Here is a 57,671-nt window from a genome sequence, read left to right as displayed (position 1 = left end):
CGAGATCCTGGTCGACCTGAAGCCCGAAGCGCAGTGGCGGCGCGGCTTCGACAAGCGGCGCATCATCGGCGAGATCAACGCGAACCTGCGCAAGCTGCCCGGCATCGAGCCGAACTTCTCGCAGCCGGTGCGCGACAACATCCTCGAGAGCATCTCGCAGATCAAGGGCCAGATCGTCATCAAGGTGCAGAGCGACAGCCTCGAACAGAACAAGCGCGTCGCCGACCAGATCCTGGCCAACGTGCAGACCGTCCCGGGCGTGATGCGCGCCTTCATCGACCGCGACGGCGAGCTGCCGCAGTATCTGCTCGACTTCGACCGGGCCCAGGCGGCGCGCTACGGCATCAATGTGGCCGACGTGCAGGACCTGATGGAGACCGCGCTGGCCGGCAAGGCGGCCACCGAGCTGTGGGAGGGCGAGAAGCACTTCAGCGTGGTGGTACGGCTGGCGCCCGGCGAACGCGCGCTGCCGAACCTGCCGAACATCCTGATGCAGACCGCCGAGGGGGCGCAGGTGCCGCTGTCGCAGCTGGTGCATTTCCATGCGGCGTCCGGTGCGATGAACATCAGCCGCGAGAACGGGCAGCGCACCACATCGATCGGCGTGTTCATCCATGACCGCGACATGGGCAGCGTGGTCAAGGACATGCAGGCGCTGGTGGCGAAGAACGTGCGCGCCGACGACGTCAAGATCGGCTGGTCCGGCGAGTTCGAGAACCAGCAGCGCGCGATGGCACGGCTGTCGATCGTCGTGCCGCTGTCGGTGCTGCTGATCTTCCTGCTGCTGTTCCAGGCATTCAAGTCGTTCAAGAGCGCGACGCTGATCCTGTCGAACATCCCCTTCGCGCTGGTCGGCGGCGTGTTCGCGCTGTTCCTGACCGGCATTCCGCTGTCGGTGTCGGCGGCGATCGGCTTTATCGCGCTGTTCGGCCAGGCGGTGCTCAATGGCGTGGTGATGGTGACCTACTTCAACCAGCTGCGCGAGCAGGGGCTGCCGCTGCGCCAGGCGGTGCTGGCCGGGTCGATGGACCGCCTGAGGACCGTGCTGATGACCGCGCTGCTGGCGATGCTGGGGCTGTTCCCGATGGCGGTCTCGCGGGCGATCGGCTCGGAGACGCAGCGGCCGCTGGCGATCGTGATCATCGGCGGGCTGATTACCGCGACCGTGCTGACGCTGATCGTGCTGCCGACGCTGTACGAATGGATGGTTGGCCGCAGTTGGCCGGATGAGGCGGCGGAGGAGGAGGGGGAAGCCGTGGAGGTTCGGCGGGATGACGCGGCGGTGGTTTGAACGGTCGTTGTAACACCACCTCCCTCTCCCCAACCCTCTCCCCCGTGAGGGGGAGAGGGAGAACCCCTTGAGCATGTCGAACGCCCGCGGTCTGTTCCCCTCTACCGCTTGCGGGAGCGGGGCGGGGAAGAGGGAGAACTCGAGCGTGTCGAATCCCTGCGGTCTGCTCCGCTCTCCCGCTCGGGGGAGGGGCGGGGGAGAGGGCAAACAACGCCCGTTATCCGTCGGCCCCCGCAACGTCCCTCACTACGCCGGCCCGCAGCATCTCCGCGATCTGCCTTTCGCCATACCCGCATTCCGCCAGCAACGCCCGTGTATCCTCCCCCAGCCGCGGCGAAGGCCGCACGTACCGCGCCGGCGTCTCCGACAGCTTGATCGGCAGCCCGATGCTCTTTACGGGCCCGGCCTCGGGATGCTGCTGCTCGACCACCATCTCGCGCGCCAGCGTCTGCGGGTGCGACAGCGCCTCGCCGATCGAATGCACCGGCCCGGCCGGCACGCCCGCGGCATCGAATGCCGCCAGCCAGTCGGCCGACGGCTTCGTGCGCAGGATCTCGGCCATCGCGGGCAGCAAGGTGTCGCGGTGGCGCATGCGGTCGGAGTTCAGCCGATAACGCGGATCGCTCAGCCACTCGGGCCTGCCCAGCACCTGCGCGATCCGTTCCCAGTTCTTCTCGTTGGCGCCCCCGACGATGATGTGGCCGTCCTGCGTCGGAAAGGCCTGGTACGGTGTCGCCAGCACATGCGCCGAGCCGCTCGGGCCCGGCGACTCCCCGGTGGCGAAATGGATCGCCGCATGCCAGTACAGCTGCTGCAGCCCGGCCTCGATCAGCGAGGTCTCGACGATCTGGCCGCGTCCGGTCTTCTGCTTGTGCTGATAGGCGGCCAGGATGCCCACCGCCGCCAGGATGCCGGCGTTGATATCGGCGATCGAGTTGCCGGTGCGCAGCGGCGGGCCGCCTTCCTCGCCGGTGATGCTCATCAGCCCGGTATAGCCCTGCGCGATCAGATCGAAGCCGCCCTTGTCGGCGGCCGGGCCGGTGCGGCCATAGCCCGAGATCGCGCAATAGATCAGGCCGGGATTGATCTCCGACAGCACGTCGTAGCCGAGCCCGAGTTTTTCGAGCGTGCCCTTGCGGAAGTTCTCGATCAGCACGTCGGCGTCGCGCACCATCCGCAGCAGCACCTCCTTGCCCTCGGGCGTCTTCAGGTCGAGCGCGATCGCGCGCTTGTTGCGGTTCAGCATCAGGAAGGGCGCCGACACGCCGTTGATGCGTGGATCGCGATAGCCGCGCGCATCGTCGCCGCCGTCGGTCTTCTCGATCTTGATCACGTCCGCGCCGAGGTCGGCCAGCATCATGCCGCAGGTCGGGCCGGCCATGATCTGGGCCAGCTCGAGCACGCGCATGCCGGAGAGGGCGCCGGCCTGCGCAGTGCGTTCGGATTGCATGGGGGATGCCATCGCTGTCCTTTCGATATGGTTGCCGCTCAGCGGCCGTGGAACTCGGGCGTCTGCTTGGCGAGGAAGGCGCGATAGCCGGTGCGGAAGTCCTCGGTATCGAAGCAGTCGAACGCCTCGTCGCGCTCGCGCTCGCCCAGCGGTGTGCCGGCCGCCAGCTGGCGCGCGAACTTCTTGTGCCAGCGTGCGACCAGCGGCGCGCCGCTGGCAATGCGCTGCGCGGTCGCGGCCGCCTCGGCGGCGACCTGGTCGTCGGGCACCACGCGCGATACCAGCCCCATGCCATGGGCCTCGTCGGCGCCGACGATCCTGCCTTCGAACAGCAGCTCGAGCGTGCGCGACTCGCCGATCAGCCGGATCAGCGGCGCCATCTCGGCATGGGCCATCACCAGCCCGAGGTTCTTGATCGGCGCGCCGAAGCGGCTGCCCTGGCCGCAGATGCGGATGTCGGCCATCGCCGCGATCTCCAGTCCGCCGCCGACGCAGATGCCGTGGATCTGCGCGACCACCGGATGCCGGCAGTCCTGCAGCGCCTGCGCGGTGGCATGCATCACCTTGCCGTAGGCGGTGGCCTGCGCCTTGTTCGAGCGCGCCTGGGCGAACTCGCCGATATCGTTGCCCGGCGAAAAGGCCCGCTCGCCGGCGCCGCGCACGATCACGCAGCGCACGCCGTCGTCGGCGGACAGCGCGCGGAAGGCCTCACCCAGCTGCTGCCACATCGACAGCGTCATCGCGTTGAGCTTGGCCGGGCGATTGAGCACGACGGTCGCGATGGCGCCATCGCGAATCGTCAGCACGGGACTGTCGTCGGTGCTGTCCTGCCGCGAGTCGGATCGGGGGTCGGGAGAAGCGGAAGCGGGCATCACGGTCATCGAAGGCGCTCCTGGAGGGGTTGGCTGACGGCTCGGCTGACGGCCCGGCAATACGACGTCTTGCCGCACCGTTGATTTGGTATACCATATCCCAAATCAACGCCTTCACAAAGGATGCATCGCCCATGGTTTACCCGGTAAACGAACGGGAAGACGCTCCCGCAACGCTGGCGCCGGACCTGCCGCAAGCGCGCGCCGGCGGCGAGCGCGGCCGGCGCACCGGTCCCGCGACCGTTGCCGCGCCGCTGTCCGCGGACGGCGACGACCCGCTGGCGATCGCGCATCCGACGCTGGCCGCGGTGGTCGCCGAGCGCCTGCGGCACTTGATCATCGACGGCACGCTGGTACCCGGCGTCTGGCTCAACGAGCGCGATCTGTGCGAGCGGCTGCGCGTCTCACGCACGCCGCTGCGCGAGGCCTACCGGATCCTTGCCGCCGACGGGCTCGTGATGCTGCTGCCCAAGCGCGGCGCGCAGGTGATCGCGATGTCCGAGCGCGATGTCGCCGATGTGTTCGACGTGCTCGCCGTGCTGGAAGGACTGACCGGAAGGCTGGCCGCCGAGAAGGCCAGCGACGAGGAGCTGGCGCAGATTGCCCGGCTGCATCGCGCGATGCTGGACGCCTACGCCGCCCGCGATCTGCACGCCTACTACGAGGCCAGCATGGGCACCCATCTGGCGATCAGCGCCGCCGCCCATAACCCCACCCTGGCGGACACGCATCGCCGGCTCAATCTGCGCGTGCAGAACCTGCGCTTCCGCTCGAACCAGGACCAGGACGAATGGGCCCACGGCGTGGACGACCACCAGCGCTTCGTCACCGCGCTGCTGGCGCGCGATGGCGCCACGGTCGAGACGCTGATGCGCGAACACGCGCTGCAGAAGAAGGCAGTGGCGATGCGCGCGGCGCGCGAGCGCGAGGCCGCCGCGGCGCGATAGTCGCAAACAGTTATTTCGGCTGTAACGCCGCATTACGCGGCGAGCGCGGCCTCATCACCGGCCGCATGCGGGCAAGACAGGTACAACGGCCGCTATCTTCGGCCGGCAATGGCGTGGCCGTTCGCCGCCACGGTATCCACGGCAGTCTCCAAGGTCTGCCCGCTTGTGAGACTGGCTTACAACTGCATCCGTCCAGGACCGTTCCAGATCGCTACAGTCGAGCCATGTTCAACGCGCCGCCAAGCCGGGCAGCGCATCAGGAGAAAAACATGACTCGCCAATTGCTGATCGCACTCGGAACGCTGGCCGCCGGCGCGATGTTCGGTCTTGTCTCGCCCGCCCAGGCGCATTCGGACCGCCACGATCATCGGCATGGCTACCATCGGCACGAGCACTATCGTCCGGCTCCGCCGCATGTGCGGCACCGCCACCATCGCCACGACTACCATCGCTACCATGCGCGTCCGCACCACGGCCATGGCCATTACGTATCGCGCCCGGGACACCGCTATGTGCCCGAGCGCTGGGTCCGGGACTCGCACGGGCATGTCGTGCGGCGCCCCGGGTATTGGACCCGCTAAGGGGCGGCAGACGAATCGGCCTGCGGGTGCGCGCATGAACGGCCGCGCAGCCGCAAGGTCATCAGCACCGCCAGCGCGGCGGCAAGCGTTCCGACCATGAAGACCTGCGCGTGGCCGAACTGGTCGGCGACGCAGCCCGCCAACGGACCGGTCGCGCCGTAAGCGAGGTCCTGGAACGCCGCGAAGCCGCCGATCGCGGTACCGCGCAGATGCGCGGGCACGCGTCTGACCGCCTCCAGCCCCATCGACGGGAACACCATCGAGCAGCCGATGCCGGTCAGCAACGCGCCGATCATCGCCACGCCGGGCCCGGGTGCGAGCCACAGCATCGCCTGTCCCGCGGCTTCGACCAGCAGCGAGACCAGCGCCACCGGCACTCCGCCGAACCGGTCCGGCAAGGTGCCGCACAGCAGGCGAATCGCGACAAAGCCCAGGCCGAAACAGGTCAGGCCGTAGCCGGCGCCATGCCAGCCATTGGCCAGGAAATACAGCGGGAAGAAGGCGCCCAGCGCGGCGAAGCCGATGCCCTGCAGGCCGACCACGACGCCTGGTTGCCAGATGCGTCCCAGCACCTGCACGAACGGCGAGCGCGGTCCCGTCTTCGGCGGTGCAGCCGGTACCGTTCGCCACAGCATCAGCGCGCCGAGCACCGGCATGGCGGCGCAGACCAGCATCAGCCCGGCAAAGCCGCAGCGCTCCAGCAGCCACAGCCCCACCGGCCCGCCCGCGGCGAACGCGCCGTACATGCCGGTGCCGACCAGCGCCATCACCAGGCCCGAGCGCGCCGGTCCCATCGTCGCCATGCCCCAGGCGAGCATGCCGACCAGCGCCGCGCTTTCACCAAGCCCGAGCAGCAGCCGGCCCGCGAGCAGCACCGCATAGGCGGCCGTGCCGTGGCCGAGCGATGGCAACGACGACCACCAGCACAACAGCGCCGCGAGCGCGTACAGGAAGAGACCGCGGAACATCGCGGCCTTGCCGCCGCGTTCGTCGGCCAGCCGTCCGGCCCAGCCGCGGCTCAGGATCGTGGACAGGAAGGCAATGCCGACGGCCAGGCCGGAGCCGACATTGCCCATGCCCAGGGCCTGCACGACATGGAGCGCCACGGCGGGCATCGCCATGGCGACAGCGAGGTAGGTCAGAAACAGCGCGACGGTCATCCAGACCAGCCGGCGCAGCGAAGAATCTTGCAGGACGTTCGACATCGACCGCCACTCCTTCACAGAGAGGGCGGCACCGGAACGGTCGACGGACGGGAAACGACGCAGACGCGAGGGATGACGCAAGCGGCCAACGCACACCGCCAGTCGGCACGCGGGTGCCGCTGGTGATGCGTTGATTCACGTAAACGCTTACGGCCGCGCCGCCCGGAACATCGTTGTCGAAAACGACGTCGGGAACGCAGCGGGGGCGATTCTAACCGCGTTCCCGGCGCGCACAATAAAAAACCCTCGCCTCAACGAGGCGAGGGTTTGCGTGCCGGCGCGTATCGCGCCGAGGCAGGCCGGGGATGCGGGCCGATTACAGCGCCGCGTCCTTCAGCTTCTTCAGCGCGCGGACCTTGACCTTGACCGAGGCCGGCTTGGCAGCGAACCACTGCTCCTGGCCGGTGAACGGGTTCTTGCCGAAACGCTTCTTGGTGGCGGGCACTTGCACGGCGGTGACCTTCAGCAGGCCGGGCAGCGTGAATTCGCCCGCGCCCTTCTTGTTCAGCGCGCCGATCATGGTGCTTTCCAGCTGCGCCAGCACGGTCTTGACCGTCTTCGGATCGAGCTCGGTCTGCGCGACCAGGTGCGACACCAGGCTGGACTTGTTGAAGGTGTCCTTCAGCGGCTTGGGCGTCGGCGCTGCGGCCGGCGCAGCCTTCTTGGCGGCCTTCACCGGAGCGGCGGCCTTCTTGGCGGGCGCCTTGGCGGCGGTCTTGGTTGCTGCAGTCTTCGCGGTCGGTTTAGCTTTGGTGGCCATATCGATGTCGTGAACAGGTTCAATGTTGGAGCGCAGTACCGTCGGATGCCGCCGGGCAGCGCCGCGCACAGAATAGCAAAACGCGCGAACGGTGCCTATTTTCAAGGGGTTTTCGGCGTGATTTGGCGGTTGGGCCGTGCAATGTGTCGCGCGGATGCCACCATCCTCGCGGCCGTCGCCGTCGCGATGCCATGCGCGCTCCGATCCGGTGCCCCGATCAGCGGCGTTGCGCGACCCAGATCCCGGCCACGATCGCGGCCAGTCCGACCCCGTGATACCAGTTCGGCCACTCGCCGAGCAGCAGCGTGGACAGGATCGCGGCGAAGGCCGGCGTCAGCGTGACGAAGAACACCGGCAGCTGCGCGCCGGCGCGCGCGACGGCGCGATCCCAGGCGAAATACGCGAGCAGGGACGGCACCGTGGCGACGTAGGCCAGGATGCCGAAGGTGCTGGGGCTCCAGACGATGGTCTGGCCGGCGATGCCCAGCTCCCAGGCGACGAAGGGCACGCTGACCACCACGCCGGCGACGATCTGCGCGTACAGCAGCACGATCAGCGGCAGCGCCGGCCGCTGCTTGCGCAGCAGCCACGTATAGCCGCTCCAGGCGAGCGTCGCCGCCAGCATGAACAGGTCGCCGGGCACGAAGTCGAGTTGCGCGAGCCGGCCCAGCTCGCCGCGCACCAGCACGAACGTCACGCCGACCAGGCACAGCAGCGCGCCCGTGATATGGCTGCGCGTGGCCGGCTCGCGGAAGAACGTCACGCCGACTGCCAGCAGGAACAGCGGCATCGACGCGCCGATCAGCGTCACGTTGATCGGCGTCGACGTCGTCAGCGCCAGATATTGCAGCGCGTTATAGCTGGCGATCGACAGCACGCCGAGCGCAAGGATCAGCCCCGCGTGGCGCCGCAGCGCCGCCGCGTGCTCGCGCACGCCGCTCCACGCCAGCGGCGTCAGCAGCAGCCCGGCCAGCAGCCAGCGCAGAAAGTTCAGCGTGATCGGCGGCACGGCACCGGCCGCCAGATGGCCGACGATGGCGTTGCCGGCCCAGCTCAACGGCGGGAAGGCCAGCAGGAAGAGGGTCAGCCAGCCGGCGCGCGAGCCGGCGATCGGGGAGGTGGGCATACGAAAGGAGGGCGCGAACGCGCAGGCGTCGGTGCCGGCGGCGCGGTGGCGTGGACACTGGAGCGCGCATTATGCCGCCAACAGTGGCTTCGGACGCGCCAGGCCCCGCATTTTCAGGGGGATTGCAAGCTCGCAACCCTACCGGCGTGCTACCCCCGATCGGGGATGGCGTATTCAACCTCGGTTACCGCAGAGTGCAACCGAAATCAGTACGGCGGCGGAGCGTTAGGGCATACCATGTCCGCTTTCCGCCGGTCTGGCAGCTCAAACGGTCACGCCATGTACGCCATCCTGCCCGCCTTCGTCTCGTCGATCTTTCTCGGTTACGGCCTCTACGTGCTGGTGACGAGGGGCGTCACGCGCCTGACCACGACCTTCTTCCTGATGTGCGCGACCACGTTCGCGTGGCAGGGCACCTGGGCCTTCCTGTTCCAGACCACGCATCCCGACGTGGCGCTGCTGCTGGCCAAGGTCGGCTATCTGTTCATCGTCTTCCTGCCGACCACCTTCTATCACTTCATCACCGAAGTGACCGAGCGCCGCGGCGAGCGGCCGTGGCTGCTGGTGTCCTACGGCATGTCGCTGCTGCTGGCGGTGGTGTTGCTGGTATCCGATCGGCTGGTCTCCGACTACTACATCTACAGCTTCGGCAACTACCCGCGCGCCGGGATCCTGCATCCGATCCATGTCGCCCAGACCGTGCTGCTGGCGCTGCGCAGCGGCTGGCTGCTGCTCGATGCGCGCCGCGACGCGGTGGGCGAGAAGCGCCAGCGGCTGACGCTGTGCCTGTGGAGCCTGGGCCTGTATTCGCTGGCGGCGATCGACTATGCGGTCAACTACGGCCACGACATCTATCCGCCGGGCGTGGTCTTCATCGCCGTGAGCCTGGGCATCATCGCGCTGTCGATCGTGCGCTACGACCTGATGCATCCGTACTCGCTGGCCGCCACCGTGGCCCACGAGGTGCGCACGCCGCTGGCGACCATCCGCATGCAGACGCAGGAGCTGGCGGTCGCCTGGCCGACCGTGCTGGATGGCTACCGCCGCGCCGTCGAGCACGGCCTGATCGAGGACAGCCTGCGCCCCGGCCAGCTCGAGCGGCTGCCGACGCTGCTTCGCGCGATCCGGAGCGAGGTCGATGGCACGCAGGCGGTGATCGAGATGGCGCTGGCGTCGATCACGCTGGAGCGGCTGGACCGCGGCAGCTTCGTGCCGCACGGCGTTGCTCATTGCGTCGAGTCCGCGCTGGAGCGCTATCCGTTCCGCCCCGGCGAACGCGAGCGGGTTTCCGTGCAGTCGATACCGGCCGGCTGGCGCTTCCGCGGTTCAGACACGCTGCTGGTCTACGTGCTGTTCAATCTGCTGAAGAACGCGCTGCAGGCGATGCGCGCGCACCAGCGTGAGGCCCGCGACGGCGGGCGCATCGAGATCTCGGCGTGCGAATCGGGCGGCTTCTATCAGCTGCGCGTGCGCGATACCGGTCCCGGCATTCCGGCGGACGTGCTGCCGCGCATCTTCGATCCGTTCTTCTCGACCAAGCCGCACGGCAGCGGTGCCGGCATGGGGCTGGCGTTCTGCCGGCGCGTGATGGAGGCCTTCGGCGGCCGCATCGACTGCGCATCGGCGCCCGGCCGGCATACCGTCTTCACGCTGCATCTGCCGGTCGCCGTGGCGGCCGAGCCGCCGGAGCCGGCGAACGCGGCGGCCTCGATCGGCCCGCTCGACACGCTGGAGCGGATCGAGCCGATGCAGCCGATCCAGCCTATCCAGCCGCTCGGCCACGGCACGGCCGCCTGACGCGACGGCCGTGCCGCGGGGTCAGCCCGAGCGGCGGACCTGCTCCGCTACTAGTTGGCCAGCACCGGCGCGCTCACCTCATACTCCTTGACCCGCTCGACGATCTCCTTCGGGAATCGCGCGATCCGCTTCTCCTTGTCGGCGAACACGATCTGCTGGTAGCCCAGCGACACCGGCCGCTCGTCGACGCAGAAGCGGAACAGCAGATACGCCGAGCACTGCTTGACCTGGAAGGTGTTCAGGTAGCAGTCCACACGCTGGAACGGAAAGGTCTCCTCGACATATTCCTGGTGCGCGCGCTTGGTCACGAAGACGCCGCCCGCGGCCAGCAGATTGCCGTGGATGCATTCGTGGAACCAGCGCTCGCGGCAGATGCCCTGCCATTCGAAATAGCGCGCGAAGTAGGTGTTCATGAAGGCGTTGGAATCCTTCAGATAGATGTCGATCGTGTGGTGGAACGTCTTGCGGGGAGGGGTTTCGACCTGGTCCTGCGCCAGCTGGCCGGTACCGCGGTTCAGGATGTGGGGAATCACGTCACGCATCAACATGGAAAAAGCTCCTGGATCAATGGCTGCGAGCGGCAGCCTCGCTTGCCCCCGGGGGAGAGGGGGCATGGCGCATTCTGGCCGCAGACCCTGCACGGACGTCACCCAACCTTTGCGGGTAGACGAGAAGCGGCGCACGTAAGCGGAACTTGCCATTGCCGTCCCGCCGCTGACTGCGTGATGCCGCACCAACCCGCGGTAAACCCTAGTGGTATAGGTAACTAGACCTTATTACAGTGGCAGTTCGCCGAGCCCGCTCATCGAGTCCGCTCACTGAGTCCGCTCACTGAGTCCGCTCACTGAGTCCGTTTCCCGCGGCCGCGCGTGCGTTTGCATCGTGCCTGTCCGCTGCCCTGCGCCGCGCTTCGGCCCACCGTCTGCCACCCATCGATGTCCGATTCCCTGTCCTCGACCGAACTGTTGTCGCGCAGCCGCGAGCCGGTCTATCTGCAGCTGGCGACCATCTTTCGCCGCCGCATCGAGAGCGGGGTCTGGCGTCCCGGCGAACGGATACCGTCGCTCGAGGACCTGTGCCGGCAATACGGGGTCGCGCGCATGACGATGCACCACGCGCTGTCGGTGCTCGACGACGAAGGCCTGGTCGCGCGCTCGCGCGGGCGTGGCACCTTCGTCAAGGGCGGCTGCAAGCGCCGCCGGCCGGTGTCGCTGCCGGTCACCTGGGGCCAGGCGGTCCAGGTCGGCGAGCAGCTCGGCACCGAGGCGCTGGTCGAGTCGGCGGGCAGCGTGCCGTTGCCGGACGAGCTGGGCCTGCCCTGCGAGGCCGAGCGCGCGTGCGCCTACCATTTCCTGCGCCGGCTGCACCGGCTCGACGGCCGGCCCTTCGCGATCGGCGAGGTCTATATCGAGGAAGGCCTGTTCGCCCGCAACCCGCGCGCGTTCCGGCAGGGCGCGTCGGTGCCGGTGCTGGACCGCTTTCCGGGGCTGCGGGTATCGAGCGCGCGGCAGCGGCTGTCGATCATCGCGGCCGGCGCGGAATCGGCCGCGGCGCTGGCGCTGCCGGTCGGCGCGCCGGTGGCCGAACTGCGCCGCCATGCGTGCGCCGATGGCGTGATCGTCTATTACGCGCGCATCGAATTTCCGACCGAATACGTCTGCCTCGACTTCGACCTGCTCGACCCCGGCGGCCTGGCCGGATGATGGCGAAAGCCGGCGCACCGAATCCGCACCGATCCCCCAACCGATTTCAATTCGACCGACCTGACACCAAGGAAGCGCGCAATATGGAGACCAACCCCACCCAGCAAGCCGGGCAGACGCTGAACGGCGCCGAGAGCCTGGTCAAGACCCTGCTCGCCTGCGGCGTCGATACCTGCTTCGCCAATCCGGGTACCAGCGAGATGCATTTCGTTGCGGCGCTCGACCGCATCCCCGGCATGCGCTGCGTGCTGGGTTTGTTCGAGGGCGTGGTGACGGGCGCCGCCGACGGCTATGCCCGCATGGCCGACAAGCCGGCGGCGACGCTGCTGCATTGCGGACCCGGTCTCGCCAACGGCCTGGCCAATCTGCACAACGCGCGCCGCGCGCAGACGCCGATCGTCAATATCATCGGCGACCAGGCCACCTATCACCGTCCGCTCGATGCGCCGCTGACAGCCGACACCGAGGGCTGGGCGCGTCCCGTATCGGTCTGGACCCGCACCGCGCAGCGCGCCGATCAGGTCGGCGCCGATGCCGCGGCCGCGGTGCAGGCCGCCTGCGCCGCCCCCGGCGGCGTGGCCAGCCTGATCCTGCCGTCCGACGTGTGCTGGGACGAAGGCGGCAAGGTGGCCGCGCCGCTGCCGCCGCTGAGCGCGCCCAAGGTGTCCCCGGACGCGATCGAGCAGGCCGCGCGCTGGCTGCGCTCGGGCCAGCCGACGCTGCTGGTGCTGGCCGGCACGGCGCTGCGCGAGGCGCCGCTGGCCGATGCGCACCGCATTGCCGCCGCCACCGACGCGCGGCTGATCACGCCGATGTCCAATGCGCGCGTGTCGCGCGGGCGCGGCCGCTTCGCCGTCGAGCGCGTGCCTTACTCGGGCGACGCCGCGCGCGCCAGGCTGGCCGGCATCCGCCAGGTGATCCTGGTCGGCGCGCCGCCACCGGTGACCTTCTTCGCCTATCCCGGCAAGTCGCCGCGCCCCTATCCCGAGGACGCGCAGATCCATGTGCTGGCCCGTCCGGAGCAGGACCTGGCCGATGCGCTGGCGCGCCTGGCCGACGCGCTCGGCGCGCCAGCGGTGCCGGTGCCTGATGGCGCCACCCCGGCTGTCGCACCCGCCGGCATCGCCAAGGGTGCGGTGACGTCGGAAGCGGTCGCGCAGACGCTGAGCGCGCTGCTGCCGGAGCAGGCGGTCGTGGTGGAGGAAAGCGTCAGCTTCGGCCGCGCCTTCTATCCCGGCACCGTGCATGCCGCCCCGCACGACTGGCTGCAGCTGACCGGCGGCGCGATCGGCGCCGGCCTGCCACTGGCGGTGGGCGCCGCGGTGGCGGTACCCGACCGGCGCGTGGTCGCGCTGCAGGCCGACGGCTCCGGCATGTACACGGTGCAGTCGCTGTGGACGATGGCGCGCGAGCAGCTCGACGTCACCGTGGTGGTGCTGGCCAATCGCAAGTACGCGATCCTGCTGGGCGAACTGGCCGGCGTCGGCGCCAATCCGGGCAAGACCGCGCTGGACATGCTGGACATCGGCAATCCCGATCTCGACTGGGTCAAGCTGGCCGCGGGCATGGGCGTCGAGGGCGCGCGCGCGGTAGACATGGAGAGCTTTGCCGATCTGTTCGCGATGGCGAACAAGCGCAAGGGGCCGTTCTTGATCGAGCTGCTGATTTGAGCTTTTGGGGGCGGGGTTGGTGCGCTGGCCCTCTCCCCAGCCCCTCTCCCCCAGCCCCTCTCCCCCAGCCCCTCTCCCGCAAGCGGGAGAGGGGAGCAATCCAGCGGAATTTTCCTAGACCGAAGGCGTTCTCCCTCGCTTGCAAAGCGGAGGAGCGCAACAGACCGCTGTGATGACGAACAACCACGGGCGTTCTCCCTCTCCCGCTTGCGGGAGAGGGCCGGGGGGGAGAGGGCAGGGGTATCCCCCTTCGCGACCGAATAATCCACCCTTCCGGACAAGCGAATTGCGGAAGCGCCGATGACTGCGGCAAGCTGCCCGCGGAAGGCATCGAGCCAGGAGACAGCATGACAACACCGACCACCGCGGCGCAGGCCGATTCCGGGCCGGACCGCGTCTACGCGGCCCTGCTGAACGAAGGGCGCTTTCGCATCCAGCACTGCCGCGACTGCGACCGCCACGTGTTCTATCCGCGCAATCTGTGTCCGCACTGCGGCGGCGAGGCGCTGGACTGGACCGATCCGAAGGGCACCGGCACCGTCTATTCGACCAGCGTCATCCGCCGCAAGCCCGATGCGGGCGGCGACTACAACGTCGCGCTGGTCGATCTCGATGAAGGCGTGCGCATGATGAGCCGGGTCGAGGGTGTGGCACCGCAGGCGGTGCGCATCGGCATGCGCGTCAAGGCGCGCGTCGCGCCGGCCGCCGGCGACGGCGTTCCGGCGATGGTGGTGTTCGATCCGATGGAGGGCTGACGCGATGCCAGCACAATCGTTGCGCGGTGGCGTCGCCATCGTCGGCGTGGGACAGGCCGGACTCGGCGAAGCCCACGGCAAGACCGAAATGGAAATCCTGGTGGAGGCGGCCAAGGCCGCCGTCAAGGATGCCGGCATGTCGATGCGCGAGATCGACGGCATCGCCACCGCCAGCGTCGGCGCCACCATGTGGGTGATGCCGGTCGCCGAATACCTGGGCATCCATCCGAAGTTTGTCGACAGCACGATGATCGGCGGCTCCAGCTTCGTCGCCCATATGTTGCCCGCGATGCTGGCGCTCGAAGCCGGCATCTGCGACGCGGTGCTGGTCTGCTACGGCAGCAACCAGCGCACCTCGACCGTCGGCCGCGCCGGCATCGCCAAGGTGCGCTCGGTGCTGGACCCGCAGCCTTACGAGAACCCCTACAAGCCGATGCAGCCGATCACCTCGTACGCCCTGGCGGCCGCGCGGCACATGCACCAGTACGGCACCACGCGCGAGCACCTGGCCGAGGTGGCGGTGGCCGCGCGCAAATGGGCACAACTCAATCCCGATGCGCTGATGCGCGATCCCCTGAGCATCGACGACGTGCTGAACGCCCGCATGGTGTCGGACCCGCTGTCGGTGCGCGACTGCTGCCTGGTCACCGACGGCGCCGGCGCCTATGTGATGGTGCGCGCCGAACGCGCCAAGGACCTGGCCAGGCCGCCGGTCTATGTGCTCGGCAACGCCACCGCAACCTGGCATCGGCAGATCTCGAGCATGCCGGATCTGACGGTCACCGCCGCGAAGGAATCGGGTGAACGAGCCTTCGCGATGGCGGGCGTCAAACCGGCGGACGTCGACGTGCTCGAGCTGTACGACGCCTTCACGATCAACACGCTGCTGTTCCTCGAAGACCTCGGCTTCTGCGCCAAGGGCGAGGGCGGGCCCTTCGTCAGCGGCGGCGCCATCGCGCCCGGTGGAAGGCTGCCGGTCAATACCAACGGCGGCGGGCTGTCGTGCGTGCATCCCGGCATGTACGGCATGTTCATCACGATCGAGGCGGTGCGGCAGTTGCGCGGCGAATGCGGCGAGCGGCAGGTGGACGGTGCAGAGATTGCACTGGTGCACGGCAACGGCGGCACCTTGTCGAGCCAGTCGACCGCGATCCTGGGAACGGCCGCGACGCTATAGCCGGCTCGGCGTTCGAACCGGTGCTGCGACGGCATGCCGCAGCAAGCGAAAGCAATGCGGGCGAACGCTTAACGCGTTCGCCCGCATTTTTTCATTTGGCGAAACCAGCCGAGGTGAAGTCGCGCGAAGTCGGCAATCCGGGTCAACGATGGCGCCGCGCCGCTCGTCTAGAGAGTGCGATGGCGATTCGCGGGCCGGTCAGGTGTAGTCCACCGGCCAGGGGATCGTCCGCGAGTGTTCTTCTCCTGCGAGCCTGCCCGCCCCATGACGCTGCCCACCTGCCCGATGCCCTCGTTCCTTCCCGCGACGCCGCATATCGGTGACCCGCGATCCCGCGCCTGCCAGCCGCCGCTGCGGCCGCGCGATGCCGCGCAGGTGGCGCGCACCGCGGCCAGGCTGTTTCTCGGCGAAGGCAGCATCGATGTCACGCTGGCAGCGGATGCCGGCGGCCGCCTGCGCTCGGTGTTCGCCGATATCGGGCGCGAATACCGCCTCCGACTGCGCGCCTGCGACCGGTCGATCGATCCCGACGCCGCCTGCGCCGCGCTCGAACTGGAGATGGGCGTCAAGGTGCTGATCCGCCTGAGCGATTGCCTCAGCGCCCTGTTCGATCCGCATGGTGCCGTGCAGGGCCGCGTGCCGCACGACGATGTCGCCAGGCGCGCCGCGCTGATCGAGTGCGCGGCGGCGATCGCCGACGAGGCGCTGGTCTGCCGCGACGAGCACGCCGTCAATGCGGGCACCGCGCCGGTGCAGCGCCGCCTGACGATTTCCGCGGGCACTGGCGGCGAGATCCGCCTGCACAAGTTCTCGCGCTGGCAACGGCCATCGGATCCGCGCGGCGCCACTGAATCCGCGGCCGAGAGCGGCACGGCAGATTCCCCGGGGGCTCGCGGCACCGAGATGGACGCATGCCTGGCCTTCCGGATCCGGCCGTGGCGCCGCACCGGGCGCCGGCGCGACGGCGACCCGCGGCGCGTGCTGCTGCGCTGCCGTGTCCGCCCGGTACGTGTGGGAGACGCGCGGCGCATGCATGAGGCCGTGCCGATCTGTGGCCCAGGTGTACGCGACAGGCTCGCCGCGGGCGACTGGCAAGGCGCGTTGCTGGCGCTGCTGATCGGGTTGTTCCGGCTGCCGATGCGTGGCCGCGGCGAACTCGCGGGCAGGGCGCAGCTGAAGGTCTATCCGATGCCACGCGACGGGCGCGCGGCGGTCGTCGTGCGGGTGGGCGGGGAAGGGACGCGGCGGCACGGATACCATGCGGCCATCCACGGCGTCGAAGCGGTCAGGCAGGAACTGCAGAATCCGCGCCGTCTGCTTCCGGTGCTTGCTCCGGAGCCGGCATGCCGCGACGACGACGGCGTGCGCTGCTATTGAGCGTCGAGCCGTCGCGCGCGCCGTGCCATCCGGTGCGCGCGGTTTGCCGCAGCGCACCCACGGCCGTGCGGAAGGCGGCCTTAGCCAAATGCAAATGGCGAGCGGGCCGGCGCCCCCACACACTGCGGTGATGGCATCGGCGGAAGCGCCAGGGCTTCTCTCTATATGTAAACGGACCCAGCCCATGCGGACCGAACGTGCGCGAACAACAAAGTGCGCGGGCCGAGCCAGACCGTTCACCTCAGGAGGAGACGCATGGCAACGAAGCAAACACGATGGCGGCCGCCCGGCATGCTGGCGACCGTGCTGGGCGCGCTGGTCCCAGTGACGGCGGTGGCGGTGGCCGCGCTGGCGCTCAGCGAAGGCGCCGCCGCGGCCGAGCCCTATCCGTCGCGCCCGATCAAGCTGATCGTCGGCTATACGCCGGGCGGACCGGTCGACACCGCGGCGCGCATCTATGCGGACTACCTGGGACGCGTGCTGAAGCAGCCGGTGGTGGTCGACAACCGTGCCGGCGCCAGCGGTGCGATCGCCGCCGAGATCACGGCCAAGGCGCCGCCGGACGGCTACACGCTGTACTTCGTCGCCAGCCCGACCATGACGATGACGCCGCTGATCCAGAAGGCGGTCAACTTCAATCCGACCCGGGATTTCAGCCATATCGGGCTGATCACCGACTACACCAACGTGCTGCTGATCAACAAGGACTTCCCTGCCCGCAACGTCGGCGAGCTGGTGGAGTACGCCCGCAAGCACCCACAAGGCGTGGCGTTCGGCTCGGCCGGCGTCGGCGCGTCCAACCATCTGTCGGCCGAACTGCTGGCGCAGATGAGCGGCGTCAAGATGCTGCACGTGCCGTACAAGGGCAATTCGCCGGCGATGACCGACGTGATCAGCGGCAAGATCGCCTTCATGTTCGATATCACGGGCACCGCGATCGGCCATATCCAGGGCGGCAAGGTGCGGCCGCTGGCGGTCACGTCAAAGGAGCGCAACGCCGCGCTGCCGAACGTGCCGACCATGGTCGAGTCGGGGCTGAAGGACTATGCCGTGACCGGCTGGTACGCGCTGATCGGCCCGCCGAAGCTGCCGGCCGAGGTGGTCGACACGCTGGTCAAGGCGCAGCAGACCGTCGGCGACGATGCGGCCTTCCGCCAGCGGATGACGCAGGGCGGCTACGACCTGAACATCACCGGGCCGAAGCCGCTGGCGGAGCGGATCGAGCGGGAGCTGCGGCTGTGGAGCGGGGTGGTCAAGACGGCGAAGATCGAGGTGGAGTGATCGCCCGTTGACGTGCAGGGGAACCGTTGCGTCGTTCCCGCGCGGGCGGGAACCCGGCGTCTTCCGAAGTCCCGAAGTCGCGAAAGACGCTGGGTCCCCGCTTTCGCGGGGACGACAGGGTAGGCGCGGTGGAGCGCGCCTATTCCTCCACCACCGCCCATCCTTCCATCGCCTGCCCGCCCGCATCGTCGCCGGTCCACAGCAGCACACGACCGGGCTGCTGTTCGTCGCGGCGGCCGCCGACCGTGACGAGGTCGTGGTCGAACAGCGGCGCCATGCCGCGGAAGCCGAAGCGCCTGACGTTCGCCCGCGGCAGTTCCCGCGCCAGCAGGTCCATCATCAGCACCGCCTGCAGCGGGCCGTGGACGACCAGGCCGGGATAACCCTCGACGTCGCGCACATAGTCGTGGTCGTAGTGGATCCGGTGGCCGTTGAAGGTCAGCGCCGAGAAGCGGAACAGCATCACCGGATCGGCATGCAGCTGGCGCTGCCATTGCGGCTGGTGCGGCAGCCGTGGGCGCGGCGGCTGGGCCTGGCCCGGCTCCGGCATCGCGCGATAGACGATGTCGTGGCGTTCGCTGAGCGCCGTCTTGCCGTCGACGGTCAGTACATGGCGGACCGACACGAACCACAGCTCGCCGCTGCGGCCGGTCTTCTGCTGGACTTCCTCGATCGTCGAGGTACGCGTCACGGTGTCGCCGACGCGCAGCGGACGCTGGAAGTCCAGTTCGCTGCCGGCCCACATCCGCCGCGGCAGCGGCACCGGCGGCAGGAAGCCGCCCAGCACCGCGTGACCGTCGCGGCCGAGCTTGTGCTGCGGCGCGCGCGGCAGGAAATAGAGCCAGTGCCACAGCGGCGGCAGCGGTCCGCGCGCGATCGCGTCGCCGTCCAGGTCCAGCGTGGCGGCGAGTCCGAGCACGGGCTGCAGCGCCAGCGTTTCGGTGCGGCTTTCGCTGCGGCCGATCCACTGGCGCAGCGCTTCGAGGCTGGTATCGCCTTCGGTGTCCGTGCTGGTATTGGTTCTCGTTCTGGTTTTGGTGTTGGTATCGGCGTGGGCCGGATCGGCCGTCAATTGGTGGTCCACGGGAATCCTCTCAGGGTGGTGGGAACGGCAGGGACGGCAGTCTTCGCGTCCGTCTCTGCGAGCGTAGGAGTTCAGGCCGCGGCCGGCAACCAGTCCGCCATGCTGTCCGTGTGTTCGAGCGCCCAGACGCGCGCGATGATCGTGCGCATCTCCGCCTCGCTGGCGCCCTGGCGGAAGGCCGCCAGTTGCAGCGCCTTGGCTTCGAGCTCGGGCCGGCTCAGCGTGTTGTCCGGATCGCCCTTGGGTACATCCACGCGTGCTTCCAGCGTGCGGCCGTCGGTGGTCGTCACGGTGACGCGGCCGATCCACTGGCGCGGATAGGCGGCGTTGATCTCGGCGTCGAGCGCCATCGCGACCTTCTGGCGGAAGGCCGCCACGCGCGCATCGCGCAGCGCGTGCTGTTCGAACTCGCCCAGGCCGGCGTGGCCATGCCAGGCGACCAGCCCGAGCACCGTGCCCATCGAGAACTTGGCCTGATGAATCGTGACCGGATCGACCACGGGACCGAGCACATCGATCGCGCCCTGATGCACGTGCGCGGTCACGCTGGCGATCTGCTCGGGCTCGACGCGCTCCCGCTGCATCAGCGCTTTCAGCGCGTCGGCGGCCGGGTGGGTGTGCCGGCACGAGGCGAAGAACTTGAACGACGTCTCGGCGGTGGCCCAGCGCGTGCCCAGGCCATTGGTCAGCCGCGCCGGATCGGCGTCGCTGGACATGCCGGCCGCCATGCCTTGCGCCCCCTCCAGGATGCGGCGCGCGCCGGTGAAGCCGGCCCGCGCCAGATGCGCCGACATCAGGCCGTCGGCGGCCGCCTTGGCGGTATGCAGCTGCTTCGAATCGGCGGCGTCGCGCAGGAATTCCCACAGGCCCGCGGCCTGGGTGCCGGCCGAGCCCAGCGCCTGGTTGATGCCCTCGGCATCGAGCCCGTACAGCTTGGCGACCGCGGCCGCGGCGGCCAGCGTGCCGACCGTGCCGGTGGTATGGAACACGCGATAGTGCGAGCGGCCCATGAATTCGCCGATGCGGATGCCGGCCTCGTAGCCGGCGATCGCCGCGGTCAGCAGCTGCGCCCCGCTGCTGCCCTCGGCCTGGGCCGCGGCCAGCACCGCGGGAAACACCACCGCGGCCGGATGCAGCACCGAGCCGTTGTGCACGTCGTCCTGCTCGACCACATGCGAGGCGGCGGCGTTGACCAGCGCGGCGAACCACGGCGAGGTGCGGCGGCGATCGACCAGTACCTCGGATGGGCCCTGCTGCGGGCCCATCGCCACGGCGAATTCCTGCAGGCGGCGGACCGCCGGGGCGTCCTTGCCGGCGAGGGCCGAGGCGATCCAGTCGAGGAACAGGTCCTTGGTGCGTTCGACCACGGACGGCGGCACGTCCGACAGCGTGAAGCGGGCAAGGAACTCGCAGAGTTCGCGCGTGGGATAGGAGCTTGTGGAGCTGGGCATCGGCTTGGCGTGGTTCGGGTTGGCGCGGCAGGGAGCGGCAGGAACGGCGGAACGACCGTCAGAAAGCTGCGGGCCTAGAAGGACCGCGGCAGGCCCAGCACGTGCTCGGCCACATAGGACAGGATCAGATTGGTCGAGATGGGTGCGACCTGGTACAGACGCGTCTCGCGGAACTTGCGCTCGATGTCGTATTCGGCGGCAAAGCCGAAGCCACCGTGGGTCTGCAGGCAGACGTTGGCCGCTTCCCACGAGGCGTCGGCGGCCAACAGCTTGGCCATGTTGGCCTCCTTGCCGCAGGGCTGGCCGGCGTCGAACAGCTCCGCGGCCCGGTAGCGCATCAGGCTGGCGGCCTCGACGTTGACGTAGGAGCGCGCGATCGGGAACTGGATGCCCTGGTTCTGGCCGATCGGGCGATCGAACACGACGCGCTCGCGCGCATAGTGGCTGGCGCGCTCGACGAACCAGTAGCCGTCGCCGATACATTCGGCCGCGATCAGGATCCGCTCGGCGTTCAGCCCGTCGAGGATGTACTTCAGGCCCTTGCCTTCCTCGCCGATCAGGTTCTCGGCCGGGATCTCCAGGTTGTCGAAGAACAGCTCGTTGGTCTCGTGATTGACCATGTTGCGGATCGGCTGGACCGTCAGGCCGTTGCCGATCGCCTCGCGCAGGTCGACCACGAATACCGACAACCCTTCCGACTTGCGCTTGACCTGGTCCAGCGGCGTGGTGCGCGCCAGCAGCAGCATCAGGTCCGAATGCTGCACGCGCGAGATCCAGACCTTCTGGCCATTGACGACGTAGCGGTCGCCCTGGCGCACCGCGGTGGTCTTCAGCTTGGTGGTGTCGGTGCCGGTGGTCGGCTCGGTCACCGCCATCGATTGCATGCGCAGCTCGCCCGCGGCGATGCCGGGCAGCCAGCGCTGTTTCTGCGCCTCGGAGCCGTGCCGCAGCAGGCAGCCCATCACGTACATCTGGCCGTGGCAGGCGCCGGAATTGCCGCCGCTGCGATTGATCTCTTCCATGATCACGGAGGCGGCCGTCAGCGGCAGGCCCGAACCGCCATAGGTCTCCGGAATCAGCGCCGACAGCCAGCCGGCCTGCGTCAGCGCCTGGACGAACTCTTCGGGAAAGGCGTCCTGTTGCTCGACGCGCTGCCAATAGGCGGAATCGAAGCCGGCGCACAGATCGCGCACCGCTTCGCGGATTTCGGGGTAATGCGCATCGCGCGCCTGGTCGATCGTCATCGGGGGGCCCTTCGCGGGGAATCACGGGAATGCGGCCATTATTCCCGAGCCCGCCGCGCACCGACATTCGCATTTGCCAAAGAGCGGCTTAGGGCGCGCCTTACCTCGGCTCCCCGGCGGCACCGTGGCGGCGGCGACGGCTCAGACGGGCTCGCGCGCCGCGTCGATCAGGTAGTGGACCAGCGTCTCGGCGAACTGCGGCAGTTCCCGGCCGGGCCGGCGCACCAGGCGCAGCTCGCGCCGTGCCCAGTCGTCCTCCAGCGTGATGAAGCGCAGCACCTTGCGGCTGGCGTAGCGGCGCGCGCAGCTGTTGGGCACGATCGCGATGCCGGCGCCCGCCTCGACCATGCGGCAGACCGCGTCGAAGCTGCCGACCTGGATGCGCAGGCTGATGCGCTTGCCCATGCCGCTGGCGATGCGGTCGAGGAAGGATTGGATCGCGCTGAACTGGTTCAGGCCGACGAAGCGGCAGGTGTCGAGCAGATCGGCGAAATGCAGCCGCTTGAACTGCGGCAGCGGGTGGTTGACCGGCGCGATCACGATCAGCTCGTCGCTGCACAGCTGCATCACGTCGAGATCCTCGGTGGCGACCTCGCCGGCGACGATGCCAAGGTCCGCCGCGCCGGCGCCGATCGCCGAGACGATCTCCTGCGACAGGTGCTCCTCCAGTTCGATGTCGACGTCCGGGTTCTCCGACAGGAAGCGCGACAGCGCGCTGGCGAGGAACGAGTTGGTCGCGGTGGTGTTGGCCAGCAGCCGGACCTTGCCCTTGACGCCCTTGGCGTAGGGGCGCAGATCGGCATGCAGGCATTCGAGCTCGCGAAAGACCTCGCGCGCATGGCGCAGCAGCGCGTCGCCCGCCGGCGTCAGGCGCACGCCCTTGACCTGGCGGATCAGCAGCTGCGTCTGGAACGCTTCCTCCAGCTGCTTGATCCGGGTGCTCGCCGCCGGCAGCGACAGGAAGCTGCGTTCGGCCGCCCGCGTCAGGTTATGGGTTTCCCCTACGTTCAGAAACAGGCGCAGGTCGGTCAGGTCGTAATGCATCGTGTCGTGATGGGTTTGGCGGGATCGAACGAAGGGTTTCGGCCGGTGGAAGGCGTCTTTTGGGATTGGCGAATTCCCCTTTCGCTGCCGGCAATTTATCGTATATGCCGCTTCAATAGAACCTCGTAGGTGGGACAGGAGACCGATGATGACGGCGAAGGTGGAAGGATCGGCGGCAGCCAGGACGGCAGGCACGATGGCTGGCAAGGTCGCGGTGGTGACCGGCGCGGGGGGCGGCATCGGCCGCGGCATCGCGCTGGCGCTGGCCGCCGCGGGCGCGCGCGTGGTGGTCAACGATATCGGCGTATCGCTGAGCGGCGAGGGCGGCGATGCGGGACCGGCGCAGCGCGTGGTCCAGGAGATCCGGGCCGCCGGCGGCGAGGCGGTGGCCAACACCGACAGCGTGTCGAGCTGGCAGGGCGCCAACGCGATCGTCCAGTGCGCGCTGGACCGGTTCGGCCGCATCGACGCCGTGATCAACAACGCCGGCAATCTGCGCGACCGCATGTTCTTCAAGATGAACGAGGAGGAATGGCGCGCGGTGATCGACGTGCATCTGCACGGTACCTTCTTCGTCAGCCGCGCGGCCGCCCCTTACTTCAAGGACCAGCAGAGCGGGGCCTATGTCCATATGACGTCGACCTCCGGCCTGATCGGCAACTTCGGCCAGGCCAACTACGCGGCGGCCAAGCTCGGCATCGCCGCGCTGTCCAAATCGATCGCGCTGGACATGGCCCGCTTCAACGTGCGCTCGAATTGCATCGCACCGTTCGCCTGGAGCCGGATGACCAGCTCGATTCCGTCGGAGACGCCCGAGGAGCAGGCGCGCGTGGCCAAGCTGCAGAAGATGGAAGCCGGCAAGGTCGCGCCGATGGCCGTGTTCCTCGCCAGCGAGGCGGCGCGCGAGGTCAATGCGCAGATCTTCGCGGTGCGCGCCAACGAGATCATGCTGATGAGCCAGCCGCGGCCGGTGCGATCGGTGCACGCCAGCGAAGGGTGGACGCCGGAGTCGATCGCCGAGATCGCGATCCCCGCAATGCGCAACAGCTTCCATCCGCTGGAGCGCTCGCCCGACGTCATCAACTGGGATCCGATCTGAATTTCGCCACTGCCGGTGCCGCCGCGCTGGCAGCACTGGCAGCACGGCCCGCCGGGTGCTGACGCCCGGCGCTTTCACTGTCCCTCTGTCCCGCTCTTCTCCCTCCGGCGTTCGGCCTCTTCCTCGATTCTGTTCGATCGATTGTCGCCGACGCGCAAGTCGCCGCGCATTGCGGTTTCCCCTGATCGTCGCCGACCGCCGTCGACGATCGCCATCGACGACCGCCGTTCGTCCCCCGATCCTTCGCCGACCATTCGACTCGCGCGCCGCATGTGGCCCGCAACTTGCTGGTGTACTGCCAACGGTGGCCGACGGATGCCGCCGCGCGGGCAACCGCGACGGGGAGACAGCGATGCGATCGACGCGGTCGAATGCAGGCTGGAACCTGTAGCGGTTTCGGCATTCCAATGGGCACGCACCCGCACGGTGCGCGCCACGATTCCAAAGGGGAGACGCGATTGCCTCGACGGTGCATGGAGACAACCGGCGAACGATGCTTCGCCACACCCGGGCCGACAGCAGGCCCACGCCCGGGCCGATGGGTTAACCCTGCTTTTCCGCAGCGCGATGCGCGATGTCGCGGCGCTGCGTTTTCATCCCGTTTCGATCCCCGCTTCAATGCCGGTCTCGCGCACCGCGAACACGACCACAGCGTGTCGTGCGACGTTGCGCGCGAGGCATTGGCAGCAGCAACGATGCAGGATGTGCCAACGTACGACCCCACCCGTTCCAAGGTTTTGCAGTCCCGGTATGTCGACGATGCTCGTCGGAAGCAATCGTTACAAACGGGTCAGTGCAGCACCAAAGGGAAAGGTGTAAGGTGTGTCCCAGAACATGGTCGCACCGCCCAGTGCGAACCGGTCAGCGTGCCGCTCAGTCGCACGCAGCCAGGACGCAGTTTTCACGAGCAGGACAGCGCCGTTGCGAGTGCGCAATGCGCGTCAACAAGCTCTTCCCCCTGGGCGTTATTTGACTATGATGAAGTAAAGACTTCGCAACATGGTCAGTCTTCCGCCAAGCCGGGGTGGCGGTATTCAAAGGCTGATACGTGGAATGAGGCAGGGTACCTACCTGCAGACGGACTGTGTTCGCCTCGGACGAGACTCTGACGGGAGTGAGGTATGGACATTTTCGGCCACTACGCCACGCGCTTCGAAGCTCGCAAGGAAGAGGAATACAGCATCCAGGAGTACCTGGAGATCTGTAAGAAAGACCCTACTGCCTATGCGACCGCGGCCGAGCGCATGCTCGCCGCGATCGGGCAGCCAGAGCTGGTAGACACGCACCACGACCCGCGACTGTCGCGCCTGTTCTTCAACAAGGTCATCAAGATCTATCCGGCGTTCCGCGAGTTCTACGGCATGGAGGACACGATCGAGCAGATCGTCTCGTTCTTCAAGCATGCCGCGCAGGGTCTCGAGGAACGCAAGCAGATCCTCTACCTGCTCGGGCCTCCCGGCGGCGGCAAGTCCTCGCTCGCCGAGAAGCTCAAGTCGTTGATGGAACAGATCCCCATCTACGCGCTGAAGGGCTCGCCCATCCATGAATCGCCGCTCGGACTGTTCTCGCCCGAGGAAGACGGCAAGATTCTGGAGGAGGACTATGGCATCCCGGTCCGCTATCTGAACACGATCGCCTCGCCATGGGCGGTCAAGCGCCTGCACGAGTTCAACGGCGACATCACGCGCTTCCGCGTGGTCAAGCTGCGGCCCTCGGTGCTGTCGCAGATCGCGATCGCGAAGACCGAGCCGGGCGACGAGAACAACCAGGACATCTCCTCGCTGGTCGGCAAGGTCGATATCCGCAAGCTCGAAGACTATCCGCAGGACGACCCGGACGCGTACTCGTACTCCGGCGGCCTGTGCCTGGCCAACCGCGGCCTGCTCGAGTTCGTCGAGATGTTCAAGGCGCCGATCAAGGTCCTGCACCCGCTGCTGACCGCGACGCAGGAAGGCAACTACAAGGGCACCGAAGGCTTCGGCGCGATTCCGTTCGACGGCGTGATCCTGGCCCACTCGAACGAGGCCGAATGGCAATCGTTCAAGGCCGACAAGAACAACGAGGCCTTCCTCGACCGGATCTACATCGTCAAGGTGCCGTACTGCCTGCGCGTGTCCGACGAGGTCAAGATCTACGACAAGCTGCTGCGCAGCAGCTCGCTGTCGGCCGCGCCATGCGCGCCGAACACGCTGAAGATGATGGCGCAGTTCGCGGTGCTGACGCGGATCAAGGAACCGGAGAACTCGAACATCTTCTCGAAGATGCGGGTCTACGACGGCGAAAGCCTGAAGGACGTCGACCCGAAGGCGAAGTCTTACCAGGAGTACCGCGACTATGCCGGCATCGACGAGGGCATGAGCGGGCTGTCGACGCGCTTCGCGTTCAAGGTGCTGTCCAAGGTCTTCAACTTCGACAACACCGAGGTCGCGGCCAATCCGGTGCACCTGCTGTACGTGCTCGAGCAGCAGATCGAGCGCGAGCAGTTCCCGCCGGAGCAGGAAGCGAAGCTGCTGTCGTACATCAAGGAATACCTGACGACGCCGTTCGTCGAGTTCATCGGCAAGGAGATCCAGACCGCCTATCTGGAGTCGTATTCCGAGTATGGCCAGAACATCTTCGATCGCTACGTGGTGTTCGCCGACCTGTGGATCCAGGACCAGGAGTACCGCGATCCCAACACCGGCGAGATCCTCGATCGCAACGCGCTGAACGACGAGCTGGAGAAGGTGGAAAAGCCCGCGGGTATCTCGAACCCGAAGGACTTCCGCAACGAGATCGTCAACTTCGTGCTGCGGGCGCGGGCCAACAACGGCGGCAAGAACCCGAACTGGACCAGCTACGAGAAGCTGCGCATGGTGATCGAGAAGCGGATGTTCTCCACCACGGAGGACCTGCTGCCGGTCATTTCCTTCAACGCCAAGTCCTCGCGCGAGGACCAGGAGAAACACGAGAACTTCGTCAACCGCATGGTCGAGAAGGGCTATACGCCCAAGCAGGTCCGGCTGCTGGTGGAGTGGTACTTGCGCGTTCGAAAATCATCGTAACGGCGCCTGCACGGGGCCTCTGAACGAGGGCAACCAATATGGCCACGGTCATCGATCGGCGGGAGAATGGCGGCAACAAGAGTGCGGTCAACAAGCAGCGTTTCATCAAGCGTTACCGCGAGCAGATTCGGCAAGCCGTAGCGAAGGCGGTGTCCGGCCGGAAGATCATGGACATCGAGCAGAGCGGGCAGGTGTCCATTCCGGTCAAGGACATCTCCGAGCCGATCTTCCACCATGGCCAGGGTGGCAAGCGCGAGTGGATCCACCCCGGCAACAAGAAGTTCGTCCGCGGAGACAGTTTCGACCGCCAGCAGCAAGGAGCGGGCGGAACCGGCTCGCGGGCGAGCGACTCGGGCGAGGGCGAGGACGATTTCGTCTTCACGCTCTCGCGCGAGGACTTCCTGAATTTCTTCTTCGAGGACATGGCGCTGCCGGACATGGCCAAGCGCCACCTGGCCAAGATCGCCGAGGTGCGCAAGGTGCGCGCCGGCTTTTCGATCGACGGCACGCCCTCGAACCTGTCGGTGCTGCGCACGATGCGCAGCTCGCTCGGCCGGCGCATCGCGCTGTCCGGGCCTTACCAGCGGCGCCTGCAGGCGCTCGAGCAGCAGTACAGCGAGGTGCTCGAGGAAGAGGGTCCCTATACGGCCCGCGCGCAGGAGATGATGAAGGAGATGCGCCATCTGCGCGCCTGCATCGATCGCGTGCCCTTCATCGAGAAGCTCGACCTGCGCTACAACAACCGCGTGCTGAAGAAGCGTCCGCAGGCGCAGGCGGTGATGTTCTGCCTGATGGACGTGTCGGGGTCGATGGACGAGAGCCGCAAGGACCTGGCCAAGCGCTTCTTCATGCTGCTGTACCTGTTCCTGAAGCGGAACTACGAACGCATCGACGTCGTCTTCATTCGCCACCATACGGTCGCCAAGGAAGTCGACGAGGAAGATTTCTTCCATTCGCGCGAATCGGGCGGCACGGTGGTGTCGAGCGCGCTGAAGCTGATGGTGGACGTGATCCACAACCGCTACCCGGCCAGCCAGTGGAACATCTACTGCGCGCAGGCGTCGGATGGCGACAACTGGGCCGGCGACTCGGAGCTGTGCGGCCGGCTGCTGCGCGAATCGATCCTGCCGCTGGTGCAGTACTACGCCTATGTCGAGGTCGCGTCCGAGGAGCCGCAGAACCTGTGGGAAGAGTACATGACGGTCAAGAGCGCGCACGAGAACTTCGCGATGCAGCGGATCATCGGCGCGGACGAGATCTATCCTGTGCTGCACGACCTGTTTCAGAAGAAGGCGGCCTGACCGGACACCGGGCGCCGATGCGTTGACACCCTGGCGTACCGGTGCCCGGCATGGGGTCCATGCAAGGGCACCGCACCGGACAGGCCTTGGCTAACCGGCGGAGCCGCGATGGCGATCCGCCGACATGGGGGTGGGACATGGCATACCTCTCTACCGGTTCGGAGTGGACCTTCGAACTGATCCAGCGGTACGACCGGGAAATCGCGCGCATCGCGGCCGATTTCGGCCTCGATACCTATCCCAACCAGATCGAGATCATCACCGCCGAGCAGATGCTCGACGCCTATGCGTCCGCGGGCCTGCCGGTCGGCTACAGCCATTGGTCGTACGGCAAGCATTTCCTGGCTTCCGAGCGCAGCTACCAGCGCGGCCACATGGGCTTGGCATACGAGATCGTGATCAACTCGAACCCCTGCATCGCCTATCTGATGGAGGAGAACACGATGCCGATGCAGGCGCTGACGATCGCGCATGCCTGCTATGGCCACAACTCCTTCTTCAAGGGCAACTACCTGTTCCGCACCTGGACCAACGCGGACGCCATCGTCGACTACCTGCTGTTCGCGAAGAACTACGTGGCCGAATGCGAGCAGCGTTACGGCGAGCAGGAGGTCGAACTGCTGCTCGACTCCTGCCATGCGCTGCAGAACTACGGCGTGGACCGCTACAAGCGGCCGAAGAAGCTGTCGATCACCGAGGAGCAGGCGCGCCAGGCCGAGCGCGAGAACTATCTGCAGATGCAGGTCAACGATCTGTGGCGCACCCTGCCGAAGCACCGTTCCCACGCGCTGGTGACCGAGGACGAACCGCCAGAGACCGAGGCCACCTTCCCGCCGGAGCCGCAGGAGAACCTGCTGTACTTCATCGAGAAGAACGCCCCGAAGCTGCAGCCCTGGCAGCGCGAGATCGTCCGCATCGTGCGCAAGATCGCGCAGTACTTCTACCCGCAGCGGCAGACCAAGGTCATGAACGAGGGCTGGGCCACATTCTGGCACTACACAATCCTGCACGAGCTGTACGAGCAGGGACTGGTCAACGATGCCTTCATGATGGAGCTGCTGCAGGCGCATACCAACGTCATCTACCAGCCGCCGTACCACAGCCCTTACTACAGCGGCCTCAATCCCTACACGCTCGGCTTCCTGATGTTCCAGGACCTGCGCCGCATGTGCGAGCACCCGGACGACGAGGATTACCGCTGGGCGCCGGAAATTGCGGGCAGCGACTGGCGCAAGACGCTGGACTTCGCGATGCGCAACTTCAAGGACGAGAGCTTCCTGCTGCAGTTCCTGTCGCCGCGCGTGATCCGCGAGCTCAAGCTGTTCTCGGTGCTGGACGACGACCGCGAAAGCAAGCTGCGCGTGACCGCGATCCACGACGACGAGGGCTATCGGCGCATCCGGCAGCTGCTGGCCAGCCAGTACGACCTGTCCAATATCGAGCCGAACATCCAGGTCACCAACGTCGACGTCGGCGGCGACCGCTCGCTGACCCTGCGCCATCTGCAGAGCGACCGCCGGCCGCTGGCGCAGAACTTCGAGGAGGTGGTGCGCCATGTCACCCGGCTATGGGGCTTCACCGTGCGGCTCGAGGTGGTCTACGAGGACGGGCGGCACGAGATCAAGTACGAATGCCGGCCCGAGCGCAAGCACCATCGCAAGGCGGCCTGAGCGGACGATAACGATACGATGATTCGGGTCCGATCCCGCCAGCGGGACGGGGACCGGGGTAGTCCGGCAAGCAAGGCAAGGGCGGAGATTTCAGCGCTGAAATCTCCGCCCTTTTCGTTTGGCGAAGCGGCACGCCGATGCCGTGGACGCTATGCTGCCCCCGCGCCGCCCTCGATCAGCGGCTTGACCTCGGCCGCGCCGCCGCCATCGAGCTGCAGCGTCATGTAAGGGGACGCCATGCGGATGCCGGCCGCGTCGAACTTCTGCTTCAGCGTCGCGTTGAACGCCCGCGTGATTTCGAACTGCGCCAGCGGCAACGTCTTGAACTGGGCCAGCACGACCGGGCCCGACGGATCGAAGCGGTCCAGCCCGAGGATGTCGAGCCCCGACAGCAGCCGATGCGTGAAGCGGATGTCCTGCGCGATCTCGTCGCCGGCCTCGCGGATCAGCGCCATGGCGCGGTCCAGATCGCTGTCGTAGCGCAGGCCGATATTGAACACCGCGAAGGCATGGCCGCGCGACAGGTTCTTGATCGCCTTGATCTGGCTGTACGGCAGCACATGCAGCGCCCCCTTGCCGTCGCGCAGCTTGATCGTGCGGATCGTCATCCCTTCGACGGTGCCGCTGTGGTCGGGCAGCTCGACCACGTCGCCGATCGCGATCGAGTCCTCGACCACGATGAAGAGCCCCGTGATCAGGTCCTGCACCAGCGTCTGCGCGCCGAAGCCGATGGCCAGGCCGACCACGCCGGCGCCGGCGATCAGCGGCGTCACGTTGACGCCGAGATTGGCCAGCACCGCGATCAGCGCCATCACCAGCAGCGCAACGAATACCGCGTTGCGCAGCAGCGGCAGGATGGTGCGAGCCCGCATGCTGGGCGGCTGCCCGCGCCCATGTCCGGGCGACAGCGCCTGCGTGATCGCGGTGTCGATGACCAGCCAGAACAGCCACGACAGCAGCACCGCCGCCAGCGCGCCGAATACCGCGTCGGCGAAACGGCGGCCCAGCGCGGTCGAATGCATCAGATGCAGCAGCGAATTGCCCCAGACGCGGCTCGTCAGCTCCAGAAAGCCGAGCCAGATCGCCAGCCGCAGCAGCGCCACCGCGAAGCGGCCGAAGCGCGCCAGATAGGCCGAGCGCCGCTGCCAGCGTTGCCGCGGACCGTGCTGGGTCGCCTGCGGCGAGCGTCCGGTCACCACCGTCAGCGCCAGCGCGGCGACCAGCAGCGCCACCGTCAGGATGGTCCGGCCCAGATAGTCGTCCGCGTGGCCGGCGGCGAGCAGCGTGCCGACCACCGACGCGCATACCACCGCCAGCACCGGCAGATGCCAGGTGCCGCCGGCCAGCCGCAACACATCGGTGATGGCCGGATGGGCCTGGCGAAAGGCGAGCGGGCGGTTGGCGATCAGATGGCCGATCTGCCGGCGAAAACGCAGGCAGAACCAGGCCATCAGCAGCGCCGCGGCGATGTTGGACAGATTGGCGGTCACCGCGGACAGGTTGATGCCGAGCGCTGCGACCACGCGCGCATTGGTCGCGGCGTCGCCAAGCGCCGCCAGCGCGCCGATCGCGAACAACACCGTGCGCGAGTGCCGGTGCAGGTCGTGGACCGCGCGGCGCCGGTGCGCGGTATTGAAGACCGCGAACAGCGTCTGCGATACCGCCGACAGCACCGCGCCGGCGACCAGCGCATAGGCCAGCGTCAGCGCCGCGACGCCGGCCGGCACCAGATGCAGCGCCAGCGCGCGCACGATCCAGATCGCCATGCCGAACGCGATTGCCCACGGGCCGACCCGTCGCAGCATGAAGATGCCGACGTCGGTCCACGACGGCACCGTCGGTAGCTGGACCCGATCGACCGGCCGCATCAGCCGTCCGCGCACGCGCCGCGCCAGTTCGTGCAGCAGCCAGCCGCCGATGGCCCAGCCCGCCAGCACCGCGGCGAACAGCTGCGCCGATCGCATGACGCTGCCCCTCCCGCGGTCGGTCAGCGCCTGCTGCCATTCCTCGCCGGCGAAGCGCAGGCGCCAGCTCCAGTAGCGCCACGGCCCCTGATCCTTGCCAAGCCGGTCGTCGACCTGCTCGACCGCTTCGGCCAGCGCACCGACCAGCCCGCCGGCCTCGGCCTCCGACGCTGCCGCCGCAGCCGGCGCCGACGCCCCGAGCCCGTCGCGGACCGCGCGCAGCTGGCCGACCAGCGCGGCGCGCTGCTGGTCGTTCTGCAGTGTCTCGATGACCTGATCGAGCGATTGCGCCAGCGGCACGCTGGCCGCGGCCTCCGAGGTCGAGGTCCCGGCAGCGGCATGGGCGGCAGGCTTGCCCAATGGCGCGGCCGCACCGGCGAGGGGCATGGCGCCGATCGCGCAGAGCCAGATCAGCGCCAGCCATGGCAGATGACATCGCAGTTTCATCGTCGCGGGAGCCTCGTCGAAACCGGTCCTCGGCCCCCCGCCAGGAGGGCCGTCATGGGCGCACTGTAACCGATGCCCAAGTGCGGGGCGACCCGTCAACGTCTGACGCTCCGGGCGCCGATTCGGCGTTGCACGCAAGTTCGCCGATAGTGCTACTCTAATTTCCCTCTTTTCTCCGACCCCTTTTTCTTCAGGTTCTACTCAGGCCCCTAACTCAGGAGATTGTCGTGGCCCGCAAAACTCCCATCGAGCGCTATCGCAACATCGGCATCAGTGCGCATATCGACGCCGGCAAGACGACCACGACCGAACGCATCCTGTTCTACACGGGCGTCAGCCACAAGCTCGGCGAGGTGCACGAGGGCGCCGCCACCATGGACTGGATGGAGCAGGAGCAGGAGCGCGGCATCACCATCACGTCGGCCGCCACCACGGTGTTCTGGAAGGGCATGGCCGGCAAGTATCCCGAGCACCGGATCAACATCATCGACACCCCCGGACACGTCGATTTCACGATCGAGGTCGAGCGCTCGATGCGCGTGCTCGACGGCGCCGTGATGGTCTACGACGCGGTCGGCGGGGTGCAGCCGCAATCGGAAACGGTCTGGCGCCAGGCCAACAAATACGGCGTGCCGCGGCTGGCCTTCGTCAACAAGATGGACCGCGTCGGCGCGGACTTCTTCCGCGTGCGCGAGCAGATCGCCGAGCGTCTGAAGGGCGCCGCCGTGCCGGTGCAGATTCCGATCGGTGCCGAGGATCATTTCCTCGGCGTCATCGACCTGGTGCGCATGCAGGCCATCGTCTGGGACGAGGCCAGCCAGGGCGTGCGCTTCGAATACCGCGAGATCCCGGCCGAGCTGGTCGATACCGCGCAGCTGTGGCGCGAGCGGATGGTCGAGGCGGCGGCCGAGGCCAACGAGTCGCTGCTGGAGAAATACCTGGGCGGCGAGGCCCTGAGCGAGGACGAGATCAAGGCCGGCCTGCGCCAGCGCACCATCGCCAACGAGATCGTGCCGATGCTGTGCGGCAGCGCCTTCAAGAACAAGGGCGTGCAGGCGATGCTCGACGCGGTGGTCGACTATCTGCCGTCGCCCGCCGACGTGCCGGCGATCCGCGGCCATACCGAGGACGACCGCGATGCCGAGCGCCACCCGAGCGACGACGAACCGTTCTCCGCGCTGGCCTTCAAGATCATGACCGACCCGTTCGTCGGCCAGCTGATCTTCTTCCGCGTCTACTCCGGCGTGGTCAATTCGGGCGATACCGTCTACAACCCGGTCAAGGGCAAGCGCGAACGCCTGGGCCGGATCCTGCAGATGCATGCGAACACGCGCAACGAGATCAAGGAGGTGCGCGCCGGCGACATCGCCGCGGCCGTGGGCCTGAAGGAGGCGACCACCGGCGACACGCTGTGCGACCCCGCCAACGTGATCATCCTCGAGCGGATGACCTTCCCCGAGCCCGTGATCTCGCAGGCGGTCGAGCCCAAGACCAAGGCGGACCAGGAGAAGATGGGCGTGGCGCTGAACCGCCTGGCGCAGGAGGACCCGTCGTTCCGCGTCAAGACCGACGAGGAATCGGGCCAGACCATCATCTCCGGCATGGGCGAGCTGCACCTGGAAATCCTGGTCGACCGGATGAAGCGCGAGTTCGGCGTGGAAGCGACCGTCGGCAAGCCGCAGGTCGCCTATCGCGAGACGATCCGCCAGCCGATCAAGGGCGTCGAGGGCAAGTTCGTCAAGCAGTCCGGCGGCCGTGGCCAGTACGGCCACGTGGTGATCGACCTGGAGCCGCAGCCGCAGGGCAAGGGCTACGAATTCGTCGATGCGATCAAGGGCGGCGTGATTCCGCGCGAGTTCATTCCGGCGGTCGACAAGGGCATCCAGGAGACGCTGAACGCCGGCGTGCTGGCCGGCTTCCCGGTGGTGGACGTCAAGGTCACGCTGGTGTTCGGCTCGTATCACGAGGTCGATTCGAACGAGAACGCCTACCGGATGGCTGGCTCGATGGCCTTCAAGGACGGCATGCGCCGCGCGCGTCCGGTGCTGCTCGAGCCGATGATGGCGGTCGAGGTCGAGACGCCGGAGGAGTTCACCGGCAACGTGATGGGCGATCTGTCGTCGCGGCGCGGCATCGTGCACGGCATGGACGAGATCGCGGGCGGCGGCGGCAAGCTGGTGCGCGCCGAGGTGCCGCTGGCGGAGATGTTCGGCTACTCGACCTCGCTGCGGTCGCTGACCCAGGGCCGCGCGACCTACACGATGGAGTTCAAGCACTACGCCGAGGCGCCGGCCAACGTCGCCGACGCGGTGGTCAACGCGCGCCGGCAATAGTCGTCAGGCGACGGCCGTCCTCAAACGAAGGGCGGCTCGCCCTGCCAGTCGAAGAAGTCCGGCATGTCGCGCGACACGGTCTGCGGGAACGCCGCCGGCCGCTTCTGCAGGAAGGCCTCGACGCCTTCCTTCGCGTCCGGCGAGCGGCCGCGCGACTGGATCGCGCGGCTGTCGAGCTTGTGCGCTTCCATCGGATGCGCGGCGCCGGCCATCCGCCAGATCATCTGCCGCGAGATCGCGACCGACACCGGCGCGGCGTTGTCGGCGATCTCGCGCGCCAGCGCGTAGGCTGCCGGCAGCAGGTCGTCCGGTTCATGCAGCGACCGCACCAGGCCGCGCTCCAGCGCCTCCTGGGCCGGGAACACGCGGCCGGTGTAGCACCACTCCAGCGCGGTCGAGATGCCGACCACGCGCGACAGGAACCACGACGACGCGGCCTCCGGCGTGATGCCGCGGCGCGAGAACACGAAACCGAACTTGGCCGCGGTCGACGCCAGCCGGATATCCATCGGCAGCTGCATCGTCACGCCGATGCCGACCGCCGCGCCGTTGATCGCCCCGATCACCGGCTTCAGGCTGCGGTAGATCCGCAGCGCGACGCGCCCGCCGCCGTCGCGGTGCGGCGTGTCGGCCGGCGCGCCATAGCGCTTCTCGAAATCGAAGGTCGAGCCGCCCGACGACAGATCGGCGCCGGCGCAGAACGCGCGCCCCGCGCCCGTCACCACGACCGCCCGCACCGCATCGTCGGCGTCGGTCGCGTCGAAGGCGGCGATCAGCTCCTGCATCATCTGCGCGTTGAACGTATTCATCTGTTCCGGCCGGTGCAGCGTGATGGTCGCGATGCCGTCGGCGACGGCGTAGCGCAGCGTTTCGAACGGTGAGGGGTTCATGAGGGCTCCGAGGTGGTCGGTCGATGCGGGAAACGTCGATGGCGATGCCGGCGCCCGGCGCCGGCTCGCTCAGGCGAAGGTGATCGCGCCGCGCCGGTCCGCGCGCTCCAGATGCGGCACGTTGTTGAAGCTGAGCAGCCGCTGCGTATTGCGGCCGCAGATGATTTCGCAGAAGGCGGTATTGCGGAACTGCAGGTTCAGTTCGATCGCCGTCTGCGCGGGCGCGTGCAGCATGTCGGCCACCGCGCGGCCGATCGCGCCGCCCGAACTGACCACCAGGATCGCATCCTCGCGGGCCGAACCCTCGGCGCCGTGCGCCAGCCCGGCGGCGATGCGTTTGCCGAATTCGTCCCAGCTCTCCGGCATGCCGGTCAGCGTGCCGGCGGTCCAGGCCGCGAACGCCGCGCGGAAGGTGCGCCAGTAGTCCGCGTAGTCGCCGTTCTGATGCGCGCGATGGTCGGCGCCGCCGGTGTGGGCGCAGTACAGCGCCTCGCCGTCGTACTCGTTGAAGCCCGGATGGGTTTCGAGCGTCAGCCCGGCACCAGCCTCGCCCATCGCCGCCAGGATCTCGCTGGCGGTGTCCTGCTGGCGCACCAGGGAGCCGGCGATCACGCGGCGGAAGCGCACCCCGCGCTCGACGAAATATTCGCCGAGCCAGCGCGATTGCTGCCGGCCCTGTGCCGACAGGCAGTCGTAATTGGCAGCGCCGAAGGAGGCCTGGCCGTGGCGCACGAGAAATAGCGTTGCCATAGAGGGAGAGCGGAAGGTTGGGAGAGGGGCCAGCGATGGCCGTCGCGCTCGATTGTAGGGCGCGCTCCGAGTGCCGGCCAAGCAAGCGTGACACGCTGCATACCGGTCATGGCCGCGCTGCATTGTCGCGGCCGGCGCGCCTTGCGCGTCGCAAATTTTCGAAAGCCGCCGGCACGTTACGCAAATGGCGTCGCCATACGCGGTTACCTTGGCGCCTGCCCGCCGGCGGGCATTCCTCAGGCAATCCAGACATCAGCACCCCGACATCAGCATCACGACATCAAGAGGTCATGACGATGCGTACGTATCACACCTTGGCGTATCCCGACTGCACCGCCTTCAGCGCGGCACTGGAATCGCCGGATGGCGGACCGGCGATCAGCGCGGCGCTCGTGCGTGGCGAACTGATCGAGGTACAGGGCCATCGGTTTCGCCTGTGCCGATCGGATTCCGGCTGGAAGATCAAGACCGCTCCGCTGTGGCAGATGACACACCGCCAGCGCTTCGCGCGGTTGATGCGGTGCCTGCGCCTGGGCGGCGACGCGGTGCTGTGGGAATCGCGGGTGCGCCGCTTCGTCAAGCATTGGGCGCTGCGCGTCGAGACCGATGGCGGCAACGAAGGGGGCAAGGGCGGCAGCGCCGACGGCAGCCGGGATTGCGCGCGGCCGCGCGTGGTCCCGCTCTACATCAAGGGCTGGCTGCCGCCGGCTCTCGATCATGACGGCCTGTCGGCAGAGAGCCGCCAGGCCGGGCGCCGGCGCCGCGCCCAACTGCTGCGTTACGCTCAGCGGCCCCAGGCCGAACCCGATGGCGCATCGGAGCGCACCGGCGAGGCGTCGCACAGCCGGCCGCCCATGCCGCCTGACACCGAGCTGCGTCGACTGTGCCCCGAAGTCGCGCAGCGTTTGTTCGGTCCGGGTTCCGACCTGCGTGCGCGCAACCTGCGCGACAGCAACCTGGGGCCGCTCGATCTGGGCGGTGCCGACCTGCGCGGCGCGGTGCTGGTCCGTTGCGACGCCGTCGAGGCGGACCTGCGCAGCGCGGACCTGCGCGATGCCGATCTGCGGCTGGCCGATCTGCGTCGTGCCAGGCTGGACGGCGCCAGGCTGTCCGGCGCCCAGCTCGCCGGCACCCGCCTGCAAAACGCCTCGCTCAGCGGTGCGGACCTGCGTGGCCAGACGCTTTACGCGATGGCGTTGGCCGGCGCGACGCTGTCCGGGGCGGACCTGACAGGCGCTGGCTTCGTGCTGCCGCCCGACGCGCTGGTCGACGGCGCCACCCGCCGGGCCGCGCTCAAGCCGCTGCATCAGCATGACGGCAATCTGCTGTGGACGGTGGTCTCGCTGTCCGATCCGCAACGGCGACGCGAACTGATGGCGGCGATCGTCAACGCGCTGAATTGCGCGACCGCGCAAAACGAGGACATCTCCGACACCAATGACGCCCTCGCCGAGTTGTTGTTGAAGGACGTCGACCAGTATTGGGGAAACTCCGGCGAGCAGAGCACCGACATCGTGCTGGATCACTGTATCCGGAGGCTGGCCAGGCACCAGTGCCAGCGCCTGGCCAGAACGCTGCCCGAGTCGTGCGAAGACGTGCTGCTGAAGCTGGCGGACCGATATCGCGCGATGTTTGCCAAGTATGATCCCGCGATCTTCGCCAAGTTTGGCGAACTGCCATGGGAGTTGACGCTGGAGCTGCGGTCGTCCCCCATCAAGGTCGTCCCCGATCAATCGAGTGTGACGCCGGTATCGGCGGTCAGCTTCAGCACCACCGGCAGATAGGCCCGATAGGCGCTGCTCGCCTCGGCCGGCAGATTGCCGACCGGCTCGGCGCCCATCTCGTCGATCCGGCGTGCCACCGGGCCGCTGCGGACCAGCGCGCTGACCTCGCGCCCAAGCCGCTCGACGATGGCCGGCGGCGTCTTCGCCGGGGCCAGCAGCGTGGTCGGCCCGACGATCTCGTAGGCGGCATCGCGATAACCCGCCTCGGCGAACGTCGGCACATCGGGCAGGCCGACGGCCCGCCGCGTGCCGATCACCGCCAGCGCCCGCAGCTTGCCGGTGGCGATATGCTGCTTCAGCGCGGTCACCGAGCCGATCGTCATATTGACCTGCCCCGCCAGCAGGTCCGACACCATCGGCCCTTCACCGCGGTAGGGCACGTGCAGGATATCGAGCCCCTTGGTCTTGGCCAGATACGACTGGATCGTATGCGGCTGCGTGCCCGGTCCCCACGAGCCCATCCGCAGGGCGCCGGGATGCGCCTTCGCGTAGGCGAACAACTCGTCGACGCTCTTGACCGGCAGCGTGCTGTTGACCACCAGCACGGTACGCATCGTGGCGATATCGGAGACCGGCTGCAGATCGGTGCGCGGATCGTAGGGCAGCTTCTTGTACAGCGCCAGATTGGCCGTGATCGGGCCGGGCACCGTCATCAGCAGCGTGTAGCCGTCGGGCGCGGACTTGGCGACATGGTCGGTGCCGATGATGCCGCCCGCGCCGCCCTTGTTCTCGACCACGACCGGCTGGCCCAGCCGCTGGCTCAGCGTGTCGCCCAGCGTGCGGGCCAGCGTGTCGGTCGAGCCGCCGGCCGGATAAGGCACGACGATGCGGATCGGCTTGCTGGGGTAGGGTTGCTGCGCATGCAGCGGCAAGGCGGCCAGCGACAGCATTGCCAGGGCGGCGGCGCGCATCGCGGTCCTGCGTTGGCCCGCCTTGCCGGTGGACGCCTTGCTGCGTGGGTTCATGCTGGTCTCCTCGTGGTCATGTTCGTGTGGTTCCCGCGATCGGCCCGGCGGCGCGCTGCCGCATTCCATCGCGCCGATTCAATCGCACCTTGGTGCCAGATAGCCGCCAATCAGCCGCGCCATCTGCACGGGCAGTTCGTCGTCGTCCAGCCGCAACGGCAGGGGGTCGTGCAACAACGCATCGACCAGCATGCCGAACGCGGCCTGCATGGCGAAGCGCACCTTCGCCTCGGCGCGCGCGCCGTCATCGAGCCGCGGCATCAGCAGCGCCACCATCCGGTCCGCGAAGGCGGCCGCACAGGCGCGATGCGGCTGCCAGGCCTGCGGCCGGGCGCCGGCCTGCTGCAGCGCCGCGCGCAGCAACCCGCGTTGGGCGCGGCAGCCGCGCACCAGCAGGCGCATCGCCTTGTCGATCAGCGCCGCGGTCGGCAGCGCGGCGCACCGGGGCAGCGCCAGATGCCGCTCGATGGCTTGCTGCGCGTCGCGTACCGCGGCCGCCTGAAGCGCTTCGAAAAAGGCCGCCTTGTCGCGGAAACGCCCATAGAAGGCGCCGACCGACAGCTCGCAGGCCGCGACGATCTGCGCCACCGAAATCGATTCGAAGTCGCGCGTGGCCAGCAGCGTGCGGCCCGCGGCCAGCAACGCCTGCTCGGTATCGCGGGCGCGCTGGCGCTTCGGCGCATGCAGCAGCGAACGGGTGTCGAGCGCGGGGAACGCGCTGCGCGCGGTGCCCGGCAGCGGGAAGGGAGAGGCAGGGGTCATGACGGCTTCCGGAGGCGGCGACGGAACGAATTGCGGGACCGGAACGGCGTCGCCGATGCACGGCATCGTCCATCCGATCCAGCGTCCGGCCACGTTAGGGGCACAGGCGGGCAGCGTCAACGAAGGGGCCGCTATTTCCAATATCTGGAAATTCGTTCCATCATTTGACGGTCATCGCCGCGGCCACCCACACTGGATTTCAGGAGACAACATGAACACGCCGGTCGAACAATTCATCGCCGAGCGCCGCCGCGACGACCCGTCGTTCGGCGGACTGCTCGCCAAGGGCTTTGCCTTGCTGCGCTGCTTCATCGACGAGCCGCAGCCGATGGGCAATGGCGAACTGTCGCGCCGGCTGCAGCTGCCGCGCGCCACGGTGTCGCGCATCTGCAAGACGCTGTACGAGCTCGGCTATCTCGACTGGGACCCGAAGCTCGACAAGTACTTCGTCAGCGCGCAGGTGCTCGCGCTGGGCTATCCCTACCTGACCGGCCTGCCGATGCGGCATACCGCGCGGCCGCTGATGCAGGCGCTGGCCGACCGCATCGACGGCGCGGTGTCGATGGGCGTGGCGCATCGGCTCGACGTGACCTATCTGCTCACCTGCACCCACAACGAGGGCACGCCGGCACGGCCAGGCGTCGGCGCGGTGCGGTCGGTGCTGAACACCGGCATGGGCCGTGCGTTCCTGTGCACGCTGTCGAAGGCCGAATTCCAGAGGCTGATGGAGATCGCGCAGCGCGAGCGTCCCGACGAATACGCCGCCAACTACGACCGCATCTGCCACAACGTCGCCCACTACCCCAAACGCGGTTACGCGATCAATGAGGGCGAGGCGGGCATCGGCGTGCATGGCGTCGGCATCTACTCGCGCATCGTCTATCTGAACCGACCGCTGCTGTTCAACTGCGCGATCGCCGGCACCAAGCTGCGCCGCGGCATGCTGGAAAAGCGCGTGGCGCCGATGCTGGCCGAGATGGTCCGCAGCATCGAGCAGGCGGCGGGTGTGGGGCGATAGCGCACGACATTCGCTGCGCCGCCGCTCCTGCGCCCACGCCCGCACGGCCTGAGCACCGGGACAACGAGACACCACGTGGCCGCCGTCACGGCGCCAACGGCCACAACGACAACGACGATGACAACGAAGACAACGAAGACAACGGAGACATCGATGCCAGACCCGACCCCTGACCTGTCCGCCTTGCTGCGGCCACGCTCGATCGCCGTGATCGGCGCCTCGTCCCAGCCGGAGAAGGTCGGCGGCATGCCGATCCGGCTGCTGCGCGAGCTCGGTTACGGCGGCCGCGTGCATCCGGTCAATACCGCCTCGGCCGAGATCCAGGGTCTGCCCGCCACGCCCTCGCTCGGCGCGCTCGGCCAACCGGTCGATCTTGCGATCGTCGCGGTGCCGGCAATGGCGAGCGCCGACGTGATGGCGCAGCTGGCCGCCAATGGCACGCGCGCCGCGGTGTTCTTCACGTCGGGCTTCGCCGAGGTCGGCGAAGCGGGCACCCGCATGCAGCAGGCGCTGGCCGAGCAGGCACGGCATCACGGCATCACGCTGCTGGGGCCCAATTGCCTCGGCGCGATGAATCTGCGCGAGCGCATGTTCGCCACGTTCTCGCCGATTCCATTGAGCGGGCTGCCGCCGCTGGGCGATGTGGGACTGGTCAGCCAGAGCGGGGCCTTCGGCGCCTATGCCTTTGCGCTGGCCCGCGAGGCCGGCCTCGGGCTGAGCCATTGGGTGACCACCGGCAACGAGGCCGGGCTGCAGGTCGCCGACGTGATCGAATGGCTTGCGCACGACGACGATACGCGCGTGATCCTGACGTACATGGAGGGCTGCCGCGATGGCGAGCGGCTGCGCCGCGCGCTGGCCGCCGCGCGGGCCGCGGGCAAGCCGGTGGTCGTCGCCAAGGTCGGCGTCACCGAGGCCGGCGCGCGTTCGGCGCAATCGCATACCGCGAGCCTCGCGGGCGAGGATGCGGTGTACCAGGCGGTATTCGACGAATACGGCGTGCATCGCGCCGAGTCGCTGGAGGCGTTCTTCCGGCTCGGCTATGTGCTGTCGCGCGGCCGCCGTCCATCGCGCTGGCATAGCGCCAGCGGCCTGGCGGCCGATGCGGTGGCGCCGGTGGCGATCGTCACCGTGTCCGGCGGCGTCGGCATCATGATGGCCGATCGCGCCGAGCAACTGGGTTTGCCGATGCCGCCGATGCCGGCCGCCCGGGCCCAGGCGCTGCGCACCGCGATCCCGTTCGCCAGCACCGCCAATCCGATCGACGTCACCGGCCAGATCGTGGCCCAGCCGCGCGTGCTGCTGGACGCGCTGCGCGACGTCGCCGAATGCGGGGAATACGGCAGCGTGGTGGCCTTCCTCGCCGCCGGCGCCAATGCGCCGGCGCTGTGGCCCGAGCTGCAGCGCACGGTCGCCGCGCTGCACGAATCGAACGGCAGCGCGCCGCTGCTGCTGTGCGGGCTGGTCGCCGACGATCGCCGCGCCTGGCTGGAGCAGCACGGGTGCCTGGTGTTCCGCGAGCCGGCGCATGCGATCGAAGCGGTTGCCGCGCTGGCGCGCGCGGCGGCGCAGCCGACCGACATGGGCGGCGTGCTGGCGGCCGAGTCCTGGCCGCCATTGCCGCAGTTGCCCCGCATCGCCGTGGACGCCGGCGCGCTGTCCGAGCATGAAGCGATGCAACTGCTGGCCGAAGCCGGCGTGCCGGTGGCCCCGCACGGCCTCGCGCGCGACGCCGACGAGGCGGTACGGATCGCCGAACGGCTCGGCTATCCGGTCGCGGTCAAGCTGTGCTCGCGCGAGATCCTGCACAAGAGCGACGTCGGCGGCGTGGCGTTGAACCTGCACGATGCCGCCGCGGTGCGCGCCGCCTTTGCGCGCGTGCGGGACGCGGCCCGCTGCCATGCGGAACAGTCGGGCGGCGCGCCGGTGCCCTTCGATGGCGTGGTGGTGGCGCGCATGCTGCGCGGCTGGGGCGAACTGATGGTAGGCGTGCGGCGCGATCCGGTATTCGGGCTGGTCGCGCTGGCCGGCATCGGCGGCACCGCGGTCGAGGTGTTCCGGCAGATGGCGTTCGGCCTGGCGCCGCTGTCGATGCCGCGCGCGCTGGCGATGCTGCGCGCAAGCCGCGCCGAGGCGCTGTTCGCCGGCCATCGCGGCAATCCGGCGGTGCCGCTGGAACGGGTCGCCGAGGTGCTGGTGCGCGTGTCGCGGGCCGCCGCCGCGATCGGACCGCGGCTCGACACGCTCGAGATCAATCCCTTCATCGTCACCGCCGACGGCCCGGTCGCGGCCGACGCCGTCATCACGCTGCGGCAAGACGCGGCCTGAAATCCAAGCGAGCACCCAACATGAACCATCCCGCCAGTCCCGTCTTCTCGGCTCCCGTCTACGACAATCCCCAGCAGGCGCTGACCGCCGCCGCGGCGCTGCCGCTGGTGATCTACGGCTACCCGCTGATCGAAACGCTGCGCACCTGCCGCGTGCAGACCTCCGTCGAGGCCGCCACCGGCTACGGCCGCGCGCCGGTCAACGTGCTGTCGGCCAGCACGCGCCAATGGACGCACGAGGACCGCGACATCGTCACGCCGGCCAACGACCTGCTGTACTTCTGCGGCTGGGTTGACCTGACCGGCGGTCCGGTCACGCTGCACGTGCCGCCGCTCCGCGATCCGGACCGCTACTACGTGGTCGAACTGCTCGACGCGCATACCAACAACTTCGAGAATCTCGGGCCGCGCAATGTACCGGCCGAAGGCGCCGCGGTGCAGCTGGTCGGCGCCGGCCAGCAGGCGGACGGTGGACACGCGGTGGCCTGTCCCACCTCGCTGGTCTGGCTGATCGGCCGCGTGCTGGTACAGGGCGAGCACGACCTGCCGGCGGCGCATGGGTTCGAGCAGGGTTTCCGGCTCGATGCGCCGGCGATCGGGCGGCAGCCGCAATGCGTGCGGCTGTGGCGCGAGTCCGGCGACGCCGCGCTCGACTTCTTCCACAACCTGTTCCAGGCGCTGCGGGAGTTTCCGCCGGCGCCGGAGGAGCGCGGCGTGCTGACGCTGCTGCGGCGCCTGGGCATCCGGCTCGAGGACGAGGTCGAGATCGCCGCGCTGCGGCCGGCGGTGCAGGCCGGGCTGGTCAGCGCCTATCGGCAGGGCATGGCACTGATCGAGGCGCATACGCGCAGCCAGGCGCGCAAGAGCTGGGGCTACAGCCTGAAGCTGGGCGTCTATGGCGACGATTGGCTGATGCGTGCGACCACCGCGATGAAGGGACTGGGCGCGTTGCGCGCCGACGAGGCGGTCTACGCGATGGCGGATTTCGATGCCGACGGACAGCCGCTTGATGGCGCCGGCAGCTACGAGCTGCGTTTCCCCGCGGGCCATCTGCCGCCGGCGCAGGCGTTCTGGTCGGTGTCGCTGTACGGCGAGGACCGCTTCTTCACCGCCAATGCGATCGGCCGCTATGCGATCGGCGATCGCACGCCGGGCCTGCGCCACGAAGCGGACGGCAGCCTCGCGATCGTCATCTCGCATGCGCGCCCCGCGTCGATCGACAACTGGCTGCCGGCGCCGGCGGGACCGTTCTATCTGATCCTGCGCCTCTATCATCCGAGCCCGGCCTTTATCGCCGGCAAGTACGTCATTCCGCCGGTACGGCGGATCGGCTGAGGAGGCCCGCCATGATGCGTACCCACTTCTGTCGTGGCAGCCGGATTGTCAGGGACTTGCTGGCCTGCGTACTGCTTGCCGTCGGCCTCGCGCTCGGCTCGTTGGCCCACGCCGACAACTACCCTTCGCGCCCGGTCAAGCTGATCTCGCCCTATGGCGCCGGCGGGTCCAACGACACCTCTGCCCGCGTGCTGGCCGACGCGCTGAGCCACAAGTACGGGCAGCAGTTCGTCGTCGAGAACCGGCCGGGCGCCGGCACCCGCGTCGCCAACGAACTGGTCGCGCATGCCGCGCCGGACGGCTACACGCTGCTGTGGGCCGCCGCGCCGTTCGCGATCAATACCGCGGCCGGGCTGAAGCAGCGCTACGACATCGCCAAGGACTTCAAGCCGGTCGGCCCGCGCGTGGTCGGGCCGGTCTTCCTGATCGTCAACGCGGCCTCGCCCGCCCGCACGCTGGCGGACTTCGTCAAGCTGGCGCGCGAGAAGAAGGACGGCATCACCTTCGCGTCGCCCGGCATCGGCTCGGGGCCGCATCTGACCGGTGAGCTGTTTGCCGGGCAGGCAGGCTTCAAGGCGCTGACCGTGCATTACAAGGGCGATGCCACCGCCTATACCGAACTGCTGGCGGGGCGTGTCGATGCGACGATCACCGCGATCACCTCCGCGCTGCCCTTTATCAAGGCCGGCAAGCTGCGGGTGCTGGCGGTCGCGTCGGAACAGCGCAGCCCGGTGTATCCGGACGCGCCGACCTTCGCCGAGCAGGGCCATGCCGGCGTGGTCGGCTACGGCTGGTTCGGGCTGGTGGCGCCGGCCGGTACGCCCGACGCGATCGTGCGGCAGCTCAATCGCGATGCCAGCGCGGTGTTTGCCGATCCGGCCATTCGCGCGAAGCTGCACGGACTTGGCCTGCAGCCGGAGCCGATTTCCAGCGCCGCCTTCGGCCAGTTCATCGACGGCGAGGTGCGCAAATGGGGCGAGCTGATCCGCCGGACCGGACTGGTGCTGGAGTAGCGGACCCGTTCATTTCGCCCGGTGGGCGCCGCGGCTACGGAACTACGGAAAGCGCGGCGCCAGATCGGCCTTGAGCCAGTCGATCAGCGCCCGGGTGCGCGCCGGCAGCATCCGTGCATGCGGATAGAGCACCGACAGCGGCCATGGCGCCAGCTCGTAGTCCTCCAGCACGATGCGCAGCTTCTTCTCGGCGACCAGCGGCGCGACCTGATAGGACAGGAAGTGGCCGAAACCGGCACCGGCGGCGCAGGCCGCGACCGCGGGCGCGGTCTGGTTGAACTCCAGATTGCCGGTGACCGGCACCTGGAACACGCGGCCGTCGTCCTGGAAGGTCCACCAGTGCGGGTTGCCGTTGCTGAAGCGCAGGCATGGCTCGCGCGCCAGGTCCTCGGGGTGGCGCGGCACGCCGTGCTTGCGCAGGAAGGCCGGCGTGGCGACCACCACGCGGCGGATCCGGCCGACCGGCTGCGCGATCAGCGTCGAATCGCGCAAGGGGCCGATCCGCACGCCGACATCGACGCCCTCTTCGAGCAGGTCGACCACGCGATCGGCAAAGTTCAGCGAGCAATGCACCGCGGGGTAGCGCTGCACGAAGCGCGTGACCGCGGGCGCCACATACATCTGGCCGAACAGCATCGGCGCGGTCACCGTCAGGTGGCCGGCGAGTTCGACCTGGCGCGTGGTCAGGCCGGCCTCGACCTCGTCGATGGTGGCCAGGATGCGCCGGCAGCTGTCCAGGTAGCTACGGCCATCTTCGGTCAACGCCAGCCGGCGCGTGGTGCGGTTCAGCAAGCGGACCTGCAGATGGGCCTCGAGCGCGGCCAGCGTGCGCACCACCGCCGGCAGCGAGGTGCCGAGCGACGTCGCGGCCGCGGTCAGGCTGCCCTTGTCGACGATCCGAACGAAAGTCTGCATCGCGCGAAGTTTGTCCATGGCGCGACATTACTCCATTTATTGGAGTAGTCAAATACGTTTGGCACGCTTTATTGCAGGCCGGCGGCCGACCACAATGCGGGCATTCGCAATCCCTTGTGCAAACACACCGCAAGAAAACGGAGCCCACCATGTCCGCTGCATCTTCCCGTCCCGCCGCCCCGCTGGTGCTGTATCACGTGCCGATGTCGGGCCATTGCCATCGTGTCGAGCTGTTGCTGTCGCTGCTCGATCTGCCCTACGGCTGCGCGCTGGTCAACGTCCGCGGCGGCGAGCACAAGCGCGAGCCGTTCCTGCGCCTGAACCCGTTCGGACAGATTCCGGTGCTCGACGACAACGGCACCGTGATCGCCGACTCCAACGCGATCCTGGTGTACCTGGCGCTGCGCTACGACGAGGAAGGCCGGTGGCTGCCGCGCGATCCGGTCAAGGCCGCCGCGGTGCAGCGCTGGCTTTCGGTCGCCGCCGGGGAAATCGCCTTCGGCCCGGCCCGTGCGCGGCTCGCCGGCGTGTTCGGCATGGATGTGCCCGTCGACGATGCCCGCCGGCAGGCGGAGCGGCTGTTCACGGCGATGGAACCGCTGCTGGCCGCATCGGCATTCCTGGTGGGCCCGGATGCCACGCTGGCGGATGTCGCCGCCTATGCCTATATCGCCCGGGCCGAAGAGGGCGGCATCAGTCTGGCCCCGTATCCGGCGATCCGCGCCTGGCTGGCGCGCGTCGAAGCGCTGCCGCGCTTCGTGCCGATGCCGGTCGCCAAGGCCGCGGCCTGACTCGATCGACCGTCTCATCTCATCGTCCCATCTCACGTCCCGGAGCCCGTTCATGGAACTGCCGACCTGGCCTCACGACGAATCGCCTTTCCATCGTGGCGAACGGCTGGCGCAAGAGCGCGTCGGCAAGCGCGAGAAGATGGAGGTGGTGGGCCGCCGCATCGTACGCGGTGAAATGCCCGAGCAGCATCGGCTGTTCTTCGCGCAGCTGCCCTTTCTGCTGGCCGGCGCACGCACGGACGATGGCGGCGTCTGGGCGACGATGCTGGTCGGCGCGCCGGGATTCGCCTATGCGCCCGATCCGTTCGCGCTGCGCGTCGATGCGCTGCCGTTGCCCGGCGATCCGCTGGACAGCGCGCTGCGCCACGGCGCCGACCTTGGCCTGCTCGGCATCGAACTGCCGACGCGCCGCCGCAACCGGCTCAATGGCGTGGTGGCGCAGCGCGATGCCGGTGGCTTCACGCTGGAGGTGCGGCAGAGCTTCGGCAATTGCCCGCGCTATATCCAGCAGCGCGAACTGCAGCCAGCCGGATCGTCATCGGTCGAAGCGGACGCGGGTCTGCCCGCGCCACAGGTGCTGGACCGGCTCGATGGCGACGCGATCGACCTGGTGCGGCGCGCCGACACGCTGTTCATCGCCACCCATCACAGCGATCCGGACGCGCCGCACAGCGGCGGCGCCGATGTCTCGCATCGCGGCGGCAAGCCAGGCTTCGTCCGCGTGGACGGCGACGGCACGCTGGTGATGCCGGACTTCAACGGCAACGCCTACTTCAACACGATCGGCAACCTGGTCGCCAATCCGCGCGCAGGGCTGCTTTTTGTCGATTGGGAGGACGGCACGCTGCTGCATGTGGCGGTGCGCGCGGAGATCGTCTGGGATGGTCCCGAAGTCGAGGCCTACGCTGGCGCCGAGCGGCTGGTGCGGATGCGGGTGGAGCAGGCGATCCGGCGCCCCGGCGTGCTGCCGCTGCGCGCCAGGCTCGTCAGCGTGTCGCCGGTGCTGGCCGAGACGGGCGAGTGGCCCGCCTCCGCTGCCGATCACCACTGATAGGTAAGCGTCGCCATCACGTTGCGCGCCTCGCCGTAGTAGCAGTTCAGCAGCCCGGCGCACGAGGACACATAGGTCTTGTCGAACAGATTGGTGGCGGCGATCCGCAGGCCGGCGCCCTTCAGCGACGGGCTGACGCGGCTCAGGTCCAGCCGCATCATCAGGTCGACCAGCGTGGTCGACGGCACCTTCAGCGAGTTCTCGTTGTCGGCCCAGCTGGTGCCGACATAGCGAACGCCGGCGCCGACGGTGAAGCCGGGAAAGATCAGGTAGTCGGCCCACATCGAGGCCATATGCTGCGGCGCCTGGTACGGCGTGTTGCCGACCACGCCTTCGGGCGACTCGACGTAGCGCATGTGCGTGTAGGTGTAGCTGGCCAGCACCGACAGCTTGTCGGTCACGCGCGAGCGTGCCTCCAGTTCGAGCCCGCGTGAGCGCACCTTGCCGGCCGGCTGGTAGTACGGGGTCGACAGCACGCGCGCCGCGACCTTGTCCTGCGTCAGGTCGTACAGCGAGGCCGACAGCAGCGTGCTGCTGCGCGGCGGCTGGTAGCGGACGCCGATCTCGAACTGCCGGCTCTCGGTCGGCGGCAGCAGGCTGCCGTCGCGGGCGGTGCTGCCGCTCGGATTGAAACCCTCGCTATAGCCGGCATACGGCGCGATGCCATTGTCGAACAGATAGACCAGGCCCGCGCGCTTGGTGAACTTCGAGCCGTCCCACTCCGAGCGCGAGGCGGCGCCGAAGCCGAGGTTCGATACCCTGGCCATGTCCTGGCGGCCGCCGAGTACCAGGCGCCAGCGGTCCCAGGCGATCTGGTCCTGCAGATAAAGGCCGGTCTGCTCGAGCTTGCGGTCGATATTGGCGCGGAACAGGCCGGACAGGCCTGCATTGCCGTAGACCGGATCGAAGGCGTCGATCGGCGCGGCAGCGCCCGATTCCCACCAGCCGTCGACATGGCGGTGCTGGTAGTCGACGCCGAACAGCAGCGTGTGCTTCAGCGGACCGGTATCGAATTGCCCTTGCAGCTGGTTGTCGACGATAAACGCGTCCAGGCTCTCGTTGGCGCCCGAGTAATAGCGCGTCAGCGTGTTTGGGCCGGCCCATCCATAGCCATAGACTTGCTGCAGCGTGACGTCGGACGACAGATAGCGGAAGTTCTGCCGGAACTGCCAGCGGTCGTTGAACGCATGCTCGAACTGGTAGCCGACCATGCGTTGCGTGCGCGTGAATTCGTTGTGGCCGGGGTCGCCGTCGAAGAAGCTGCGCAGGATGCGGCGGCCGTTGTGCGCGGCGGTGATGGTCGCGTCGGATGGAATCGCGCCGTGATAGCCGCCATGCGGGTCGCGCTGCAGATAGGCCTGCAGCAGAAGACGCGTGTCCGGGCTGATGTTCAGCAGCAGCGACGGCGCGATGGCGAAACGCTCTTCCTCGACATGGCGGAACTGCGTATCCATCGAGCGGCCGATCGCGGTGATCCGGTAGGCGGCGACGCCATTGTCGTCGAGCGGGCCGGTGAGGTCGAACCCGGCCTCGTAGCGGTTGCGGTTGCCCACGGTGACCTGGGCTTCGCCGGCGCGCTCGAATTGCGGCCGCTTGCTGGTCAGTGCGACCACGCCGCCGGGCGAGGCGCGCCCGTACAGCACCGAGGCGGGGCCGCGAATCACGTCGATCCGCTCCAGGAAATACGGGTCGATCTGCATCGAGCTGTAGCTGCCCGGATCGCCCAGCACCTTCAGGCCGTCCAGCAGCGAGTTGTCGGCGCTGCTGTCGATGAAGCCGCGCAGCGCGACATAGTCGTAGCGATTGGTCGCGCCGACCAGCGCGGTGAAGGCCCCGGGCGTGTAGTTCAGCGCCTCGGACACGCTGCGCGGCTTCTGGTCGTCCAGTTGCTGGCGGGTGACCACCGAGATCGACTGCGGCGTCTCGGCGAGCGGCGTGTCGGTCTTGGTCGCGCCGGCGCTGCGCTTCGCGACGAAGCCGATGCCGGGGCTCAACGCGGTTTCCTGGGTGCCGGTGACCGTCACCGCGGGCAGCACCGCGGCATCGGCCGGCGCAGCCGCGGCCTGCGGCGCCGGCGTGGCGGCCGGCACCAGCAGATAGCCAGCCGGGGTCCTGCCGATCGCGTAGCCGCTGCCGCGCAGCAGCACGGCGAAGCCCTCGTCGACGCCATAGGGGCCGTGCAGGCCCTGCGTGCGCAGGCCGCGCAGCTTGTCGGCGTCGACGGTGATCGCGACACCGGCCTGCTGGGCGTAGCGCGTCAGCGCCTCGGCCAGCGGACCGGCGGGGATGGCGTACCGGGTTTGCGCTCGCGATTGCGATTGCGATTGCGTTTGGGTTTGGGCTTGCGCCTGCGTCTGCGCGTGGGCCCGGGCGGGCAGCGTCATCGCGGCCGCCAGCGCGGCGCCGACGGCCAGCGGCATCGTCAGCCGAACGGCCAGCGCGCGAGAATTCAAGCGAGGCCGCGCGGGCCCGGAATGGGTATGGCTCATGATTTCGCGGTTTCCGTGCTTTTGTTGTTGTTGTGTTTGACGGATGAGGGAGCGGAGCCGGAACTGAAGGGGGAAGGGTCGCGCCACGGTTTTCGCCCCTCTCCCGCTGGCGGGAGAGGGGGCGGGGGAGAGGGGCGGGGGAGAGGGGCGGGGGAGAGGGGCGGGGGAGAGGGCAACGCCGTTTGCCCTGCCGTCGCGGCCGGACATCACCCCCTCTCCCCAACCCTCGCCCCCTTTGCAGGGGGCGAGGGAGAACACCATGGGTACGGCCCGGCCTAGTCGCCAGCCGGCGCGTCCACCCACACCAGATACGGCGTCAACTGCCGCACCCGCACCGCGGGCAGCGCATTGGCCAGCAACTGCAACGCCTGCTCGGTGTCGTCGAGCGGCAGCACCGCGAACACGCGCACGTCGGCGATCTGCTGGCGGTCGTAGCCGATCCAGCCGGGGCGATGCCGGTTCAGCGCGTCCAGCAGCTCGGCCAGCGGCTGGCCGCGCGCGATCAGCTGGTGGCGTTGCCAGGCCTGCTCGATGCTGTCCGCATCGACGCGTTCGATCGGCCCGAGGCCCGCCGCCGTCACGGCGACGCGTTCGCCGGCCGACACCACCGCCTGGCGCGGCTCGCTGCGCGCGCCGGTGGCGCGGGCGCGCACCCTGGATTCCAGCATCGTCAGCACGGTCCGCTGATCGTCGCGGTCGACGCTGAAGCGCGTACCGAGCGCCTCGATGTCGGCCTGCGCGGTGCGGACCACGAAAGGCCGCGCCGGATCGCGCGCGACATCGATCAGCACTTCGCCGCGGATCAGCTCGATCAGGCGGCGTCCCTGGTCATAGCGCAGGTCCACCGCGCTGCCGCTGTTCAGCGTCAGGCGGCTGCCGTCGGGCAGCGTGTGGGTCTGCCATTGACCGGTGCCGGTACGCAGATCGGCCAGCAGGTAGGCCGGCGGCCAAGCGTGCAGCGACAGTGCGATGACGGCGGTCGTCACCAGCGCGGCGGCCAGCGTGCCGAGATGGCGTGCGGTGCGGCGTCGGCGCGAGGGCTTGCCATGGCGTACGCCCTCATGCGGGCCGTCATGTCGTTCGCCATGTCGTTCATTCTCGAAGGCGGCGCGCAATGCCGCTCGCGCCGGCCGGGCATCGCCGCCGGCGTGTTGACGCAGGCCTTCGAGCCGATGAAGCAGCGATTCGACGCGGGCGGCCGCGCGAGCGTGCCGAGGATCGGCGGCTTTCCAGCGCGCGAATTCGATCTGCGCGGTGGCGCGCTCGTCGGGATCGTCGGCGGTCAGCCTGGCAATCCAGTCCGCTGCCTGCGCGACCGGATCGCCGTCGTCGAGGCGCGCGCTCATCCGGCGTGCGATGCCGCGGCGGCACTGGCGTTGCGTGCGTCCTCGTCGCCGTCATCCGACAGGGCGCAATGCGCCAGCGCCTGCACCAGATACTTGTGAATCATCCGCGTCGACACGCCCAGATGCGCGGCGATGCTGGCGTGCGTCTGCCCCTCCAGGTAGTGCATCAGGAAGGCCTCGCGCGGCTTGCGCGGGAGGCCGTCGAGCGCCGCGCTGATCTGCGCCAGCGCCTGCAGCGCGGCGACGGTCTGCTCCGGCGACGGAAAACCGTCCAGCGAGGCCGCCGCCTGCTCCAGCTCCGCCAGATAGGCCTGCTCGAGCTTGTTCCGCCGCGCGCGATCGATGATCAGGCGCTTCGCCGTGGTGGTCAGGTACGCGCGCGGCTCGCGCACGCCGGCCAGCGCATCGCGCGAGGCCAGGATCCGCACGAAAGTGTCGTGCGCCACGTCGGCCGCGTCGTGCGGACAGGACAGCTTCTTGCGCAACCAGCCGAACAGCCACGAATGATGGTCGCTGTACAGGACATCGATCGGTGGCGACGGCAGGGACTCGGCGGCGGACATGGGAGCTCCGGCCATGGCGTGGGCCAGGTCCGGGGAGGGCTAGGAAATGAGAACGATTCGCATTTTATGGGCGTGGGTGGGGTTTGGCAACCGGCAGGTCCGGCATCACGCCAGCTCGCTTTCATGCCAATGCGACAGTGCCAGCCGCGACAGCATTGCCATCGCGCCGAACAGCAGCACGCCGGTGACCGTGATCAGCACCAGCGCGGCGAACAGCCGCGGGATATTGAGCGCGAAGCCGGCCTGCAGGATCTGATAGGCCAGCCCCGCACCCGTGCCGCCGGTGCCGGCGACGAACTCGGCCACTACCGCGCCGATCAACGCCAGGCCGCAGGAAATCCGCAGGCCGCCGAAGAAATACGGCAGCGCGCTGGGTATCCGTAGCCGCCGCAAGGTATCCCAGCGCGTGGCCCGGTTGATGCGGAACAGGTTCAGCAGGCCGGGATTGACGCTGCGCAGGCCCAGCACGGTGTTCGAGATGATCGGGAAGATCGCGACCATGGTGGCGCAGATCACCAGCGCCAGCGTCGGCTCCTTGACCCAGATGATGATCAGCGGCGCGATCGCGACGACGGGGGTCACCTGCAGCAGGATCGCATAGGGAAACAGGCTCGCCTCGATCAGCCGGCTCTGCACGAACACGAAGGCGGCCGCGGTGCCGAGGATGACGGCCAGCGCGAACGCCAGCATCGTGATGCGCAGCGTCACCCATAGCGAGCCGGACAGCAGGGTCCAGTCATCGACCAGCGTGCGCGCGATCGCCGATGGCGCGGGCACCAGATAGGGCGGCACGTCGAGCCAGATGCAGACGGCCTGCCAGGCCAGCAGCGTCAGTGCGCCGACGGCGAGCGGCGCGGCGATGCGTTGCACGGCGGGACGGGACAGCAGGGGCGATGCCATGATTGGACTCCTTGGTGGCGCGTCGCGGTGGCTAGGCGGAATCGGCCGGGGCGACGCCGGTATTGGCCTGCGCCAGCAGCGCCGACAGCCGCGCGCAGTGCTGCATGAATCCAGGGCTGACGCGGTAGGCCTCGTCGCGTTGCGCGGGACCGTCGATCGCCACGTCGGCGATCACGCGGCCCGGCCGTGCCGCCATCACGACGACGCGGCTAGACAGATAGACCGCCTCGTAGATGCTGTGCGTGACGAACACCACGGTCAGCCCGCGCTCGGCCCACAGCGCGCGCAGATCGGCATCGAGCCGGTTGCGGGTGAACTCGTCGAGCGCGCCGAACGGCTCGTCCATCAGCAGCAGATCGGGCTCGGTCGCCAGCGCCCGCGCGATCGACACGCGCATCTGCATGCCGCCCGACAACTCGCGCGGGTACACCTGGCCGAATTGCGCGAGTCCGACCAGCGCCAGCGCGCGCCGTGCGCGTTCGTCGGCCTGCTCCCGCGGCATGCGCGCCAGATCGAGCGGCAGCCGGACGTTGTCGGCGACCTTGGCCCACGGCATCAGCGTCGCCTCCTGGAACACCATCGCCAGCGCGCGGCGCGCGCCGTTGCCGCCGACGGGCCTCGCGCCCGGCAGCGTGCCTTCGCCCCACCAGCGCAGATGGCCGGCCGACGGCGCCTCGAGCCCGGCGAACAGCTTCAGCAGCGTGCTCTTGCCGCAGCCGGATGGACCGAGCAGCGACACGAACTCGCCCGGCCGGATCGATAGCTTGACCCGTTCGAGCGCCACGGTGCCGTTGGGATAGGTCTTCTCGACCTGGTTGGCGAACAGGACCGGCGCGTCCAGGGCACCGGTGTCGCGGGGGACGGCGGACATGGCTCAGGCACCGACGACGGGGACGCGGAACACTTCCTTCTCGCCGTGCCGCTCCAGCAACTCCAGCAGCATCCGGCGCATCAGCAGGCCCGGCTTGTCCGATTCCATATGGAACTCGACGCGGCGGCGCGTATCGATGCAGGCGTCGTAGTCGGTCGCCTCCAGAATCTCGCGATCCTCGGCCACGATCGGCGCGTCCCAGGCGATCAGCTCCTCGGTCGAGCAGTCTTCCTCGCGGTCGTTGCGATACAGCCATTGCGACAGCATTACCGTGCCGTCGTCGATCGGCGTGGCGCAGTTGTAGATGATGTGATGGCGCCCGCTGGCCGGATAGATGCAGCCGAAGCGGCGCGTGAAGGGCATGTCCCAGCGGTTGAACATATGCCGGTGGGTAATCGGCTCGGTGGTGCCCGTCACGCGATGGCCCGCCTCGATATTGCGGATCGGCACCAGCGTCTCGGCCTCGAAGCCCCACTCGCGCTGCGTCAGCTCGTATTTCTCGGGTTTGGGCTGGTCGGCGATGCCGAAGTTGGCGCGGTGGACGAAGCTGAAGTGCGAGTTGTCGAAGGCGTTCTCCATCACGCGCAGCGGACTGGTGTTCCAGCGCTCGTAGTACTGCAGGATGCGGCGATAGGCGGGGTCGCCTTCCTCGGGGAAATCGGGAATCGGCTGCAGCGGATCGTCCAGCGCGACCCAGACATAGCCATATTTCTCTTCGGCTCGATAGGCCGGCACGCGGGCACCGGCGGGGACCCGGTTGTCGGGCGCCTGCGGAATTCGCACGCAGGCGCCGGAGCAGTCGTACTCCCAGCCGTGGTAGCCGCAGACGATGTCGCCGCGTTCGTTGACCCAGCCCTTGGACAGCCTGGCGGTGCGGTGGCAGCAGCGGTCGCGCAGCGCGGCCAGCGAGCCGTCGGAGCGTTTCCACAGCACCAGGTCTTCGCCGAGCAGCGTGAAGGGCTTGGGACCATCGTCGAGCATCGAGACCGGCATCAGCGCGTACCAGAAGCGGCGCAGCACGGGTTGTCGGGTAACCAGCATGATGAATCCTCGGAATGCGAAGGGGGACGCGCGATGGCGTCGGGTTTGAATGAGGGCTGCGAATGGCGGGCGCTTGCCCCTCAGGGCATGACCCTCAGGTCCTTGACGAACTGCGTGGTGTAGGCCTGCTTCCAGTCGGTCTCGGCCTTCAGCAGTCCCGCGCCGACCATGAAGTCGCGCGTCTTCTGCCAGCGCGCATCCGTCATCACGCCGATGCCCTGGCGCGCCGCGTCGCCACCGTCGACGAGCCGGAACTCCTTGAGCCTGGCCAAGGCCCAGGCTAGCTGGTCGTCCTTCATGTTCGGGTTGTCCCGCTTGATCAGCGCATTGGCCGCGGCCGGATTGGCCAGATAGCTTTTCCAGCCTTCCATCGATGCCCGGACGAAGCGCGCGACGAGATCGGGCTTTTCCTTGACGGTTTTCTGCATGGTGACGATGGTGGTGCCATAGGGCGGGTAGCCATCGTTGGCGAACAGGAAGAAGCGGGTCTTGACGCCGGCCTTCTGCGCGGCGAACACCTCCGACGACGCGTAGGCCTGCTGCGCGGTATTGCGGTCGGCGAAGAAGGGCTGCAGGTTGAAGGTGTAGACGCGCGATTGCGCCTCGTCGAGCTGGTACTTCGCCTTCAGCCACGGCCACCACGTGGTGCGCCCGGAGGTGGAGACCAGCACGGTCCGGGTCTTCAGGTCGGCCAGCCCATTGACGTCGTCGTGCGTCATCATCCCCTGCAGATCGCTCTGGAACGAGGTGCCGACCGTCGTCACCGGCACGCCCTGCTCGATGCTCTTGAGCACCTGCAGGTCGTAGCCCATCAGAAAGTCCGCCTGGCCGCTGCTCAGGATCTGCATGCCGTTGACCTGCGGCCCGCCCATGCGGATGGTCACGTCGAGGCCGTGTTTCTTGTAGATGCCCTCGGCCACGGCCTGGTAGAAGCCGCCGTGCTCGGCCTGCGCGTACCAGGAGGTCAGGAAGGTGACCTTGTCGGCGGCGAAGGTGGCAAGCGGTGCGATGGCCAGGGCGGCGGCGGCCACGGTCCGGGTCAGAAAGCTGCCGCGCGGGCGACGCGCGACGATGGCCGATGCGGTTCCGGCCGCAGGCGAGGGGGCGAGGTGCGACGTATTCATGGGGTCTGTGGTGTCGTCGAGGGGGAGGGAGACAGCGGGGCGAGTGCCGGCGTCTACGGCGGGCGCGGCACAACGAGACGATGGGACGGGAAGGCATGGCAGGGACGGGACATCGTGTGCGCTCTCTCTCGTTCGCGGCCGTGGCGGCCGGGTTCAACACGCGGCGCGCGCATGGCGCTGCCGGTGACGACCGGTAGGTCGTGAGAGCAATGTCCCGCGCCGGGGCATCGGCCTGCGATGGCGATGCGTTGGGGATGCGTTGGCGCTAACCGCTTCTACTCGATCGGCAATATCGCAAGAGGCATGCCACGCGGCATTGGGCGGCGAGGTGGCATAGATCGGTCCCGATGCGCCAGCGATGGGCGCTGGCGTGGAATCGGATCGCGGGTTTGGTGCAGCGTGATGCGATCCGGTGCGGCTCAAGCTCCGGGTTTGCGGTTCAGCAGCGCGGCGCCAATGGCGATGGCGGCGGCCTTGGCGAGGTGCCACCGCCAGGGCGAGGCCGCTGTGCGGGCTGGGGACGATGTGCGAATCGAAGGCATGGCGGCTCCCGCTGCGGAGGTTCCGTTACGAGGCAGGCTATGCGAGCGGGCGCGCATTGCCAAGGCGGGCGTGTGTGCTGGCGTACAGACTCTCGCTGCCGGTGCGTGGCAGCGGCCAGCCGTTTAGAACTCGAACAGCGGCAGCGGCGTCTGCGCGGCGGGCACGCGCCTGGGCCGTGCCTGGCCGATGGCGCTCTCTCGCCGCGCGATGATGAGCGGCTCGCACGGACGCAGCTCGAAGCTGGAAGGACGAGGCAACACGATGGCCTCGGCAAGCAGCCGTTCCCGATGCGGCGCCAGGATCTGATAGCTGTCCAGATCGAAGCGGGCCGGCTCGCCCAGCAGCGTCCCGGCGTCCTGCGGCGAGGCCACGGACCCTAGGTAGCACCAGTTGTCGATCACGTGCCATTGGGCGCGCGCGTGGTCCTGCTCGCGCCAGGCGATCGGGCCGGCGAATGGCCACGGCGAGATCGCCAGCGGGCGCAGCGCCTCGGCCAGCCGCTCCCGATGGCCGCGCAGCG

46 protein-coding genes (2 of these 46 cut by a window edge) are annotated in these 57,671 nt (G+C 68.5%); 22 read left to right on the top strand and 24 right to left on the bottom strand.

The features are described from left to right. Positions 1 to 1,291, top strand: the 3' end of a protein-coding gene (locus M1D55_RS09270; protein WP_064576843.1) for an efflux RND transporter permease subunit. It extends 1,841 nt beyond the left edge of the window; only the last 1,291 of its 3,132 coding nucleotides appear in the window; its start codon lies beyond the left edge, outside the window; the stop codon is at positions 1,289 to 1,291. 217 nt (positions 1,292 to 1,508) lie between these two features. On the opposite strand, the gene M1D55_RS09265 is transcribed toward M1D55_RS09270, so the two are convergent. Together M1D55_RS09265 and M1D55_RS09260 are read right to left on the bottom strand one after the other, a co-directional pair. Beyond that, positions 1,509 to 2,741 (bottom strand): CaiB/BaiF CoA transferase family protein, encoded by a 1,233-nt coding sequence (locus M1D55_RS09265; RefSeq protein WP_456280709.1) that lies wholly within the window; start codon positions 2,739 to 2,741, stop codon positions 1,509 to 1,511. A 38-nt stretch (positions 2,742 to 2,779) separates the two neighbouring features. Next, on the bottom strand, positions 2,780 to 3,622 hold the full coding sequence (locus M1D55_RS09260; protein ID WP_231906554.1) for an enoyl-CoA hydratase/isomerase family protein: 843 nt from the start codon (positions 3,620 to 3,622) through the stop codon (positions 2,780 to 2,782). Positions 3,623 to 3,747: 125 nt separating this feature from the next. Between M1D55_RS09260 and M1D55_RS09255 the strand changes: the two genes are divergently transcribed. Both M1D55_RS09255 and M1D55_RS09250 read left to right on the top strand, forming a co-directional pair. Next, positions 3,748 to 4,560 (top strand): GntR family transcriptional regulator, encoded by an 813-nt coding sequence (locus M1D55_RS09255; RefSeq protein WP_456280708.1) that lies wholly within the window; start codon positions 3,748 to 3,750, stop codon positions 4,558 to 4,560. 269 nt (positions 4,561 to 4,829) lie between these two features. Beyond that, positions 4,830 to 5,141 carry a hypothetical protein gene (locus M1D55_RS09250; protein ID WP_082928631.1) on the top strand — a complete coding sequence of 104 codons (312 nt, stop codon included), beginning with the start codon at positions 4,830 to 4,832 and terminating at the stop codon, positions 5,139 to 5,141. On the opposite strand, the gene M1D55_RS09245 is transcribed toward M1D55_RS09250, so the two are convergent. The 3 genes from M1D55_RS09245 to M1D55_RS09235 all read right to left on the bottom strand — a co-directional run bounded on the left by M1D55_RS09245 (position 5,138) and on the right by M1D55_RS09235 (position 8,232). Then, positions 5,138 to 6,346 (bottom strand): MFS transporter, encoded by a 1,209-nt coding sequence (locus tag M1D55_RS09245; protein WP_456280707.1) that lies wholly within the window; start codon positions 6,344 to 6,346, stop codon positions 5,138 to 5,140. The genes M1D55_RS09250 and M1D55_RS09245 overlap by 4 nt on opposite strands. A 316-nt stretch (positions 6,347 to 6,662) precedes the next feature. Next, a complete protein-coding gene (locus tag M1D55_RS09240) occupies positions 6,663 to 7,106 on the bottom strand; it encodes an HU family DNA-binding protein (RefSeq protein WP_006579425.1) in 444 nt (147 codons plus the stop codon). A gap of 217 nt (positions 7,107 to 7,323) precedes the next feature. Then, positions 7,324 to 8,232 carry a DMT family transporter gene (locus tag M1D55_RS09235; RefSeq protein ID WP_023263969.1) on the bottom strand — a complete coding sequence of 303 codons (909 nt, stop codon included), beginning with the start codon at positions 8,230 to 8,232 and terminating at the stop codon, positions 7,324 to 7,326. A 279-nt stretch (positions 8,233 to 8,511) separates the two neighbouring features. On the opposite strand from M1D55_RS09235, the gene M1D55_RS09230 reads away from it, so the two are divergent. Next, a complete protein-coding gene (locus tag M1D55_RS09230; protein WP_456280706.1) occupies positions 8,512 to 10,029 on the top strand; it encodes an ATP-binding protein in 1,518 nt (505 codons plus the stop codon). A gap of 50 nt (positions 10,030 to 10,079) precedes the next feature. On the opposite strand, the gene M1D55_RS09225 is transcribed toward M1D55_RS09230, so the two are convergent. Further along, entirely contained in the window at positions 10,080 to 10,577 is a 498-nt protein-coding gene (locus M1D55_RS09225; RefSeq protein WP_006579723.1) for an acyl-CoA thioesterase, read from the bottom strand. Between the two features lie 387 nt (positions 10,578 to 10,964). Between M1D55_RS09225 and M1D55_RS09220 the strand changes: the two genes are divergently transcribed. From M1D55_RS09220 to M1D55_RS09195, 6 genes are all read left to right on the top strand, one after another. Further along, entirely contained in the window at positions 10,965 to 11,732 is a 768-nt protein-coding gene (locus M1D55_RS09220; RefSeq protein WP_006579724.1) for a GntR family transcriptional regulator, read from the top strand. Positions 11,733 to 11,851: 119 nt separating this feature from the next. Then, entirely contained in the window at positions 11,852 to 13,402 is a 1,551-nt protein-coding gene (locus M1D55_RS09215; RefSeq protein ID WP_456281336.1) for an acetolactate synthase large subunit, read from the top strand. Between the two features lie 347 nt (positions 13,403 to 13,749). Next, complete coding sequence (locus tag M1D55_RS09210; RefSeq protein WP_456280705.1) at positions 13,750 to 14,157, top strand: Zn-ribbon domain-containing OB-fold protein; 408 nt, start codon at positions 13,750 to 13,752, stop codon at positions 14,155 to 14,157. Positions 14,158 to 14,161: 4 nt separating this feature from the next. Next, positions 14,162 to 15,334: a thiolase gene (locus M1D55_RS09205; protein WP_456280704.1), complete on the top strand. Its 1,173-nt coding sequence runs from the start codon at positions 14,162 to 14,164 to the stop codon at positions 15,332 to 15,334. 264 nt (positions 15,335 to 15,598) lie between these two features. Next, complete coding sequence (locus tag M1D55_RS09200) at positions 15,599 to 16,711, top strand: hypothetical protein (RefSeq protein ID WP_456280703.1); 1,113 nt, start codon at positions 15,599 to 15,601, stop codon at positions 16,709 to 16,711. Between the two features lie 255 nt (positions 16,712 to 16,966). Further along, positions 16,967 to 17,992, top strand: a complete 1,026-nt coding sequence (locus M1D55_RS09195) for a Bug family tripartite tricarboxylate transporter substrate binding protein (protein ID WP_456280702.1) — start codon at positions 16,967 to 16,969, stop codon at positions 17,990 to 17,992. Positions 17,993 to 18,131: 139 nt separating this feature from the next. On the opposite strand, the gene M1D55_RS09190 is transcribed toward M1D55_RS09195, so the two are convergent. The 4 genes from M1D55_RS09190 to M1D55_RS09175 all read right to left on the bottom strand — a co-directional run bounded on the left by M1D55_RS09190 (position 18,132) and on the right by M1D55_RS09175 (position 22,815). Continuing rightward, a complete protein-coding gene (locus M1D55_RS09190; RefSeq protein ID WP_456281335.1) occupies positions 18,132 to 18,968 on the bottom strand; it encodes an FAS1-like dehydratase domain-containing protein in 837 nt (278 codons plus the stop codon). Positions 18,969 to 19,147: 179 nt separating this feature from the next. Next, on the bottom strand, positions 19,148 to 20,527 hold the full coding sequence (locus M1D55_RS09185; RefSeq protein WP_456280701.1) for an MmgE/PrpD family protein: 1,380 nt from the start codon (positions 20,525 to 20,527) through the stop codon (positions 19,148 to 19,150). 74 nt (positions 20,528 to 20,601) lie between these two features. Next, entirely contained in the window at positions 20,602 to 21,771 is a 1,170-nt protein-coding gene (locus tag M1D55_RS09180) for an acyl-CoA dehydrogenase family protein (protein ID WP_456280700.1), read from the bottom strand. A gap of 141 nt (positions 21,772 to 21,912) precedes the next feature. Then, a complete protein-coding gene (locus tag M1D55_RS09175; protein ID WP_006576792.1) occupies positions 21,913 to 22,815 on the bottom strand; it encodes a LysR family transcriptional regulator in 903 nt (300 codons plus the stop codon). Positions 22,816 to 22,963: 148 nt separating this feature from the next. Here M1D55_RS09175 and M1D55_RS09170 point away from each other — a divergent pair, with 148 nt between their 5' ends. The 4 genes from M1D55_RS09170 (at position 22,964) to M1D55_RS09155 (ending at position 29,929) form a co-directional block, all read left to right on the top strand. Next, positions 22,964 to 23,914 (top strand): SDR family NAD(P)-dependent oxidoreductase, encoded by a 951-nt coding sequence (locus tag M1D55_RS09170; protein ID WP_064576849.1) that lies wholly within the window; start codon positions 22,964 to 22,966, stop codon positions 23,912 to 23,914. A gap of 1,121 nt (positions 23,915 to 25,035) precedes the next feature. After that, complete coding sequence (locus M1D55_RS09165; protein ID WP_006576790.1) at positions 25,036 to 26,958, top strand: PrkA family serine protein kinase; 1,923 nt, start codon at positions 25,036 to 25,038, stop codon at positions 26,956 to 26,958. Positions 26,959 to 26,996: 38 nt separating this feature from the next. Then, on the top strand, positions 26,997 to 28,259 hold the full coding sequence (locus tag M1D55_RS09160; protein WP_006576789.1) for a YeaH/YhbH family protein: 1,263 nt from the start codon (positions 26,997 to 26,999) through the stop codon (positions 28,257 to 28,259). A gap of 137 nt (positions 28,260 to 28,396) precedes the next feature. Then, entirely contained in the window at positions 28,397 to 29,929 is a 1,533-nt protein-coding gene (locus M1D55_RS09155) for a SpoVR family protein (protein WP_023265246.1), read from the top strand. A 149-nt stretch (positions 29,930 to 30,078) separates the two neighbouring features. Here M1D55_RS09155 and M1D55_RS09150 read toward each other — a convergent pair whose 3' ends face one another. Next, positions 30,079 to 32,340, bottom strand: a complete 2,262-nt coding sequence (locus M1D55_RS09150) for a mechanosensitive ion channel family protein (RefSeq protein ID WP_064576819.1) — start codon at positions 32,338 to 32,340, stop codon at positions 30,079 to 30,081. 227 nt (positions 32,341 to 32,567) lie between these two features. Here M1D55_RS09150 and fusA point away from each other — a divergent pair, with 227 nt between their 5' ends. Further along, the gene (fusA, locus tag M1D55_RS09145; RefSeq protein ID WP_023264071.1) at positions 32,568 to 34,673 is read left to right on the top strand and encodes an elongation factor G; all 2,106 of its coding nucleotides are present in this window, start codon (positions 32,568 to 32,570) and stop codon (positions 34,671 to 34,673) included. Between the two features lie 20 nt (positions 34,674 to 34,693). On the opposite strand, the gene M1D55_RS09140 is transcribed toward fusA, so the two are convergent. Further along, entirely contained in the window at positions 34,694 to 35,563 is an 870-nt protein-coding gene (locus M1D55_RS09140) for a crotonase/enoyl-CoA hydratase family protein (RefSeq protein ID WP_006579385.1), read from the bottom strand. Between the two features lie 69 nt (positions 35,564 to 35,632). Next, on the bottom strand, positions 35,633 to 36,313 hold the full coding sequence (locus tag M1D55_RS09135) for a histidine phosphatase family protein (protein WP_006579386.1): 681 nt from the start codon (positions 36,311 to 36,313) through the stop codon (positions 35,633 to 35,635). A gap of 35 nt (positions 36,314 to 36,348) precedes the next feature. Here M1D55_RS09135 and M1D55_RS09130 point away from each other — a divergent pair, with 35 nt between their 5' ends. Beyond that, positions 36,349 to 38,097: a pentapeptide repeat-containing protein gene (locus tag M1D55_RS09130; RefSeq protein ID WP_456280699.1), complete on the top strand. Its 1,749-nt coding sequence runs from the start codon at positions 36,349 to 36,351 to the stop codon at positions 38,095 to 38,097. On the opposite strand, the gene M1D55_RS09125 is transcribed toward M1D55_RS09130, so the two are convergent. After that, on the bottom strand, positions 38,043 to 39,062 hold the full coding sequence (locus M1D55_RS09125; RefSeq protein ID WP_006579389.1) for a Bug family tripartite tricarboxylate transporter substrate binding protein: 1,020 nt from the start codon (positions 39,060 to 39,062) through the stop codon (positions 38,043 to 38,045). The two genes, M1D55_RS09130 and M1D55_RS09125, sit on opposite strands and share 55 nt — an antisense overlap. 78 nt (positions 39,063 to 39,140) lie before the next feature. Continuing rightward, positions 39,141 to 39,824 (bottom strand): TetR/AcrR family transcriptional regulator, encoded by a 684-nt coding sequence (locus M1D55_RS09120; protein WP_232205907.1) that lies wholly within the window; start codon positions 39,822 to 39,824, stop codon positions 39,141 to 39,143. Between the two features lie 211 nt (positions 39,825 to 40,035). Here M1D55_RS09120 and M1D55_RS09115 point away from each other — a divergent pair, with 211 nt between their 5' ends. The 4 genes from M1D55_RS09115 to M1D55_RS09100 all read left to right on the top strand — a co-directional run bounded on the left by M1D55_RS09115 (position 40,036) and on the right by M1D55_RS09100 (position 45,517). Next, entirely contained in the window at positions 40,036 to 40,842 is an 807-nt protein-coding gene (locus M1D55_RS09115; protein ID WP_006579422.1) for an IclR family transcriptional regulator, read from the top strand. 153 nt (positions 40,843 to 40,995) lie between these two features. Continuing rightward, a complete protein-coding gene (locus M1D55_RS09110; RefSeq protein ID WP_456280698.1) occupies positions 40,996 to 43,170 on the top strand; it encodes an acetate--CoA ligase family protein in 2,175 nt (724 codons plus the stop codon). A 20-nt stretch (positions 43,171 to 43,190) separates the two neighbouring features. Further along, positions 43,191 to 44,504 carry a DUF1254 domain-containing protein gene (locus M1D55_RS09105; protein ID WP_456280697.1) on the top strand — a complete coding sequence of 438 codons (1,314 nt, stop codon included), beginning with the start codon at positions 43,191 to 43,193 and terminating at the stop codon, positions 44,502 to 44,504. Between the two features lie 11 nt (positions 44,505 to 44,515). Next, complete coding sequence (locus M1D55_RS09100) at positions 44,516 to 45,517, top strand: Bug family tripartite tricarboxylate transporter substrate binding protein (protein WP_456280696.1); 1,002 nt, start codon at positions 44,516 to 44,518, stop codon at positions 45,515 to 45,517. A gap of 42 nt (positions 45,518 to 45,559) precedes the next feature. Here the strand turns inward: M1D55_RS09100 and M1D55_RS09095 are convergent, their stop codons facing one another. Then, entirely contained in the window at positions 45,560 to 46,450 is an 891-nt protein-coding gene (locus M1D55_RS09095; RefSeq protein ID WP_064576823.1) for a LysR family transcriptional regulator, read from the bottom strand. Positions 46,451 to 46,581: 131 nt separating this feature from the next. On the opposite strand from M1D55_RS09095, the gene M1D55_RS09090 reads away from it, so the two are divergent. Together M1D55_RS09090 and M1D55_RS09085 are read left to right on the top strand one after the other, a co-directional pair. Further along, a complete protein-coding gene (locus M1D55_RS09090; protein ID WP_456280695.1) occupies positions 46,582 to 47,223 on the top strand; it encodes a glutathione S-transferase family protein in 642 nt (213 codons plus the stop codon). Between the two features lie 52 nt (positions 47,224 to 47,275). Further along, a complete protein-coding gene (locus M1D55_RS09085) occupies positions 47,276 to 48,274 on the top strand; it encodes a pyridoxamine 5'-phosphate oxidase family protein (RefSeq protein ID WP_456280694.1) in 999 nt (332 codons plus the stop codon). Here the strand turns inward: M1D55_RS09085 and M1D55_RS09080 are convergent. The 8 genes from M1D55_RS09080 to M1D55_RS09045 all read right to left on the bottom strand — a co-directional run. Next, positions 48,265 to 50,763 carry a TonB-dependent siderophore receptor gene (locus M1D55_RS09080; RefSeq protein WP_456280693.1) on the bottom strand — a complete coding sequence of 833 codons (2,499 nt, stop codon included), beginning with the start codon at positions 50,761 to 50,763 and terminating at the stop codon, positions 48,265 to 48,267. The two genes, M1D55_RS09085 and M1D55_RS09080, sit on opposite strands and share 10 nt — an antisense overlap. Before the next feature lie 275 nt (positions 50,764 to 51,038). Continuing rightward, a complete protein-coding gene (locus tag M1D55_RS09075) occupies positions 51,039 to 52,109 on the bottom strand; it encodes a FecR family protein (RefSeq protein ID WP_064576827.1) in 1,071 nt (356 codons plus the stop codon). Further along, entirely contained in the window at positions 52,106 to 52,672 is a 567-nt protein-coding gene (locus tag M1D55_RS09070; RefSeq protein ID WP_064576828.1) for a sigma-70 family RNA polymerase sigma factor, read from the bottom strand. Before M1D55_RS09070 ends, M1D55_RS09075 begins: the two co-directional genes overlap by 4 nt. A 105-nt stretch (positions 52,673 to 52,777) precedes the next feature. Further along, the gene (locus M1D55_RS09065) at positions 52,778 to 53,572 is read right to left on the bottom strand and encodes an ABC transporter permease (RefSeq protein WP_232205899.1); all 795 of its coding nucleotides are present in this window, start codon (positions 53,570 to 53,572) and stop codon (positions 52,778 to 52,780) included. A 31-nt stretch (positions 53,573 to 53,603) separates the two neighbouring features. Next, entirely contained in the window at positions 53,604 to 54,443 is an 840-nt protein-coding gene (locus M1D55_RS09060; protein ID WP_456280692.1) for an ABC transporter ATP-binding protein, read from the bottom strand. Between the two features lie 3 nt (positions 54,444 to 54,446). Further along, positions 54,447 to 55,484, bottom strand: coding sequence for an aromatic ring-hydroxylating dioxygenase subunit alpha (locus tag M1D55_RS09055; RefSeq protein WP_006578838.1), 1,038 nt, complete (start codon positions 55,482 to 55,484; stop codon positions 54,447 to 54,449). A gap of 80 nt (positions 55,485 to 55,564) precedes the next feature. Continuing rightward, positions 55,565 to 56,608 carry an ABC transporter substrate-binding protein gene (locus M1D55_RS09050; RefSeq protein WP_456280691.1) on the bottom strand — a complete coding sequence of 348 codons (1,044 nt, stop codon included), beginning with the start codon at positions 56,606 to 56,608 and terminating at the stop codon, positions 55,565 to 55,567. 665 nt (positions 56,609 to 57,273) lie between these two features. Beyond that, positions 57,274 to 57,671: the end of an exonuclease domain-containing protein gene (locus tag M1D55_RS09045; protein ID WP_456280690.1), read on the bottom strand. The gene runs 1,207 nt beyond the window's last position; the window shows 398 of its 1,605 coding nt (coding positions 1,208–1,605); its start codon lies beyond the right edge, outside the window — the gene reads right to left on this strand; the stop codon is at positions 57,274 to 57,276.

The sequence above is a fragment of the Cupriavidus sp. JZ107 genome, from assembly GCF_053903255.1.
Note: the sequence above shows the minus strand (reverse complement) of the source record. Positions and strands in the feature narration are given on the sequence as shown.

Coding starts and splice junctions, on each gene's coding strand:
- M1D55_RS09105 (WP_456280697.1), top strand. CDS start 43,191: ATGAACCATCCCGCCAGTCCCGTCTTCTCGGCTCCCGTCTACGACAAT.
- M1D55_RS09200 (WP_456280703.1), top strand. CDS start 15,599: ATGACGCTGCCCACCTGCCCGATGCCCTCGTTCCTTCCCGCGACGCCG.
- M1D55_RS09070 (WP_064576828.1), bottom strand. CDS start 52,672: ATGTCCGCCGCCGAGTCCCTGCCGTCGCCACCGATCGATGTCCTGTAC.
- M1D55_RS09235 (WP_023263969.1), bottom strand. CDS start 8,232: ATGCCCACCTCCCCGATCGCCGGCTCGCGCGCCGGCTGGCTGACCCTC.
- M1D55_RS09205 (WP_456280704.1), top strand. CDS start 14,162: ATGCCAGCACAATCGTTGCGCGGTGGCGTCGCCATCGTCGGCGTGGGA.
- M1D55_RS09055 (WP_006578838.1), bottom strand. CDS start 55,484: ATGCTGGTTACCCGACAACCCGTGCTGCGCCGCTTCTGGTACGCGCTG.
- M1D55_RS09150 (WP_064576819.1), bottom strand. CDS start 32,340: ATGAAACTGCGATGTCATCTGCCATGGCTGGCGCTGATCTGGCTCTGC.
- M1D55_RS09225 (WP_006579723.1), bottom strand. CDS start 10,577: ATGTTGATGCGTGACGTGATTCCCCACATCCTGAACCGCGGTACCGGC.
- M1D55_RS09165 (WP_006576790.1), top strand. CDS start 25,036: ATGGACATTTTCGGCCACTACGCCACGCGCTTCGAAGCTCGCAAGGAA.
- M1D55_RS09085 (WP_456280694.1), top strand. CDS start 47,276: ATGGAACTGCCGACCTGGCCTCACGACGAATCGCCTTTCCATCGTGGC.
- M1D55_RS09250 (WP_082928631.1), top strand. CDS start 4,830: ATGACTCGCCAATTGCTGATCGCACTCGGAACGCTGGCCGCCGGCGCG.
- M1D55_RS09060 (WP_456280692.1), bottom strand. CDS start 54,443: ATGTCCGCCGTCCCCCGCGACACCGGTGCCCTGGACGCGCCGGTCCTG.
- M1D55_RS09260 (WP_231906554.1), bottom strand. CDS start 3,622: ATGACCGTGATGCCCGCTTCCGCTTCTCCCGACCCCCGATCCGACTCG.
- M1D55_RS09130 (WP_456280699.1), top strand. CDS start 36,349: ATGGCCGTCGCGCTCGATTGTAGGGCGCGCTCCGAGTGCCGGCCAAGC.
- M1D55_RS09170 (WP_064576849.1), top strand. CDS start 22,964: ATGACGGCGAAGGTGGAAGGATCGGCGGCAGCCAGGACGGCAGGCACG.
- M1D55_RS09080 (WP_456280693.1), bottom strand. CDS start 50,763: ATGAGCCATACCCATTCCGGGCCCGCGCGGCCTCGCTTGAATTCTCGC.
- M1D55_RS09230 (WP_456280706.1), top strand. CDS start 8,512: ATGTACGCCATCCTGCCCGCCTTCGTCTCGTCGATCTTTCTCGGTTAC.
- M1D55_RS09175 (WP_006576792.1), bottom strand. CDS start 22,815: ATGCATTACGACCTGACCGACCTGCGCCTGTTTCTGAACGTAGGGGAA.
- M1D55_RS09115 (WP_006579422.1), top strand. CDS start 40,036: ATGAACACGCCGGTCGAACAATTCATCGCCGAGCGCCGCCGCGACGAC.
- M1D55_RS09160 (WP_006576789.1), top strand. CDS start 26,997: ATGGCCACGGTCATCGATCGGCGGGAGAATGGCGGCAACAAGAGTGCG.
- M1D55_RS09265 (WP_456280709.1), bottom strand. CDS start 2,741: ATGCAATCCGAACGCACTGCGCAGGCCGGCGCCCTCTCCGGCATGCGC.
- M1D55_RS09180 (WP_456280700.1), bottom strand. CDS start 21,771: ATGACGATCGACCAGGCGCGCGATGCGCATTACCCCGAAATCCGCGAA.
- M1D55_RS09100 (WP_456280696.1), top strand. CDS start 44,516: ATGATGCGTACCCACTTCTGTCGTGGCAGCCGGATTGTCAGGGACTTG.
- M1D55_RS09255 (WP_456280708.1), top strand. CDS start 3,748: ATGGTTTACCCGGTAAACGAACGGGAAGACGCTCCCGCAACGCTGGCG.
- M1D55_RS09240 (WP_006579425.1), bottom strand. CDS start 7,106: ATGGCCACCAAAGCTAAACCGACCGCGAAGACTGCAGCAACCAAGACC.
- M1D55_RS09245 (WP_456280707.1), bottom strand. CDS start 6,346: ATGTCGAACGTCCTGCAAGATTCTTCGCTGCGCCGGCTGGTCTGGATG.
- M1D55_RS09195 (WP_456280702.1), top strand. CDS start 16,967: ATGGCAACGAAGCAAACACGATGGCGGCCGCCCGGCATGCTGGCGACC.
- M1D55_RS09110 (WP_456280698.1), top strand. CDS start 40,996: ATGCCAGACCCGACCCCTGACCTGTCCGCCTTGCTGCGGCCACGCTCG.
- M1D55_RS09090 (WP_456280695.1), top strand. CDS start 46,582: ATGTCCGCTGCATCTTCCCGTCCCGCCGCCCCGCTGGTGCTGTATCAC.
- M1D55_RS09140 (WP_006579385.1), bottom strand. CDS start 35,563: ATGAACCCCTCACCGTTCGAAACGCTGCGCTACGCCGTCGCCGACGGC.
- M1D55_RS09125 (WP_006579389.1), bottom strand. CDS start 39,062: ATGAACCCACGCAGCAAGGCGTCCACCGGCAAGGCGGGCCAACGCAGG.
- M1D55_RS09075 (WP_064576827.1), bottom strand. CDS start 52,109: ATGAGCGCGCGCCTCGACGACGGCGATCCGGTCGCGCAGGCAGCGGAC.
- M1D55_RS09065 (WP_232205899.1), bottom strand. CDS start 53,572: ATGGCATCGCCCCTGCTGTCCCGTCCCGCCGTGCAACGCATCGCCGCG.
- M1D55_RS09135 (WP_006579386.1), bottom strand. CDS start 36,313: ATGGCAACGCTATTTCTCGTGCGCCACGGCCAGGCCTCCTTCGGCGCT.
- M1D55_RS09210 (WP_456280705.1), top strand. CDS start 13,750: ATGACAACACCGACCACCGCGGCGCAGGCCGATTCCGGGCCGGACCGC.
- M1D55_RS09220 (WP_006579724.1), top strand. CDS start 10,965: ATGTCCGATTCCCTGTCCTCGACCGAACTGTTGTCGCGCAGCCGCGAG.
- M1D55_RS09050 (WP_456280691.1), bottom strand. CDS start 56,608: ATGAATACGTCGCACCTCGCCCCCTCGCCTGCGGCCGGAACCGCATCG.
- M1D55_RS09120 (WP_232205907.1), bottom strand. CDS start 39,824: ATGACCCCTGCCTCTCCCTTCCCGCTGCCGGGCACCGCGCGCAGCGCG.
- M1D55_RS09095 (WP_064576823.1), bottom strand. CDS start 46,450: ATGGACAAACTTCGCGCGATGCAGACTTTCGTTCGGATCGTCGACAAG.
- M1D55_RS09155 (WP_023265246.1), top strand. CDS start 28,397: ATGGCATACCTCTCTACCGGTTCGGAGTGGACCTTCGAACTGATCCAG.
- M1D55_RS09185 (WP_456280701.1), bottom strand. CDS start 20,527: ATGCCCAGCTCCACAAGCTCCTATCCCACGCGCGAACTCTGCGAGTTC.